The organism is Streptomyces sp. NPDC046915 (genome assembly GCF_040644935.1).
Taxonomy (GTDB): Bacteria; Actinomycetota; Actinomycetes; order Streptomycetales; family Streptomycetaceae; genus Streptomyces.
Map to the genome: position 1 here is coordinate 1 of NZ_JBEYXB010000036.1, position 55,537 is coordinate 55,537.

Consider the following 55,537-nt stretch of genomic DNA (forward strand, 5'->3'; position numbering starts at 1 on the left):
CGAGAACCGGCTGGACGAGCTGCCCGAGCAGTACCGCGAGATGCTCGCCACCAAGGCGTGGCAGCCGGTACGGGTGGTGCCCGCGGCGGTCAGCTCGGCAAGCCGCACCAGCGTCCGCACGCCCGAGCCCGTGCCGCCCTTGGGCGTGTAGCCGAAGGGGCCCTGCTCGTTGAAGGCCGGGCCGGCGATGTCGAGGTGGGCCCAGGTGATGCCGTCGCCGACGAACTCGCGCAGGAAGAGGCCGGCGACCAGGCCGCCGCCCATCCGCTCGCCCATGTTGGCGATGTCCGCGGTGGGGGAGTCCATGCCCTTGCGCAGGTGCTCCGGCAGCGGCATCGGCCAGGACGGCTCGCCGACCTCGTCGGCGGCCTCGACGATCGCCGTGCGGAACGCGTCGTCGTTGGCCATGACACCGAAGGTGCGGCTGCCCAGCGCCAGCACCATCGCACCGGTCAGCGTCGCCACGTCGACGATCGCGTCCGGCTTCTCCAGCGAGGCCGCCCACAGCGCGTCGGCGAGGACGAGGCGGCCCTCGGCGTCGGTGTTGAGGACCTCGACGGTCTTGCCGCTGTACATGCGCAGCACGTCTCCCGGGCGGACCGCGGTGCCCGAGGGCATGTTCTCGGCGAGCGCCAGCCAGCCGGTGACGTTGACCTCCAGGCCCAGCCGGGCGGCGGCGACGACGGCGGCGAACACGGCGGCGGCACCGCTCATGTCGCACTTCATCGTCTCGTTGTGACCGGCGGGCTTGAGGGAGATGCCGCCCGAGTCGTAGGTGATGCCCTTGCCGACGAGGGCCAGGTGCTTCTTCGCCTTGGAGTTCGTGTACGACAGCTTCACCAGGCGGGGCGTCGCCGCCGAGCCGCCGCCGACGCCCAGGATGCCGCCGTAGCCGCCCCTGGCCAGGGCCTTGTCGTCGAGCACCTGCACCTTGAGGCCGTGCTCCTTGGCCGCGGTCTGCGCGACCTGGGCGAACGCCTGGGGGGTGAGGTCGTTCGGCGGCATGTTGATCAGGTCACGGGCCCGGTTGAGCTCCTCCGTGACGGCGACGGCACGCGCCACGGCGCCCTTGTGGGCCGCGTCCCGCGGCTTGCCGCCGAGCAGCGCGGCCTCGGCGAGCGGGCCCTTGCCGTTCTTCGCCTTCGCGGAGCGGTCGTCCTTGCCGTTGTCCTTGTACGCGTCGAAGGAGTACGCGCCGAGCAGCACGCCCTCCGCGATCGCGCCGATGTCGCCGCTGTCGCCGACGGGCAGTGCGAAGGCGGCCTTCTTGGCCCCGCCGAGGGCGCGGGCGGCCACACCGGCGGCCCGGCGCAGCGCCTCGGCGTCGTACCAGGCGTCCTTGACCGGCTCCGCCCCCAGGCCGACCGCCACGACGAGCGGCGTCTTGAAGCCGGCCGGGGCGGGCAGCTTCGTCAGCTCGCCCTCGGCACCCGAGGCACCGAGGGTCTCCAGGACGCCGGCGAGCTTGCCGTCGTACGCCTTGTCCACGGCCTCGGCGCCCGGTGCGACGACGAGGTTCCCAGACTTAGGCGCAGTGCCCTTGGCGACACCGATCACGATCGCGTCGGCCCGGAGGCCGGGCGCCGCGGCGGTGCTGAGAGTGAGAGCAGTCACGGTGGTGAATTCTCGCTTCCGATGTGAAGTTTCTTCGGCCGATGCGGGTGGGTCGACCGGGCCCGGGAAGCGACCACCCTAGATCCGGCCGGGTGGCGCGTTGCGACCGGGGCCTTCACATGTCGGCGAACACCCGGGACGAGCCTACGCGCGTCGCCGCGTTCGCTCATTCCTGGCGCCGTCCACCCGCCGCGTCCCGGTGCGCGATCCGCTCGCCGCGGAAGGGCTGGGACCTGTCCGATCAGCACACCTAGCGGCCCAGGCTGAGGACCACGAGGGCCGTCGTCGCCGCGGTTTCCGCCAGCCCCCCGAACACGTCGCCGGTGACCCCGCCGAAGCGGCGTGTGCAGTGGCGCAGCAGGAGTTCGGCGACCGCCACGGCGGCCACCACGGCGAGGGCGGCGCGGACGGTGTCGTACGCGCCGAGGCAGGCGCCCCCGGCCCCGGCCGCCGCCACCACCGCGACCGCGACGGCCAGCGCGCCGCCCGTGGGCACCACCCCGGCGACCGCCGCCCCCAGCCCCTCCGGCCGGGCGGCCGGCACCCCGTCGCGGGCGGCGAGGGTCAGCGCCAGCCGGGCGGCCGTCGCCGAGACGACGGCGGCGAGCGCGCCCCGGGCCCAGGAGCCGCCGAACGCCTGGGCCAGTGCGGCCACTTGGGCCAGGAGTACGAGCACCAGCGTGAGCACGCCGAACGGCCCGATGTCCGACTGCTTCATGATCCGCAGCGCGTCCTCGGCGGGCTTGCCGCTGCCCAGCCCGTCCGCGGTGTCGGCCAGCCCGTCGAGGTGCAGGCCCCGGGTCAGCGCGGCGGGCACGGCGACGGTGGCGACGGCGGCGAGCAGCGGGCCGGCACCGAGCCGGAGCAGCAGCACGCCGAGCGCGGCCGCGCACGCGCCGACCACCAGGCCGGCCAGCGGCGCGCACAGCATGCCGCCGCGGGCCGCCGCCCGGTCCCAGCGGGTGACCCGGACCGGGAGGACGGTGAGGGTGCCGAAGGCGAAGCGCAGGCCGTCCGGCCAGGGGGCGGGGGAGGAGGTCGCAGAGGGCTCGGGCACCGGCGCAGGCTATCGGGCGACCGGCCGGGCCCTGACGGACCCCGAGACTAAAGTGCGCATATGGGACATTGGTGGTGGCGGAACGTCGTCGAGCCGGGCAAACTCCCGCTGCTCCTCGCCCTCGGCGCCTTCGTCCTCACCTTCGTGATCACCCGCGTCATCACCCGCATGATCCGGGCGGGCAAAGGGCCGTTCGGCAATGTCACGGGGGCGGGCGGGCTGCACATCCACCACGTGGTGCCCGGTGTCGTCCTCACGGTCGTCGGCGGTTTCGGGGCCGTCGCCAGCGGCCGGCAGGGCTTCGGCGGGGGGTTCTTCGCGGTCGTCTTCGGCATCGGCGCGGGGCTCGTCCTGGACGAGTTCGCGCTGATACTGCACCTCCACGACGTCTACTGGACCGAGGAGGGCCGCAAGAGCGTCGAGGCCGTCGTCCTCACCGCCGCCCTCGTCGGCCTGGTCCTCGCCGGGTTCTCCCCGTTCGGCGTGAACGACCTCTCCCGGGACGAACTCCAGGACCGCGGCACCGTCCTCTCCACGGTCGCCGGCAACTTCGTCCTCTCCCTGGTCGCCCTGACCAAGGGCAAACTCCGCACCGCGGTCTTCGGCGTGATCGTCCCGCTCGTCGCACTGGTCGGCGCGGTGCGCCTGGCCCGGCCCGGCTCGTACTGGGCCCGCCGCTTCTACCGCCACCGCGCCCGCGCCCGCGCCCGGTCCTGGCTGCGCGCCTACCGGCACGACCGCCGTTGGCTGCGTACCGGACTCGCCGTTCAGGACTGGATCGGCGGCAGACCCGACCCGACGCCGTCGAGGGCGACGGGCCCGCGCTGACGCTCCCGCAGGGTCTCCGCCGCGCACAGCAGTCCCACGCCCGCCAGGGCCGCCAGGTGCTCCTTGCCCGCGAGGTTCTCCTTGACCAGGACCTCGGCCAGCATCGCCGCGGCCACGCCGCCCGCGGTGACATGGGCGCCGTACCGCCGGCCCAGGTACACGGCGAGACCCACCACGGCCGCCGACGGGCCGGTGTCGACGACCTGGGCGTCCGTCACCGGCAGGCCCAGGGGGTGGTGCGGGCCCAGGGCGACGCCGACGCGCGCGTACCAGGTGCCGGCGAGCGTGGCCACGTACGCGATGGCCAGCGTCTGCCGGCGACCCAGGCAGATCTCGCCGATGCCGAACACGAACAGGATCTGCGCGAGCGCCCCCCACACCGGCAGGTCCAGCGCCGGCACGAACAGGGACAGCGGAGTCCGCAGCAACGCCAGCCACAGGGGGTCCGCGGCCCGTACGGCCCCCAGGGCCTGCACCGGCCGGTAGCCCCAGGGCTGGTTCTGCACGAGCTGCACCAGCGCCGTCAGACCCACCACCCCCGCCGTCATCGGAATCGCCCGCAGGCGCCGCTCCCGCAACGGCTCGCGCACGGTGGCGTACACCGTCCCCCATTCGGCGCGGGCCCAGCGGACGAGCGAACTCATCTGTGCGTCTCCAGGTGCTTCCGATGCAGCCACTTCGGCAAGCCGGGTGCCTCCAGGAACCCCTCCGCCCGCGCCGACGCGAGGCCGATGCGCGGCAGGTCCGCGCTCTTCTCGAAGAGCAGGAACCTGGGCTCCCAGATGGGCCGGTACTTGGCGTTGGCGCGGTACAGCGACTCGATCTGCCACCAGCGCGAGAAGAAGCTGAGCAGTGACCGCCACAGCCTCAGCACCGGCCCGGCGCCGAGGCGTGCGCCACGTTCGAAGACGGAACGGAACATGGCGAAGTTGAGCGACACCTGAGTGATCCCGATCTCGGCGGCCCGCCGCAGCAGCTCGATGACCATGAACTCCATCAGCCCGTTGTCGGAGTCCCGGTCGCGGCGCATGAGGTCCAGGGACAGCCCGTGCGGACCCCAGGGCACGAAGGACAGCAGCGCCCGCAGGTCGCCCCGCGCGTCCGTGCACTCGAGCATCACGCACTGCCCGTCCCGCGGGTCCCCGAGCCGGCCCAGCGCCATGCTGAACCCGCGCTCGGTCGCCCCGTCGCGCCAGTCGTCCGCCCGCTGCACGAGGTACGCCATCTCCTCGGCCGGGATGTCCGTGTGCCGCCGGATGCGCACCGCGTACCCGGCCCGCTTCACCCGGTTGTACGCCTGCCGGACGGTCCGCATGGCCCGTCCCTCCAGCGTGAACTCGGCGACCTCCACGATCGCCTCGTCACCGAGCTCCAGCGCGTCCAGCCCGTGCCGCGCGTACACGGTGCCTGCCTCCTCGCTCGTGCCCATCACGGCCGGGATCCAGCCGTGCTCGCGCGCCAGGGCCAGCCACGGCACGATCGCGCCCGGCCACGCCTCCGGGTCGCCGATCGGATCCCCGGAGGCCAGCGACACCCCGCCCACCACCCGGTAGGCCACCGCCGCCTTCCCGGTCGGCGACCACACCACGCTCTTCTCCCGGCGCAGCGCGAAATAGCCGAGCGAGTCCCGCTCGCCGTGCCGGTCCAGCAGCGCCCGCAGCCGCTTCTCGTCGTCCTCGGTGATCGGGTCGACGGCGCGCCGGGAGCGGAACGCGGCGTAGAACACGGCCAGGACCAGAACCGTGCTCATCACGTTGATGGCGACGTTGGCCCAGTTCGGGGAGGAGATCCCCGGGAACCGCGTCTCGTCGGCGGCGACCGAGATCAGCCGCAGCGTCCCGTAGTGCCAGCGCTCGGCGAACGTCGACCTCGCGGCGTCCGGGGCCTGGTTGGCGGCCGTGACCAGCAGCGCGGCCAGCAGCGAGGCGACGAGCCCGCCCCCGACGGCGACCATGACGGCGAGCCGGGGGTTGGAGCGGTCACCCTTGGCGTAGAACTCCCGGCGTCCCAGCAGCAGCGCGCCCACGAAGGCGGCCGTGAGGACCAGGGAGATCCAGTTCTGTGCGTACCGCTGGATCTCCGGGAACGCCATGGCGAACGCGAACAGGGCCAGGAACAGGCCGCTGAGCACCAGGTTCAGGATCCACGCGGCCCGCTTGCGGCGCCGCATGGTGATGGCCAGGAACGTCGTGAACACGCCCGAGGCGAAGCCGGCCGTCAGCAGGTACGGCGTGAAGAGGTTCTCCTGGTTGTGGCGCCGCACGTCCTGGCCCAGGGAGACCCACACGGCGCTCAGGAAGTTGATGAAGGCGACGGCGCGCAGGTACCAGACGGCGAAGGCGGCGGCCCGCCGGGACGCCCCGGTCGACCGCCGCCCGCTCCCGCCCGGACGGTCCCCGGCGGCTTCCTGATCCGCGGCAATTCGGGCATCTCCCATAAGGGAGGATCATATGGCGCTGCTCCGGCGAACCGCGCTTTTCCGGCCGCACCGCCCTCCCTGCCGGTTACTCCGTCTCCGTGGGCTCCTGCCCCTCGGATTCCTTCGTCCCGGACTCCCCGGACTCCCCGGATTCCCCGGACTTCTCGGACTCCTCGGATTCCGCGGGCTTCTCGGACTCCTCCGGCTCCCGCTCGGGCAGCTCCGCCGCCAGCGCGGCCGCCGCCTGGACCAGCGGCAGGGCGAGCAGCGCCCCGGCCCCCTCGCCGACGGTCACCCCGTGGTCGAGCAGCGGCTCCAGGGCCATCCGGTCCAGCGCCTTCGCCTGCCCCGGCTCCCCGCTGGCGTGCCCGGCCAGCCACCAGTCCGGCGCCCGGAACGCGACCCGTTGCCCGACCAGCGCACAGGCGGACGCCACGACCCCGTCCAGGATCACCGGCAGCTTGCGCACCGCGGCCTGCAACAGGAACCCGGTCATCGCCGCGAGGTCGGCCCCGCCCACGGTCGCCAGCAGCTGCAACTGGTCGCCGAGCACCGGCCGCGCCCGGCGCAGCGCGTCCCGGATGGCGGCGCACTTGCGCATCCACGCCAGGTCGTCGATCGCCCGGCCGCCCCGCCCGGTCACCACCGACGCGTCCGTCCCGCACAGCGCGGCCACCAGCACGGAGGCCGCCGTGGTCCCGCCGACGCTCACATCGCCGAGCACCACCAGGTCCGTACCGGAGTCGGCCTCCTCGTCGGCCAGGGCGATGCCCGCCCGGAAGGCCGCCTCGGCCTCCTCCAGGGTCAGCGCGTCCTCGACGTCGATACGTCCGCTGCCGCGCCGCACCCGGTGCCGTACGACCTCCGCCGGCAGTGACTCCGGCTCGCAGTCCAGGGCCATGTCCACGACCCGCACCGGGACGCCGAGCCTGCGCGCGAGCACCGCCGCCGGGCTCGCGCCCTCCAGGACCGCCCGGACCAGCTGATCGGCCGTGCCCGCGGGGTGGGCCGAGACACCCAGCTCGGCGATGCCGTGGTCACCCGCGAAGAGCACGACCCGCGGCCGTACGACCGGCCGCACCGGCACGGCCCCCTGTGCGGCGGCCAGCCACTCACCCAGGTCGTCGAGGCGGCCCAGAGACCCGGGCGGCACGATCTGGCGCTCCCGGCGGGCCTCGGCGTCACGACGCACGCCCCCGTCCGGACGCTCGATCAGATCGGTGAAGTCGTCGAGATTAAGCGAGCTCATTCGCCGAACAGTACCGGCAGCGATCGAACAGTTCCGCGCCACATCGCCACCACACAGCCGCGATGTCTTTGCACCCAAGATCGGCATCCCATACGTTCCGCTTTGCAGCGGAATGTCGCACAGGGAGCCGTCCATGCAGCCCTCGCCCCCCACCCTGGCCGCCATCGAACGGCACCGGGCCTCGTACGCCGCCGAACTGGCCCTGGGCACCGACCGGTTCACCGGACCGCGCCGCGAGGACTGCCCGTGGTGCCGCTCGAAACGCCTGCGCACCCGCCTGCGCAGCCCCGACCTCCTCCAGCGCAAGCCGGGCACGTTCGTCCTCGACCAGTGCCGTGACTGCGGGCACGCCTTCCAGAACCCCCTGCTCACGCCCGAGGGGCTCGCCTTCCACCACGGGGACATCCACGACGGGCACCTGGAGGACTTCGCGGAACGCCTCCTCGCCGCCCACTCCGGCGAACGGCGCCACCGGCACGCGGCCCGCGCGGTCCTGGCGCTGCAACCCGAACCGGAGAGCTGGCTGGACGTCGGCACCGGCCGCGCCCACTTCCCGCGGACGGCGCGGGAACTCTTCCCGTACACCTCCTTCGACGGGGTCGACACCACCCTCCGCGTCGAGGAGGCCCGCCGGGCCGGATGGGTCGAGGAGGCCCACCGGGGCCACCTCACCACGCCCGGCGTCCTCGCCCGCCTGCGCTCCCGCTACGACGTCGTCAGCTTGTTCCACCACCTGGAGCACACCCTCGACCCGCGGGCCGAACTCCACGCCGCGCTCGCCGCGCTGCGCCCCGGTGGGCATCTGCTGGTGGAGGCGGCCGACCCGCGCAGCGTCTTCGCCGTCCTGCTGGGCAAGTGGTGGCTGCCCCAGGGCCAGCCCCGCCGCCTCCATCTGGTGCCCCTGGCCAACCTCCGCGCGGAACTGGAGTCCCGCGGCTGCACGGTCCTCCTGACGGACCGCAGGGCCCCGCACGTCCCGTACGACCTCTCGGCCGCCGTCGCCCTCGCCCTGAGCCAGGCCTTCCCGGCCCCGGACGCCCCGTGGCGGACGACCCCGCCGACCGAACTCCAACAGATGCTCCGCGCGCTGCTCCTGGGAGCCACCAGTCCCCTGGCCGACGCGGCAGCCCTCCTGGACCGCGCCCTGGCCCCCCTCCTAAGCCGCACCCGCTTCTCGAACGCGTACCGCGTCATCGCCCGCAAGGACAGACCGTAGGCCCCGCCGGGGGCCGGTGCCCTACCCCCGCAGCACCAGGGCCTGCCCCGCCACCACCAGCAGCACCTGTTCGCACTCGGCCGCGAACGCCGCGTTCAGCCGCCCCAGCTCATCGCGGTACCGCCGCCCGGAGGCGGTCGCCGGCACGATCCCCGACCCCACCTCGTTCGACACCGCCACCACGGTCCGCCGGGCCGCCCGCACCGCCGCGGCCAACTCCCGTACCCGCTTCCGCAACGCCCGCTCCCCACCGGACGCCCACTCCGCGTCGTCCCACGCCCCGACCGAGTCCATCGCGTCCGTCAGCCACAACGACAGACAGTCGATCAGCAGCGGCGGCCCGTCCTCCGCGAGCAACGGCACGAGGTCGCACGTCTCCGTCGTACGCCACGAACCCGGCCGCCGGTCCCGGTGCGCGGCCACCCGCGCCGCCCACTCCGTGTCCCCGTTCCGCGCCCCGCCCGTCGCCACGTACAGCACGTCGGGGAAGGCCTCGAGCCGCCGTTCGGCCTCCACCGACTTCCCCGACCGCGCACCCCCCAGCACCAGCGTCCGCCGCGGCACGTCGGGCACGTGCTCGTACACCCCCACCACCAGCGTCGTCCCGTCCGGCACCGCCCGCGCCCCCGCGGCCGCCAGCCGGCGCCGCAACTCCGGCCCCGGCGACACGTCGTGGTCGAGGTGGACGGCGACGACATCCGTGGTCGGCCCCACCGCGCCCACCGCCCGCAGCCTGGCCAGCGCGTCCGGCCGCCCCACGACGTCCGTGAGCACCATGTCGTACGCCGGGCCCCGCGCCGCCCCGCTCTCCAGCCCGGCGGGCGCGCCGCCCGGCGGCAGATACAGCAGCCGCTGACCGTCCGGCCCGGTCACCGCGTACCCGGTGCCGCCCGCGTCCATCGCCAGCGCCCGCACCCGATGCCCCGTCAGCAGCGTCAACTCCCGTCCATCCGGCACCCGCACGGGTTGCGGCAGCCCGGCCGGCACCTCGACCGCCGGTCCGTCGTGCGGATGAGACAGCACCACCTGCCGTACCCCGCCCAGCGAACGACCCGCCCGGGCCGCCGCGAACGCCGCGCCGGGCGTCAGATCGAGCAGCAGCACCCCGTCGACGAGCAGCGCGGTGGCCGCCCGCGCGTCCGGCCCGAGCGCGGCGGCGCAGGCCGCGCAGGGACAGTCGGGGCGGGGCAGTCCCGCGGGGGCACCGGTGCCGAGCAGAGTCAGTTCCACGGACTCGATTTTCGCTTGTCGCCGGAGCTCTTGCGCGTCCGGCAGCGGCCTGTCCGGCGGACCAGGCCGCAGGAAAGGTGCGGGGCCTCATCGACGCAGGCCCCGCGTCTGGGGCATGATCCGCCGGACAGGCCCTAGGCTCGGAGCAGGAGCCGGACCAAGATCCGGCTTTCGGTCTGCATGTGGTCGCACCAGGGAGGCGTACATGGTGGCTTGGACGTGGCGGTTCGAGAAGACCGACGGGACGGAGGTCCAGCCCGCGGTCCAGCCCGAGGAGTTCACCACGCAAGGGGATGCCGAGTCCTGGGTCGGGGAGCACTACAAGGCCCTGCTGGAGGGCGGCGCGGACCAGGTCCGGCTGTTCGAGGACACCTCGGAGATCTACGGCCCGATGAGCCTGCACGCCGACGAGTCCTGAACGCCCCGGAGGGGGGTGCGGCGGGCGCCGTGCCGGGCACTCGCCCGCCCCCCTCCTCGTTTCAGCCCCCGCTCAGCCCCGTACCCCGCACAGGTGCAGCAGTGCCGCGACCCCGCGGTACGGGTCCGTCCGCCCGGCCCGCTCCTCGGCGGCCAGCAACGTCTCCACGTCGGCCGGGATCTCCGTGCCGTCCGCCGCCGTGTCCGTGAAGACCCGCACGCCGTACCAGGCGTGCAGCGGCGCCCCGATCCCGGCGAGGGTGGACGTCAGCGTGCCGAGCCGGTCCGCCCGGACGTCGAGGCCGAGCCGGTTGCGGTAGGAGGTCGTGTCGAACGCGGCCAGCGCGCCCGCCCAGTCCCCGGACAGTCCCGGCCGCAGGGCCAGCGCGTCGCCGTTGCGCACCAGCAGCGACAGCAGCCCGCCCGGGGCGAGCATCCGGGCCAGCCCCGCCACCAGCGGATCGGGCTCCTCGACGTACATCAGCACCCCGTGGCACAGCACCACGTCGAAACTGCCCGGCAGGAAGTGCACCCCCGTGTCCCGCCCGTCACCCTGGACGATCCGCATCCGCTCGCGGATCCCCTCGGGCTGACCGGAGAGCGCCTCGCGCGCCGCCGAGATCATCGTCGTGTCCTGCTCGACGCCGGTCACCTGGTGCCCGGCCCGGGCCAGCCGCAGCGCCTGCGTGCCCTGGCCCATTCCCACGTCGAGCACCCGCAGCCGCTGCCCGACCGGGAACCGCCCGGCTATCTGCTCGTCGAGCTGCCGGGCCACCAGCTCCTGCCGTACGACGTCCCGCAGCCCGCCCAGCTTGCTGAGCCACGCATCCGCCGCACCCCCCTGGAAGGCGTCCGTGCTCAGGGCCGCTCTCCGCGCTTGACCTGCGGCTTCGGCAGCCGGAGCCGGCGCATCTGGAGAGAACGCATGAGGGCGTAGGCCACCGCGCCCTTACGGTTCTGGTCCGGGAAGCGCTCACCCAGCCGCTTCCTGAGCCGGAATCCGCTGAGGATCGAGTCCAGCACGATCAGGACGATCACGATCAGCCACAGCAGCAACGCGACGGTCTGGAGCGCCGGCACCCGCACCACGCTCAGCACCAGGATGACCACGGCCAGCGGCAGGAAGAACTCCGCCACGTTGAACCGCGAGTCGACCCATTCGCGCGCGAACCGGCGGACCGGGCCCTTGTCACGGGCCGGCAGATACCGCTCGTCACCGCTCGCCAGCGCCTGGCGCTGCCGCTCCATCTGGACGCGGCGCTCCTCACGCTGCCGCTTGGCGGCCTCCTTGCGGTTCGTCGGAGTACTGGCGACGCTGCGGCGCTGGGACTGGGCCTCACTGCGCTTGGGCGTGGGCCTGCCCTTCGGGGCCTGCGGGTCACGGGGCTGCTTGGAGTCGGTCAGCGCCACCTTGTCGGTGGGGACCTTCTCTTCCTTGGCACGGCTACGGAACACAAAACCCAAGGGTACGGGGTGCCGGGGCATGGACCCCAGCCTCGTGGGGAACGATCCGGCAACACCATTCGTCTCTAGGGGGACACAGGGGACGTCGCGGACGGTCCACTCAGGGGCACCCCGGGAGCCACCTACTCCCTACGCCGGAGCGGAGCCGTACGCAGTCGTCCTTGGGGATGAGCGCATCCGTCCCCGAACAGTGCGGTAATGGATGCAGGGCCCGTACTGTGGGTTCTGTCGCAGGATCTGTGAGCTGGAGTCCGTCAGAAGGGGGCGCGCGAAGCCCATGAGCGGTGTCATGAAGCGTATGGGGATGATCTTCCGCGCGAAGGCGAACAAGGCCCTTGACCGGGCCGAGGACCCGCGCGAGACCCTCGATTACTCGTACCAGAAGCAGCTGGAGCTGCTCCAGAAGGTCCGCCGCGGCGTCGCCGACGTGGCCACCTCCCGCAAGCGCCTGGAGCTCCAGCTCAACCAGCTCCAGTCGCAGTCGACCAAGCTGGAGGACCAGGGCCGCAAGGCGCTCGCGCTCGGCCGCGAGGACCTGGCCCGTGAGGCGCTCTCCCGCCGCGCCGCGCTCCAGCAGCAGGTGACGGACCTGGAGACGCAGCACACCACCCTCCAGGGCGAGGAGGAGAAGCTCACCCTCGCGGCCCAGCGGCTCCAGGCCAAGGTCGACGCCTTCCGTACGAAGAAGGAGACCATCAAGGCCACCTACACCGCCGCCCAGGCGCAGACCCGCATCGGCGAGGCCTTCACCGGCATCTCCGAGGAGATGGGCGACGTCGGCCTGGCCATCCAGCGCGCCGAGGACAAGACCCAGCAGCTCCAGGCCCGGGCCGGCGCCATCGACGAGCTCCTCGCCTCGGGCGCCCTCGACGACCCCACCGGCACGGCCAAGGACGACATCGCCGCCGAGCTGGACCGGCTCTCCGGTGGTACGGATGTGGAGCTGGAACTCCAGCGCATGAAGGCCGAGCTCGCCGGAGGCGCGCCCCAGCAGGCGATCGAGGGCGGCACCGGCCACGCGCAGTCCCAGCAGCAGCCGCAGGACACCCCGCGCTTCGACAAGCAGTAGCCCGAGCGCCGACAGCCACAGCCTGGAGGGCGACATGGCCGACATGATCGTACGGATCATGGGGGAGGGGCAGGTGAGGCTGGCGGACAGCCACCTCACCGAACTGAACAAGCTCGACGACGAGCTTCTGGCCGAGATGGAGATCGGCGACGGCCCCGGCTTCCGCCGCACCCTCCAGGCCCTCCTCACCAAGGTCCGCGACCTCGGCGAGCCCGTCCCCGACGACTCCCTGGACCCCTCCGACCTCATCCTCCCGTCACCCGACGCGACACTGGAGGAGGTCCGGGAACTGCTGAGCGCCGACGGCCTGATTCCCGGCTGACCGGACTGTCCGTACTGTTCAGACGTGAGCACCCTCGACCGCGCCAGATGCCGCCTCCAGGCACACCCCCTCGCCCTGGACGCGGCACTCGCGGCGGGCGTGCTGATCTGCATGGTCGTGGGGTCCTTCGTGACCCCGCAGGACCAGAACGACATCGCCTGGGGCGTCCGCAGCCCCGACCCGCTCAGCCTGCTGCTCATCACGATCGGCGCCGCGGCCCTCGTCTTCCGCCGCAGCGCCCCCAAGGCGGTCCTCGCCGTCACCGGCACCGTCTCCGTGATCGAATCCATCACCGGCGACCCCCGCGCCCCGGTCGCGATGTCCGCCGTGGTCGCCCTCTACACCGTCGCCTCGACCACCGACCGCGCCACCACCTGGCGCGCGGGCCTGCTCACCATGACCGTGCTGACCGGCGCCGCCATGCTCGCCGGCCCCCTGCCCTGGTACGCCCAGGACAACCTCGCCATCCTCGCCTGGACCGGCATCGGCGCCACCGCCGGAGACGCCGTCCGCAGCCGCCGCGCGGTCGTCCAGGCCATCCGCGAACGCGCCGAGCGCGCCGAGCGCACCCGCGAGGAGGAGGCCCGCCGCCGGGTCGCCGAGGAACGCCTGCGCATCGCCCGCGACCTGCACGACGTCGTCGCCCACCACATCGCCCTGGTCAACGTGCAGGCCGGAGTCGCCGCCCACGTCATGGACAAGCGCCCCGACCAGGCGAAGGAGGCCCTGGCCCACGTACGCGAGGCCAGCCGCTCCGCCCTCAACGAACTCCGCGCCACCGTCGGCCTGCTCCGCCAGTCCGGCGACCCGAAGGCCCCCACCGAACCCGCCCCCGGCCTCAGCGGCCTGGAGGACCTCGCCGACACCTTCCGCAACGCCGGTCTCCCGGTCGAGGTCGCCCGCGCCGACCAGGGCACCGAACTGCCCGCCGCCGTCGACCTGGCCGCGTACCGCATCATCCAGGAAGCCCTCACCAACGTGCAGAAGCACGCGGGCAACGACGCCAAGGCCGAGGTCAGCGTGGTCCGTGTGGGCCCCAACATCGAGGTCACGGTGCTGGACGACGGCCACCCCGGCCAGGAGGAACCCCAGCCGGGCGGCGGCCACGGCCTGCTCGGCATGCGCGAGCGCGTCACCGCCCTGCGCGGCACCCTCACCACCGGCCCCCGCTACGGCGGCGGATTCCGCGTCCATGCCATCCTGCCGATCAAGACCAGCACCGCCGCCCCGGGAGACTCCGCATGACCATCCGCGTCCTGCTCGCCGACGACCAGGCACTGCTGCGCAGCGCCTTCAGAGTGCTCGTCGACTCCGAGCCGGACATGGAGGTGGTCGGGGAGGCGTCGGACGGCGCGGAAGCCGTGCGGCTGGCCTCTCACCACCGGGCCGACGTCGTGCTGATGGACATCCGCATGCCGGGCACGGACGGGCTGGCGGCCACCCGGCTGATCAGCGCGGACCCTGGGCTGACGCATGTCCGGGTCGTCATCCTCACGACCTTCGAGGTCGACGACTACGTGGTGCAGGCACTGCGGGCAGGTGCCTCCGGCTTCCTGGGCAAGGGCAGCGAACCGGAGGAACTCCTCAACGCCATCCGGGTGGCCGCCGAGGGAGAGGCCCTGCTCTCCCCGACGGCCACCAAGGGCCTCATCGCCCGCTTCCTCGCCCAGGGCGACGGGGCCGACGACGACCACGACCCGGCCCGCGCGCAACGCCTCGCGGCGCTCACCGGGCGGGAGCGGGAGGTGCTGGTGCAGGTCGCCGGTGGTCACTCCAACGACGAGATCGCGGAACGGCTGGAGGTCAGCCCGCTGACCGTGAAGACCCACGTGAACCGGGCCATGGCCAAGCTGGGGGCCCGGGATCGGGCACAGCTCGTGGTGATCGCTTATGAGTCGGGGCTGGTGCGGCCGCGGGCGGAGTGACGGCCCTTCGTTGCTCTTCAGCGCTTGAGCGAGGCGACGAACGCGTCCCACGGGGGGTGCGGTTGGGAGGGTAGGTCCTGCCCCGCCGTAAACCAGTGGTGCGGCGCAGTTGCGCGCCGTTAGCGTGCTGCCGAACCGAGTCGTCGAGTGAAGGACGTGCCGTTGTACACCCTGTGAGACCTCCCGAGAGCTGATCGGTCGCGCGTCGCGCATCTGCGCCGCGCTGCTTTTTGCTGCGGATTTCTCACTGAAACCGGTGTACTTCTGTGCTCAACATCTGGGTGGTCATGCCCACCTGCCTGCCGCTCGTTCTCCGTCGTTGCCACGCGTGCGCGTCCGAGCGCTTCCTGACGAGCGGTAAGTTCCGCGTCAACGCGAACCACAAGCTCATCGACGCCTGGCTCCTCGCGCTCTGTACCGCTTGCGGGGACACCACGAAGCTCACGGTCCTGGAGCGCGCGAACGTGCGCTCCGTACGGCCTGAACTGCTGGACCGGATGCATGACAACGACCCGGGCCTGGCAGCTGAGCTGCTCCAGGACCCGGTCGTGCGGCGCCGTAATCGCATCGCCCTCGACTGGGACGGCGCCTGGTGCCTCGACACCGGCGGACCGGACCACCTCGACCGCGAGGTGCTCGACGTATCGGTCCGCTTCGCGGCGCGGATCCCCGTCCGGCCGGTGCGACTGATCGCTGAAGGCTGCGGTCTTTCACGGGCCGAGGTCGAGAGACTGATCGCGGAGGGGAAGCTCGTCTCGGCGGTGCGGCTGAGCGGCAAGCTCTCCGGCGACTTCACCTTCACGCTCAAGCGCTGAACCCGAAGATGCCCCTTCCATCCAGGAAGGGGCATCTCCCAGCACAGGCGAGCAGCCGGAGGCTACGGCAGTGCCAGCATCCGCTCCAGGGCCAGCTTGGCGAAGGTCTCCGTCTCCTTGTCGACCTCGATGCGGTTGACGAGGTTGCCCTCGGCGAGGGACTCCAGGGCCCAGACCAGGTGGGGGAGGTCGATGCGGTTCATGGTCGAGCAGAAGCAGACCGTCTTGTCGAGGAAGACGATCTCCTTGCCCTCGGGCGCGAAGCGGTTCGCCAGGCGCCGGACCAGGTTCAGCTCCGTGCCGATGGCCCACTTGGAGCCGGCCGGGGCGGCCTCCAGGGCCTTGATGATGTACTCCGTCGAGCCGACGTAGTCGGCCGCGGCCACGACCTCGTGCTTGCACTCGGGGTGGACGAGGACGTTGACGCCGGGGATGCGGGCGCGCACGTCGTTCACCGAGTCGAGGCTGAAGCGGCCGTGGACCGAGCAGTGGCCGCGCCACAGGATCATCTTGGCGGCGCGCAGCTCGTCGGCGGTCAGGCCGCCGTTCGGCTTGTGCGGGTTGTAGACCACGCAGTCGTCCAGGGACATGCCCATGTCGCGGACGGCGGTGTTGCGGCCGAGGTGCTGGTCCGGCAGGAAGAGGACCTTTGTTGCCGAGGGCTCCCCCTGCTCGAAGGCCCAGTCGAGCGCGCGCTTCGCGTTCGACGACGTGCAGATGGTGCCGCCGTGCTTGCCGGTGAACGCCTTGATGTCAGCGGAGGAGTTCATGTACGAGACGGGCACCACCTGCTCGGCGACGCCGGCCTCCGTCAGGACGTCCCAGCACTCCGCGACCTGCTCGGCCGTCGCCATGTCGGCCATGGAGCAGCCGGCGGCGAGGTCGGGCAGGACGACCTTCTGGTCGTCGGAGGTGAGGATGTCGGCCGACTCGGCCATGAAGTGCACACCGCAGAAGACGATGTACTCGGCCTCCGGGCGTGCGGCCGCGTCCCGGGCCAGCTTGAAGGAGTCGCCCGTGACATCGGCGAACTGGATGACCTCGTCGCGCTGGTAGTGGTGGCCGAGCACGAAGACCTTGTCGCCGAGCTTCGCCTTGGCGGCGCGGGCGCGCTCGACCAGGTCGGGGTCGGACGGCGAGGGCAGGTCACCGGGGCACTCGACGCCCCGCTCGCTCTTCGGGTCGGCCTCACGGCCGAGCAGCAGCAGGGCGAGCGGAGACGGCTGTACGTCGAGCTCCGGGGTCTGGGCGGTGGTCACGGCACGCACCCTTTCTGGTTTTCTCTACTTTTCGTCGAACTGACGCTATCTATCATAACCCGCTTCACGTCACTTTGACGATGGTCATTGCGTCGATGTGACGTGAATCCCGGTCAGCCGCCGGTGAGGCGTTTTCCGCTTCCAGGCGCATGTGCGAGCATGAGAAGGGAACGACAAGACAAACGCTCGGCCCGGAATGAATCCGCGGCCCCGCCGGTTGCAACCGTCGGCAAGCAGTCTCCGTACAACCCGGGAGAGATGTAGATGTCCGTATCGGACGAGACCAGCACCGTCACCGACGGCATCATCCTGACCGAAGCCGCCGCGTCGAAGGTCAAGGCCCTGCTCGACCAGGAAGGCCGTGACGACCTCGCGCTGCGCGTCGCCGTCCAGCCCGGCGGCTGCTCCGGCCTGCGCTACCAGCTCTTCTTCGACGAGCGCTCGCTCGACGGCGACGTCGAGAAGGACTTCGACGGCGTCAAGGTGGTCACCGACCGGATGAGCGCCCCGTACCTGGTCGGCGCCACCGTCGACTTCGTGGACACGATCGAGAAGCAGGGCTTCACGATCGACAACCCGAACGCGACCGGCTCCTGCGCCTGCGGCGACTCCTTCAGCTGAGCCGCGCGACGGACACAGCGCACAACACGAAGGCGGCGACCCCCTCCGACGGGGCCGCCGCCTTCGCGCGTCTCACTCAGGGCCTACGACGACTTCGGCAGGCGGGCGCCCGGGCGCTCCTTCTGGATCTCCTGGCCGTTCGAGCCGACCACCTTCCGGTCGCCGAGCGGCTTCTCCAGGTGCACGGTCCGGTGGTAGACCTTGGCCATCATCACGCAGATCTTGTTCGGCCAGGGCTTCTCGGTCACCGTGACCGTCACCTTGCCGGAGTCCTCGGCGGCCGACGCCTTGTAGTCGGCGCACACCCCGCCCTCGAACGTCACGGTCAGGTCGTCGTCCGCGACGCTGTAGCCGGTCACCGTCACGGGCTTCTCGGCCGGTGACGCCGACGACGTGCCCGACGGAGCACCCGACGGCGCGCCCGACTGGTTGGTGTCCGGCGACGCCAGGTACTTCGGGTCCACGGCCGGATACGTCACCGTGAAGGCGTCCGCCGTTCCCCGCGCCTGGAACAACCAGGACGGCACCAGCGCCTGCCGGCCGTCGACGGAGTGCGCGGCCAGCCCGAACACCGCCTTCTGCACGGTGATCGTCTCCCGCGTCGGCGTCGGCGCGGCCGATCCCGACACCGATCCGCACGGCTGCTCCAGCCGGTCCTTCTGCGGTACGGGAGCGGCGCAACCGCCGATGCCCATCCGGTGGTCGGTACCGGGCGCGGCGTTCATCAGGCCCAGCGCCTTCTCGGCGCCCAGGACGGGATACGTGTCCCCCTTCACCGGCGCCTTCAGCTCACCGTGGCCGCCGACCACCTGGCCCTGCTTGTCGACGGTCAGACCGGTCGTCCAGCCGTAGGTGGGCAGCCCGCCCACCACCGGGTCGGCGTTCACCACCCGCTGGGCGCCCATGACCTGGCTCGCGTCCACCTTGGCGTCGTCCTGGCCGACCGCCTTCAGCACCGGCGCCGCCGCCTTCTTCGCGGCCGACTCGCTCACCCCGTCGGTGGCCGGGTTGGCGGGATCCTGCGTGCAGACGGTGATCTTCTTGCAGTTGTCGGTGCCGGGCGCGTACCGGCTGAACGTCCAGGTGCCCGGCGCCTCCTTGTCGACCTGGAGACTCGGCCCCGATCCGTCCTTCCCGGAGCCGACCCGCCAGATCTGCCCCTCGGCCACCGGCGTGCCGTCGACGCCCAGCGCCTTCGCCAGCCGGGCCACCTCGTCCTTGCTGACCTCGCCGCCGGCCAGGTACACCGGCGCCGAACCGGGGCCGTCGGGCAGGGTGCCGCCGGCCTTGTAGGTGACGCCGTACGGGTTGGGCTCACCGGGCGCGATGCCCTCCGAGGAGCCGTCCAGGGTGAGGGGCGGGGGAGTGCCGCCGGAGGCCGCGGACCCCGTACCGCCGCCCGTGGCGCCGCTCGCGGTGGCCGCGAGGTACGCCCCACCACCCCCGACCAGCAGCACTGCGGCGGCGACGGAGGCGATGACCGCGGGGGAGCGGCGACGGGCGGGCCGTTCGTCATCGGCCTCGCCGTGGTCCCCGTCCCGGGGAACCTCGTCGTCGGCCACCTCGGCCACCTCGGCCACCTCGGCCACCTCGGCCACCTCGGCCACGACGGCTGGTTCGGCGGCGGGCGCGGGCGAGGCTTCTGGCTGCGGCGCGGCTTCCGGCTCGGGCGAGGCCTCCAGCTGGGGCGCGGCTTCCGGCTCGGGCACGGCCTCGGTCACGGCCTCCGGCTCCGCCGCCGCTTCGGACGTTGCTTCCGGCTGCTCGGATACGGCTTCCGCCCGCGCGGGCACGGTCTCCGGCTCGGGCGAGGCTTCCGGCTCCGCGCCCGCCGCCTCGGGAGCCTCGGGAGCTTCGGGCGCGGCCTTCTCCTCGGCCTCGTGCTCGGGCGTGGCCCCAGGCTCCGGAATCCGGTTCTCCGCCGAGGCTTCCCCGCCGGTGCCCGCCGCCGCGTCGTCGTTGTCGGGTCGCTCGGTGTTCACCGCATCGCTCCTTGCTGGGTCGTATCCCGCATCCCCTCCACGGGGGACGGCGATGGGACGCGGCGGGGGAGCGAGCGGTTCCCTCGAACGGACCGGATGAATCAGTCGCCGTAGTCCGACATGGCGTCCAGCAGTCGCGCGGAGGCCTTGGGGACGGTCACGCCGTGGATCAGCGACGGGGGTACCGGGACGGAGGAGTCCCGGTGTGCCACCGTCCAGTGCGGAGCCATCCGGGCGCAGTCACCGCGCAGCGACGCCAGGTCGCCGTCGAGGTCGGCCTGAGTGGGGGCGTGGACCTTGAGGTTCGTCATAGCGGCACCGTAAGCATGTGAAGACAGCGGATAAAGATCTACTATCGGGTAGTTTTCCCGCTCTCGCACCTCGGCCGGAACTGGTGGCGTGAACGACCGGACCGGGTAGCGTGAACTGTCAAACCGCCTCCCTCAGGAGAATCCTCGCCGTGCGCATCGCAGTCACCGGCTCCATCGCCACCGACCACCTCATGACCTTCCCCGGCCGCTTCGCCGACCAGCTGGTCGCGGACCAGCTGCACACGGTCTCCCTCTCCTTCCTGGTCGACAACCTCGACGTCCGCCGCGGCGGCGTCGGCGCGAACATCGCCTTCGGCATGGGACAGCTCGGCACCCGGCCCGTTCTGGTCGGCGCCGCGGGCTTCGACTTCGACGAGTACCGCGCCTGGCTGGAGCGGCACGGCGTGGACACCGAGTCGGTGCGCATCTCCGAGACCCTGCACACCGCCCGCTTCGTGTGCACCACCGACACCGACCACAACCAGATCGGCTCCTTCTACACCGGCGCCATGAGCGAGGCCCGGCTGATCGAGCTCAAGACCGTCGCGGACCGCGTCGGCGGCCTGGACCTGGTCCTGATCGGCGCCGACGACCCCGAGGGGATGCTCCGCCACACCGAGGAGTGCCGCTCGCGGAACATCCCGTTCGCCGCCGACTTCTCCCAGCAGATCGCCCGCATGGACGGCGAGGAGATCCGGATACTGCTGGACGGGGCGACGTACCTGTTCTCCAACGAGTACGAGAAGGGCCTCATCGAGTCCAAGACGGGCTGGAGCGACGAGGAGATCCTCGGCAAGGTCGGCCACCGGGTCACCACGCTCGGCGCCCAGGGCGTCCGCATCGAACGGGCCGGTGAGGACCCGGTCGAGGTCGGCTGCCCGGAGGAGGAGCGCAAGGCCGACCCCACCGGTGTCGGCGACGCCTTCCGCGCGGGCTTCCTCTCCGGCCTCGCCTGGGGCGTCTCCCTGGAGCGCGCCGCCCAGGTCGGCTGCATGCTCGCCACCCTGGTCATCGAGACGGTCGGCACCCAGGAGTACCAGCTGCGCCGCGCCCACTTCATGGACCGCTTCACCAAGGCCTACGGCCACGAGGCCGCCGCCGAGGTCCAGCGGCACCTCGCGTAGTCAGGCGATACGTAGTCAGGCGATACGGCGGACCACGTACGCCGAACCGTGGTCCGCCGGCTCCTCACCTACGTACTCCTGCCCGCGCATCTCGCACCACGCCGGGATGTCCAGCCGGGCCGCCTCGTCGTCGGAGAGGACCCGGACCGTGCCGCCCACCGGCACGTCCCCGATGACCTTCGCCAGCTCGATGACCGGGATCGGGCAGCGCTTGCCGAGCGAGTCGACGACCACCTCGTCGGGCCGTACGACCGCCGCGGCGGGCACCGGCGCGCCGAGCTTCTCCCGCACCCCCGCCACCACACCCGGCAGCACCGACAGGAACCGCTCGACCTCGTCCTCGGCGGTGCCCGGCGGCAGCGACACCCGGACGTTGCCCTCGCTCAGCACCCCCATCGCCTTGAGCACATGGCTGGGCGTCAGAGTGCTGCTCGTACAGGACGACCCGGAGGAGACGGAGAAGTCGGCCCGGTCCAACTCGTGCAGCAGGGTCTCCCCGTCGACATAGAGACAGGAGAAGGTGACGATCCCGGGCAGCCGCCGCTCCGGATCGCCCACCACCTCCACGTCCGGCACCGACTCCGCCACCCGCGCGCGGATCCGCCGCGTCAGCTCCCGCAGCCGTGCCTCCTCCTGGGCGGCCTCCGCCCGCACCGCCCGCAGCGAGGCCACCGCGGCCACGATCGCCGGGAGGTTCTCGAAGCCGGACGCCCGTCCCGACTCCCGCTCGTCCACCGGCCCTTGCGGCGCGAACCGCACCCCCTTGCGGACCACCAGCAGCCCGACCCCCGACGGCCCGCCCCACTTGTGCGCACTCGCCGTCAGCAGCGACCAGTCACCCTCGACCCGCCCCCACCCCAGCGACTGCGCCGCGTCCACCAGCAGCGGCACGCCCGCCGCCCGGCACACCTCGGCCACCTCCGCCACCGGCTGCACGGTCCCCACCTCGTGGTTGGCCGACTGGAGACAGGCGAGCGCGGTGTCGGTCCGGAGGGCGTCCCGGTACGAGTCGACGGCCACCGCGCCCGTACGGCCCACGGCGACCTGCGAGACCGTGCCGCCGTCCGCTTCATGCGTGTCCGCCGAATGGAGCACCGAAGAGTGCTCGACGGATGACACGATCAGGTGACGCCCGACCCGCCGCCGCCCCGCCAGCGCCCCCGCGATCCCGCTGTGCACGGCCCGGGTCCCGGAGGAGCTGAACGTCAGCTCGCCCACCCGGCAACCAACAGCCTCGGCGGCAGCCTCCCGAGCCGCGTCCAACAGCATCCGAGCGCGCCGCCCTTCCCGGTAGAGCCGAGCAGGATCAGCCCACCCCTCATCGAGCGAGGCCACCAGAGCCTGCCGGGCAACGGGATGCAGGGGAGCGCCAGAGGCGGCGTCAAAGTAAGCCACACGGCAACGTTAAGACTTCCGTGAGCATTACAGGGGCGCGGGGAACTGCGCGAGAAACCACGAACCACCCGCACCCGCCCGCGAACCCCAACCCCCCGAGCTACTAGGCGCTCAAAACCCGCAACACAGCCCAATCCACCCCTTCGGCCCGACCCGCGGCGCGTATGCCCCCCTCCCCGCGACCCGCCGGAAGGCGTCCAGTAGGGTTTGGTCCGCATAAACATCAAACCCCTGCCCGACGCAGGGCGGCGACCGACCAGCGAGAAGGCCGCAGCCAACCAGCGCGGGCGAGACTCTCGGGAAGGCGCTACGTGAGTCCCAACGGCTCCGACCGCTCGCCGCGGCGCCCGATGCGGCGGAAGCTGCTGCAGGCTATGACCGCGGGCCTGGTCCTGGCGACCGCAACCGGTTGCACATACAAGGACTTCCCCCGCCTTGGCATGCCCACCCCGACCACGGAAGAGGCTCCGCGGATCCTCTCCCTGTGGCAGGGCTCCTGGGCTGCCGCGCTCGCCGTCGGCGTGCTGGTGTGGGGCCTGATCCTGTGGAGCGCCATGTTCCACCGGCGCAGCCGCACCAAGGTCGAGGTACCCCCGCAGACCCGGTACAACATGCCGATCGAGGCGCTGTACACGGTGGTACCGATCATCATCATCTCGGTGCTCTTCTACTTCACGGCCCGGGACGAGTCGAAGCTCCTCGACCTCTCCAAGAAGCCCGACGTCACCATCAACGTCGTCGGCTTCCAGTGGAGCTGGGGCTTCAACTACGTCGAGGACGTGCCCGGTTCCACCGGTAACGCCAAGACCGACCCGCAGCTGAACGCGATCCCGGACCGGTTCAAGACCGACTTCCCGGCGAACGCGGGCGGTGTCTACGACGTCGGCACGCCCGGCACGAAGAACCCGGAGACCCACAACCCGGGTCCCACGCTGTGGCTGCCCAAGGGCAAGACGGTTCGCTTCGTCCTCACCTCGCGTGACGTCATCCACTCCTTCTGGGTGCTGCCGTTCCTCATGAAGCAGGACGTCATCCCGGGCCACACCAACGCCTTCCAGGTGACTCCGAACGCGTACGGCACCTTCCGGGGCAAGTGCGCCGAGCTCTGCGGCGTCGACCACTCCCGGATGCTGTTCAACGTGAAGGTCGTCTCCCCGGCGGCCTACGAGCAGCACCTCAAGGACCTCGTGAAGAAGGGGCAGACCGGTTACATTCCCGCCGGCATCGCGCAGACGAGCCACGAGAAGAACCGGGAGACGAACAACCTGTGAGCATCCTCAACGAACCCCAGGGTGCCGCGGCGGCTGACTCTTACGAGAACGAGCTGCCGGTAAGGCGCAAGCAGCCCGGCAACGTCGTCGTGAAGTGGCTGACGACCACCGACCACAAGACGATCGGCACGCTCTACCTCGTCACGTCGTTCGCGTTCTTCCTCATCGGCGGCGTCATGGCTCTGCTCATGCGCGCCGAGCTGGCCCGGCCGGGCCTTCAGTTCATGTCGAACGAGCAGTTCAACCAGGCGTTCACGATGCACGGCACGATCATGCTGCTGATGTTCGCGACGCCGCTGTTCGCCGGTTTCACGAACTGGATCATGCCGCTCCAGATCGGCGCGCCCGACGTGGCGTTCCCGCGGCTGAACATGTTCGCCTACTGGCTGTACCTGTTCGGCTCGCTGATCGCGGTGGCCGGCTTCCTCACCCCGCAGGGTGCGGCCGACTTCGGCTGGTTCGCCTACGCCCCGCTGTCGGACGCCATCCGCAGCCCCGGCATCGGCGCCGACATGTGGATCATGGGTCTGGCCTTCTCCGGCTTCGGCACGATCCTCGGCTCGGTCAACTTCATCACCACGATCATCTGCATGCGCGCGCCCGGCATGACGATGTTCCGCATGCCGATCTTCACCTGGAACGTGCTGCTGACCGGTGTCCTGGTCCTGCTGGCCTTCCCGGTCCTGGCCGCCGCGCTGTTCGCCCTGGAGGCGGACCGCAAGTTCGGAGCCCACGTCTTCGACGCCGCCAACGGCGGGGCCTTGCTGTGGCAACACCTCTTCTGGTTCTTCGGCCATCCAGAGGTATACATCATCGCGCTACCGTTCTTCGGCATCATTTCCGAGGTCATCCCGGTCTTCAGCCGCAAGCCGATGTTCGGCTACATGGGCCTGATCGCCGCGACGATCTCGATCGCCGGTCTGTCCGTGACGGTGTGGGCGCACCACATGTACGTCACCGGTGGCGTGCTGCTGCCGTTCTTCTCCTTCATGACCTTCCTGATCGCGGTCCCGACCGGTGTGAAGTTCTTCAACTGGATCGGCACCATGTGGAAGGGCTCGCTGAGCTTCGAGACCCCGATGCTCTGGGCGACCGGCTTCCTGATCACCTTCACGTTCGGTGGTCTGACCGGTGTCATCCTGGCCTCGCCGCCGATGGACTTCCACGTCTCGGACTCGTACTTCGTGGTGGCGCACTTCCACTACGTCGTCTTCGGCACCGTCGTCTTCGCGATGTTCTCCGGCTTCCACTTCTGGTGGCCGAAGTTCACCGGCAAGATGCTGGACGAGCGCCTCGGCAAGATCACCTTCTGGACGCTGTTCATCGGCTTCCACGGCACCTTCCTGATCCAGCACTGGCTGGGTGCCGAGGGCATGCCGCGCCGTTACGCCGACTACCTCGCGGCCGACGGCTTCACCGCCCTGAACACGATCTCGACCATCAGCTCGTTCGTGCTCGGCCTGTCGATCCTGCCGTTCATGTACAACGTGTGGAAGACGGCCAAGTACGGCAAGCCGGTCGGCGTCGACGACCCGTGGGGCTACGGCCGTTCGCTCGAATGGGCGACCTCCTGCCCGCCGCCGCGCCACAACTTCCTCACCCTGCCGCGGATCCGCAGCGAATCCCCGGCGTTCGACCTGCACCACCCCGAGATCGCCGCTCTTGAGCAGCTCGAGCACGCCGGCCACGGCAGCAGCAGCGCCATCGCGGGCAGCAAGGAGGCCGGCAAGTGAAGATCCAGGGCCGGATGTTCATCTGGCTGAGCTTCTTCGTCCTGATCATGGCCGTCGTGTACGGCGTGTGGTCGAAGGAGCCGGCCGGCACCACGGCGCTCTTCCTGGCCTTCGGCCTGTGCATCATGATCGGCTTCTACCTGGGCTTCACCGCCCGGCGGGTCGACGCGGGTGCCCAGGACAACAAGGAGGCCGATGTCGCGGACGACGCGGGCGAGCTGGGCTTCTTCAGCCCGCACAGCTGGCAGCCGCTCATGCTCGGCACCGGCGGTGCGATCGCCTTCCTCAGCATCGCGGTCGGCTGGTGGCTGATCTACTTCGCGGCACCGATCATCATGATCGGCCTGTTCGGCTGGGTCTTCGAGTACTACCACGGTGAGAACCGCACCCAGTAGTACGCACACGTAGCGCGCGCCGAGCGCACCGGGAGCCCGGACACTCCGCCAGGAGGTCCGGGCTCCCGGCGTTCCCGTACGGCCCTTCCCCCGTCCGCCCCACCCAGCGCGCCCGGTTCGTCGGGCCTCCTTAGCGTGAGCTCATGAGCATCTTTCCGCGCACCCGCACCGTCGTCAGCTGTGCCCTGCTGATGGCCGCCCTCGGCGCGGGCGTCACCGCCTGCGGATCGAACGGCAATCCCCTGGCGGACAAGCCGTACGACGCGGCGGACCAGATCTCCTTCAGCGGCCTCACCGGCGACGGGAAGAAGGCCGACCCGGACAAGCCCCTCGAGGTCACCGCGGAGGACGACGGGCGCATCACCGACGTCACCGCCGTGGACGCCACGGGGCGCTATGTGGCGGGCGAACTCGCCGCCGACGGCAGTCGCTGGCACAGCACCGCCCCCCTGGCCGCCAACGCCCACTACACGGTGCGGATCAGCACGGAGGACGAGGACGGGGCGCCCGGCCGGCGGACCCTCACCTTCGACACCAGCGCGCCCAGCTCCACCAAGCGCCTGGACGTCACCTTCGGGCCCGACGCGGGCACGTACGGCGTCGGCCAGCCCGTCACGGCGAAGCTGAGCCAGGAGGTCAAGGACAAGGCGCAGCGGGCCGTCGTGGAGCGGGCCCTCAGGGTCGACTCGGTCCCGGCCGTGGCCGGCTCCTGGTACTGGGTGAACGCCAAGGAACTCCACTACCGCCCCAAGGACTACTGGCCCGCGCACGCCACCGTCCAGGTGCACAGCAACCTGGAAGGCGTCAGGATCAGCGACCGCCTCTGGGGCGGCACCGCCAAGCCCCTGACGCTCACCATCGGCGACCGGATCGAGGCCGTCACGGACGCGTCGTCCCACGAGATGACGGTCTACAAGAACGGCGCGGTGATCAACAAGATCCCCGTCACCACCGGAAAGCCCGGCTTCGAGACCCGCAACGGCGTCAAGGTCGTACTGGAGAAGCAGCAGTACGTACGCATGCGCGGCAGCACCGTCGGCATCGCCGAGGGCACCTCCGACTCCTACGACCTGCTGGTCTACTACGCCACCCGTGTCACCTGGTCCGGCGAGTACGTGCACGCCGCCCCCTGGTCGGTCGGCTCCCAGGGCTACGCGAACGTCAGCCACGGCTGCACAGGCATGAACACGTCCAACGCGGAGTGGTTCTTCGACACCGTCCACCCGGGCGACCTCGTCAGGGTCGTCAACTCGGGCGGTCACACGATGGAGCCCTTCGGCAACGGCTTCGGCGACTGGAACGTCGACTGGAACAAGTGGCGCACCGGCAGCGCCCTGACCAACGGCAAACCCGACGGCCCGGCCCAGCAGGACGCGCTGAGACTCCAGCCGACGGCGGTGTGACGGGGTCCGAAGCGTAGGGGCGCGGCCCGGCCGCGCCCCGAGCCGTCAGGCGCTCAGCAGCTTCTTCTTGCGCAGCAGGGAGGCCAGCGCGGCGGCGAACTCCACCGGGTCGACCGGCAGCGTCACCGCCGCGTCGGCCCGGCTCCACGTCGCCAGCCAGGCGTCCTGCGGCCGCCCGATGAGCAGCAGTACCGGCGGGCAGTTGAAGATCTCGTCCTTGATCTGCCGGCACACCCCCATGCCCCCCATGGGCACGGCCTCGCCGTCGAGGACGCAGACGTCGATGCCGCCCTTGTCCAGCTCCGCGAGCACCGCAGCGGGCGTCGCGCACTCCACGAACTCCACCACGGGCGCGTCCGGCGCCGGCCGGCGCCCGGTGGCGAGCCGGACCTGCTCGCGGGTGTTGGAGTCGTCGCTGTAGACCAGCACCGTGGCGGTCGGCTGCATGGTTCCTCCGATACACAGGGCGTACGCCGTCGTACGAACAGGACCGATGCCGCGGATGCTACCCCCTCCGACACCCTGTCAACACTGGTCCGGACACGACTCCGAAAGACCGTTTGATGGGCCATACGGGCACTGCACACCCTGCGAACACTCCGAACGGCACCCCCCGGAGTGAGGGCGAGATAAGCGACCGACATAATGTCGGTCGTGGCGACAGCAACGACAGTAGAAACCGGGCACGCGCACCCGTCGGTCAACCGGCCGAACCTCACCAGCGTCGGAACCATCATCTGGCTGAGTTCCGAGCTGATGTTCTTCGCGGCCCTCTTCGCGATGTACTTCACCCTGCGATCGGTGACGGGTCCCGATCACTGGAAGGAGATGGCCTCCAGCCTGAACCTTCCGTTCTCGGCGACGAACACCACGATCCTGGTGCTCTCCTCCCTCACCTGCCAGCTCGGCGTGTTCGCGGCCGAGCGCGGTGACGTGAAGAAGCTCCGGGGCTGGTTCATCGTCACGTTCGTGATGGGTGCGATCTTCATCGGCGGCCAGATCTTCGAGTACACCGAGCTGGTGACGAAGGACGGGCTCTCGCTCTCCTCCGACCCGTACGGCTCGGTGTTCTATCTGACCACCGGCTTCCACGGCCTGCACGTGACGGGCGGTCTCATCGCCTTCCTGCTGGTCCTCGGCCGCACCTACGCGGCGAAGAGGTTCACGCACGAGCAGGCCACCGCCGCGATCGTCGTGTCCTACTACTGGCACTTCGTCGATGTCGTCTGGATCGGCCTCTTCGCCACGATCTACCTGATCAAGTAGCCGGGACCGCTCCCGCACATCCAGAAGCATCGACGCAGAAGATCCTGACACCGGGGTAATCCGTGAAAAAGCTCTCCGCACGACGACGCCATCCGCTGGCGGCGGTCGTCGTCCTACTCCTCGCGCTGGCGGCCACTGGGGGGCTGTACGCCGCGTTCGCGCCCGCGAGCAGGGCGCAGGCCGACGAGTCCTCCCAGTCCCTGACCATCGAAGAGGGCAAGAAGCTCTACGAGGTCGGTTGCGCCAGCTGCCACGGCACCGGTGGCCAGGGCTCCTCCGACGGGCCGAGCCTGGTGGGCGTGGGCGCCGCGGCCGTCGACTTCCAGGTCGGCACCGGCCGCATGCCGGCCGCGACCTCCCAGGGCGCGCAGGTCCCGAAGAAGAAGAACATCTACACCCAGGCCCAGATCGACCAGCTGGCGACGTTCATCGCCTCCCTGGGCGCCGGCCCGAACGTGCCGACCTCGGAGCAGTACAGCCCGGGTGACGGCGACATCGCCAAGGGCGGCGAACTGTTCCGCACCAACTGCGCGCAGTGCCACAACTTCACCGGCAAGGGTGGTGCGCTGACCAAGGGCAAGTTCGCCCCGTCCCTGGAGGGCGTCGACCCGAAGCACATCTACGAGGCCATGCAGACCGGCCCGCAGAACATGCCGTCCTTCCCCGACACCACGCTGTCGGAGAAGAACAAGAAGGACATCATCGCGTACCTGCACGCGGTCAACGGTGATGAGACGACGAACCCCGGCGGTCTGGAGCTGGGCGGCCTCGGGCCGGTCAGCGAGGGTCTGTTCGCGTGGATCTTCGGTCTCGGCGCACTTGTCGCGGTCGCCGTCTGGGTCGCCGCTCGGACCGCAAAGGCCAAGAAGTCATGAGTAGCCAAGACATTCCAGAAGAGAACCTGCCCGCCGCGCAGGACACCACGCACGGCGCCGTAAGCGTCGCGGACGAGAAGAACCCGTTCGCCGACCCGGGGCTGCCGCCGCACGAGCACCGGATCCAGGACGTCGACGAGCGGGCCGCCAGGCGGTCCGAGCGCATGGTCGCCCTGCTGTTCACGGTGTCGATGCTGGCCACGATCGGCTTCATCGCGTCCTACGTGACGATCCCGGCGGACAAGAACATCTTCGTCTTCCCGATCGGGCACATCAGCGCGCTCAACTTCGCGCTGGGCCTGTGCCTCGGCACGGCGCTGTTCACCATCGGCGCGGGCGCGGTCCACTGGGCCCGCACCCTGATGTCCGACGTGGAGGTCGCCGACGAGCGTCACCCGATCTCGGCCTCGCCCGAGGTCCGGGAGAAGGTCCACGCGGACTTCAAGCTCGGCGCCAAGGAATCGGCGATCGGCCGCCGCAAGCTGATCCGCAACACGATGCTCGGCGCGCTCACCCTGGTGCCGCTCTCCGGCGTCGTCCTGCTGCGCGACCTCGGCCCGCTGCCCGAGTCCAAGCTGCGCCACACGCTGTGGTCCAAGGGCAAGCTGCTGGTCAACATGAACACCAACCTGCCGCTGCGTCCCGAGGACGTCCAGGTCGGCTCGCTGACCTTCGCCAAGCCGGACGGCCTGGAGGAGGCACAGGAGGATTTCCAGAACGAGATCGCCAAGGCGGCCCTGATGATCATCCGGCTCCAGCCGGACAACATCAAGGACAAGCGCGAGCTCGAATGGTCGCACGAGGGCATCGTCGCGTACTCGAAGATCTGCACCCACGTCGGTTGCCCGATCTCCCTGTACGAGCAGCAGACGCACCACGTGCTGTGCCCGTGCCACCAGTCCACCTTCGACCTCTCCGACGGTGCCCGAGTGATCTTCGGCCCCGCCGGTCACGCCCTGCCCCAGCTCCGCATCGGCGTGAACGGAGACGGTTACCTCCAGGCGCTCGGCGACTTCGAGGAGCCCGTCGGTCCTGCATTCTGGGAGCGCGGATGAGTACTTCAGCGAACGAACAGCCCCGCCCCCGCGGGAAGGCACCGGCCGGCGAGCGCGTCGCCGACTGGGCCGACGGCCGGCTCGGGATCTACTCCCTGGCCAAGGCCAACATGCGCAAGATCTTCCCCGACCACTGGTCGTTCATGTTGGGTGAGGTCTGCCTCTACAGCTTCCTCATCATCATCCTCACGGGTGTGTACCTGACGCTGTTCTTCCACCCGTCGATGAACGAGGTGGAGTACCACGGCAGCTACGTCCCGCTCCAGGGACAGCTGATGAGCGAGGCGTTCAGCTCGACCCTGCACATCTCCTTCGACGTGCGCGGTGGTCTGCTCATCCGGCAGATCCACCACTGGGCCGCGCTGATCTTCCTGGCCGGCATGTTCGTGCACATGATGCGCGTGTTCTTCACCGGCGCGTTCCGCAAGCCGCGTGAGATCAACTGGCTGTTCGGCTTCCTGCTGTTCGTCCTGGGCATGTTCACCGGCTTCACCGGTTACTCGCTCCCGGACGACCTGCTCTCCGGCACGGGTGTGCGCTTCACCGAGGGCGCGATCCTGTCCATGCCGATCGTCGGCACGTACATCTCGTTCTTCCTCTTCGGCGGCGAGTTCCCCGGCCACGACTTCGTGGCCCGGTTCTACTCGATCCACATCCTGCTGCTGCCGGGCATCATGCTCGGCCTGGTCGTCGGCCACCTGATCCTGGTCTTCTACCACAAGCACACGCAGTTCGCGGGTCCCGGCAAGAGCAACAAGAACGTCGTCGGCATGCCGCTGCTGCCGGTCTACATGGCCAAGGCCGGAGGCTTCTTCTTCCTGGTCTTCGGTGTCATCGCGGCCATCGCGGCGGTCGCCCAGATCAACCCGATCTGGGCCATGGGCCCCTACCGTCCGGACCAGGTGTCCACCGGCGCCCAGCCCGACTGGTACATGGGCTTCGCCGAGGGTCTCGTCCGCTACATGCCGGGCTGGGAGATCAACCTCTGGGGTCACACGCTCGTCCTGGGCGTGTTCATCCCGCTGGTCCTCTTCGGTGTCGTGCTGGCGGCGATCGCGCTCTACCCGTTCATCGAGTCCTGGGTCACCGGCGACAAGAACGAGCACCACATCCTGGACCGCCCGCGCAACGCCCCGACCCGTACGGGGTTCGGCGTCGCCTGGGTCACCGTGTACATGATCGGCCTGGTCGGCGGTGGCAACGACCTGTGGGCCACCCACTTCCACCTGTCGATCAACGCGGTCACCTGGTTCGTCCGGATCGGCTTCTTCGCCGGACCGGTCCTCGCGTTCATCATCACCAAGCGGATCTGCCTCGGCCTCCAGCGCCGGGACCGCGACAAGGTGCTGCACGGTCGCGAGACCGGCATCATCAAGCGCCTGCCGCACGGTGAGTTCATCGAGGTCCACGAGCCGCTCAGCCAGGAGCAGCTGCACACCCTCACGGCTCACAACCAGTACGAGCCGGCCGAGATCGGCCCGACGGTCGACGAGAACGGCGTCGAGCGGAAGATCAAGGGCTCCGAGAAGCTGCGCGCCAAGCTCAGCAACGCCTACTACGGCGAGGACAACCAGATCCCGAAGCCGAGTGTGGAGGAGTACAAGGAGATCACGAGCGGCCACGGCCACCACTGATCGCTGCGCACGCCACGCCACGCGCGAAGGGCCCCGTCCGGTGTTCGGACGGGGCCCTTCGCCGTGCCCCGGGCTGGATAGGGTGGCAGCACAGTCTTCTAGGACGACACCCTCTTCCACGACGACACACTCTTACGACGACCAGGAGCGGCTGATGAGCGCTGTGACCCCCGCTGGAGGCGACACCGCGGCGGGCCGTTCCTGGCCCGAGGTACTGAACGCCCTGCTGTACGGCCACGACCAGAGCGCCGACGCGACGGCCTGGGCGATGGACCAGATCATGCGCGGCGAGGCCACCGACGCGCAGATCGCCGGCTTCGTGGTGGCGCTGCGCGCCAAGGGCGAGACCGTCGAGGAGATCACCGGTGTGGTCCGGGCGATGTACGAGCACGCCAATGTGATCGAGGTGTCGGGCCACACGGTCGACATCGTGGGCACGGGCGGCGACGGCGCCAAGACGGTGAACATCTCCACGATGTCGGCGCTCGTGGTGGCCGGCACCGGCGCGAAGGTCGTCAAGCACGGCAACCGGGCGGCCTCCTCGGCCTCGGGCTCGTCGGACGTCCTGGAGAAGCTGGGCGTCAACCTGGACCTGACGCCGCAGCGGGTGGCCGAGGTCGCGGAGGAGGCGGGCATCACCTTCTGCTTCGCGGTGAAGTTCCACCCGGCGCTGCGTCATGTGGCCGCCGCGCGCGGCCAGCTGGGCATCCGGACGGTCTTCAACGCCCTCGGGCCGCTGACCAACCCGGCGAAGGTGAAGGCCCAGGCGGTCGGCGTCGCGGACCCCCGGCTGGCCCCGATGATCGCGGGCGTCCTGGCCGGACGCGGCAACTCCTCGCTGGTCTTCCGCGGCGACGACGGCCTCGACGAGCTGACCACGACGTCCACGTCCCACGTCTGGGTCGTGCGCGACGGCAGGGTCACCGAGGAGCGCTTCGACCCGCGCGAGGTCGGCATCGAGCTGGTGCCGGTGGAGGCGCTGCGCGGCGGTGATCCGTCGTACAACGCCGAGGTCGCCCTGCGGCTCCTCGACGGCGAGGCGGGCCCCGTACGGGACGCCGTCCTGCTGAACTCGGCGGCGGCCCTGGTGGCCCTGGACCCGACGGGGGAGCCGTTGGCCGAGCAGCTCCGCGCCGGGATGCGCAAGGCGGCCGAGTCGATCGACTCCGGCTCGGCCAGACGGACCCTGGACCGCTGGGTGGCCGTGAGCAACGCGTAACGCAGAGCGGTCGCGGGAGTACAGTGAAAACGTGGTAGCTCTCCCGCGGCCGCTCCGCAGTCCCCCGCGGTGTCCGGGAGGGCGGGCCGCGAGGAGCGAGGCATGATCCACTCAGCCGACATCCGCGAGTGGCGCAACCGCGACGTGATCGATCCCAGGGGCCGCAAGATCGGGGCCCTCGAAGCGGTCTACGTGGACACCACCGACGACACGCCCGCCATGGTCACCGTCCGCACCGGGATGCCGACCCGGCACCGGCTCGTCTTCGTCCCGCTGGACGAGGCGACCCTCGGACCCGGTTACGTGCGGGTGGCCCATCCGCGCGGGCAGGTGAGGAAGTCGCCGTCCATGGGCATGGACGACGTCCTGCCGGCCGAGCGGGAACACGAGATCTTCGAACACTACGACAGGCCCTACGAGGCCGGTGCCGAACGCGGGCGCCGTCTCGCGCGCGGCTGACCGGTCTGCCGGAGGATGTGGTCACCCATGGCGCTCTTCCTGTTCCTGATCATCGTGGCGATCGTCCTGGGACTCGTCGGTGTAGCGGCGAACGGGTTGTTCTACCTCCTGATCATCGGTGTGGTGGTCCTGGCGCTGGACCTGGTGCTGTTCGGTGTGCGCTGGTCCCGGCGCTCGCACCGGCACCACTTCGTCCGGTGATGCCGACGCGCGGGTGTCCCGCGATCCGGACACGGGTTGCGGGCCGGTGATCGGCTCGCGTACGTTCCCTTCCAGGTCATGAGTGACAGTCATCAGGCCCCGGCCGACTGTCCGGCAACCCTCCGTCCGTGGCGGGGTGCCCCGGGTGAGGACCAGGCCGCAGGCAGCGAGGTCTGCGGCAAGCGCGGACCCCTCGCACACCAGGGGTCCTGGTCGTCGAGGAGCTTTCCGTGAGCAAGCGAATGCGCTAGGGCCGACCGGCCCCAGGGGCGTCGAGCCCCCCGCCTCCGCACACCCCCTTTCACCTTGCCGGCGCTTGAGCACCTGTTCGCTCGCGCCGGCGGTTTCCGCCTGCTTTCACGGGAGTACACCCATGTCCGTCTCCACCCTTGCCGCCGACCAGTCCGTCTGTGCCCCGCTGCCCGTTCTGGGCCGGGACGTCACCGTGCCGCTCGTGACCGGCGGCGAGGTCACCTACGCCGCGCTCGACTACGCGGCCAGCGCCCCCGCGCTCCAGCGGGTCTGGGACGACGTGGCCGCGTACGCCCCGTACTACGGCAGCGTGCACCGGGGCGCCGGTTACCTCTCCCAGCTGTCCACCGACCTCTTCGAGAACGCCCGCAAGACCGTCGCCGAGTTCCTCGACTGCCGGGCGGACGACCAGGTGGTCTTCACCCGGTCCACCACGGACTCCCTCAACCTGCTCGCCCGCGCGCTGCCCGCCGACTGCCAGGTCTTCGTCTTCGAGACCGAGCACCACGCCTCGCTGCTGCCCTGGCAGGACGCACGGGTCACCTACCTGAACGCCCCGCGCACCCCGCGGCAGGCCGTCGAGACGCTGGAGCGGGCCCTCGCCGACCGGACTGTGCCGATCGAAGGGGGGTACGGCCCGGCCCTGGTGTGCGTCACCGGCGCCTCGAACGTCACCGGCGAGCTGTGGCCGGTCCGCGAGCTGGCCGCCGCCGCCCACGCGCACGGTGCCCGGATCGTCCTGGACGCCGCCCAGCTGGCCCCGCACCACCCGGTGTCCGTCCGGGACCTCGACGTCGACTGGGTCGCCTTCTCCGGGCACAAGCTGTACGCCCCGTTCGGCTCCGGTGTGCTGGCCGGCCGCGCGGACTGGCTGCGCGCGGCCGAGCCGTACCTCGCGGGCGGCGGCGCCAGCCGCAGGGTCAGCCGGCGCACGGACGGGGGAGTGGACGTGGAGTGGCACGACAGCGCCGCCCGCCACGAGGCCGGCTCCCCGAACGTCATCGGCGCCTACTCCATCGCCTCGGCCTGCAAGGCCCTCGGAGAGGCGGGCTTCGACACCCTGGTCGCCCGGGAGGAGTACCTGATCGGGAAGGTCCGCGCGGGCCTCGCCGAGGTCCCCGAGGTCCGGGTCCTCTCCCTCTTCGGCGACGACGCCCCGCGCGTCGGCGTCATCTCCTTCGTCGTCGAGGGCTGGAACAGCTCGCACTTCGCCGCCGCCCTCTCCGCCGAGTACGGCATCGGCGTCCGCGACGGCCTCTTCTGCGCCCACCCCCTCCTGCGCACCCTGCTCGGCAGCGACCCGCAGACCCAGGGCGAGTGTGGCGCTCCCGAGGCCGCCTCCGGCGAGAAGTCCCTCAACGCCATCCGCGTCAGCTTCGGCGCGGGCACGCCGGACGAGCACGTGGAGCGGTTCGTGGACGCGGTACGGGAACTCGTGCGGGACGGCGCGAAGTGGAACTACCGCACCGAGAACGGCCGTTGCGTCCCGGCCGTCTAGTCGTCCCGGCCGTCCAGCCGTCCAGCCCCGTCTAGTTGTCCAGCCCGATCGCGAAGGCCGCCTCGAGGTCGTGCTGGGAGTAGGTGCGGAACGCCACGTGCGTGTCGGTGCCCTCCACGCCGGGGATCTTGCTGATCTTGCCGGGGATGACATCCGCCAGGTTCTCGTGCTGCCGTACCCGGACCATGGCGATCAGGTCGTAGGTGCCGGTGACGGAGAAGACCTCGCTGACACTGTCCAGCGCGGCGATCTGCTCCGCGATCTCGGGGATCCGGTCCACGCTGGTCTTGATGAGCACGATCGCGGTGATCACGGCTGGTTCTCTCCCTCGGGGGCCGGAGCTGGGGCGGGCTCAACTTTAGGGCAGGCCCTGGTGGCCCGCCCGAACAGCACCCACGCGAGGACGAAGCCCAGCCCGAAGCCCACCAGGTGGGCCAGGTACGCCACCCCCGGGCCCTGGGCGGCCCGGCGCGCCGCCAGCCATTGCAGGGCCGCCCAGAAGGGCAGGACGACCCAGGCGGGGAAGCGCAGGGGGAGAAAGAACAGGAAGGGGAGGAGACTGGTGACGCGGGCACCGGGGAACAGGTAGAGGAACGCGCCGAGGACCGCCGAGATCGCCCCCGAGGCCCCGACCAGGGACTGTTCGGAGGTGGCGTTGGCGGCGGCGTAGCCGAGCAGCGCCAGGTAGCCGCAGCAGATGTAGAAGAGGGTGAACCGCACGCGGCCCATCCGTTCCTCGGTCATCGTCCCGAAGACGTAGAGGAAGAGCATGTTGCCCAGCAGATGCACCCAGCTGCCGTGCACGAACAGTGCCGTGGCCGGGGTGAGGACCGCCCGTGCCGGGCCGCCGAAGAGCTCGGCGGGGATCACCCCCCAGTGCCGGAAGTAGGCCCGCTGGGCGGCGAGCAGCCCGTCGCCGGAGCCGTACGCCGGATTCAGCCCGGCCGCCGGCCCGATGAGGAAGAGCAGGCAGCACAGGACGATCAGGGCGTACGTCATCGGCGCCGGCGAGCGCCGGACCCGCTTCAGGGTCCCGCCGGCCACCGCGCTCCAGTTGCTGATCATGGACACAGAGCATGACGTAACCGGACGCAAGCGAACAGACCGCCTCGCCGCCGTGGGCGGACGGGCGGCGGGTACCCGCCAGGCCGTAGGGTTACGAGCCACACGCGTCGCGGAGAGGGCGCGTCACGGACACTAGAAGGAAGCGAACAGTCACGATGCCGGTTCCCCTGCCGACCGACCAGACCCGGTGGCGCTGCACGCTCTGCGGCAACCTCACCCGCTTCGACGTGACCCGCTCGTCGAAGGTCGTCGAGTACATCCACCTCGACCTCGCCGGTGCGCCGAAGGTCGAGGAGCGCGAGGTGGTCAGTGAGACCATCGAGTCGGTGCGCTGCCGCTGGTGCAACGCGGTGGACCAGGTGGAACTCGTGGACAGGCCGGGCGCCGACTCCTGAACGGAGCGGTCGCGCACGTAGTGGGGTGTGACGGATGGTGGAGACCACAGGCGGGGGGCCGGGCGACGGCACCGCCGAGGTGCTTGACCGTCCGCTGCCCGACGGCGTGCGACGGCGGGTCGTACAGATCGTCTCGGACGGTTTCGGCGGGCTGACGGTGGCCGAACTGCCCGCACAGCTCAGACAGTACGCCCGTTTCGCCCCCAATCGTCGCGCCAAGTTTGCGGGCAACGCGATGGCGGCGGCCCTGGAGACCGACCCGCTGTTCCGTCAGCGCATCGGCGAGAAGCTCAGAGAGGCCCAGCCGGAACTCGCCGGCGCCCTCGACTCAGGCTCCCCGCCCCCGGCCGCGGACCCGCTCGATGTGGCGGCCGCGGCCTATGTACTGCGCCCCACCGACTGGGTGAAGCTGGTGACCGCGGCCGGCGAGGAGGCCCAGCGGGCGGACGCCGAGCGCGCCGACGAGGAGAGCCGCGCCGAACTGGAGCGGCTGCGCGAGGAACTCGACCGGGCCCGTGAGCAGACCCGGGCCGAGACCGAGCGGCTGCGCGTCGAGCTGGACGCGGCCAAGAAGGAAGCCGAGTCGCTCCACCGCAAGCTCCGTGCCGCCCTCAGCGACGTCAAGCGCGGCGAGGCGGCACTGCGCAAGACGCAGGGCGAGATCGAGGCCGTGCGCGCCGAGGGGCACGCCCAGCTGTCCGCCGCGGAGAGCGAGACCCGGCGGCTCAAGGCCCGCCTGGGCGAGACCGAAGCCGCGCTGGAGGCCACGCGCAGAGCAGCGCGCGAGGGGCGCAGTGTCGAGGACATGCGCGTCCGTCTGCTCCTTGACACCCTTCTGGACGCGACCCAGGGGCTGCGCCGGGAACTGGCTCTGCCGCCCGTGTCGGTGCGGCCGGCGGAGACGGTGGACGCGGTCGAACCGGGACGAATGACCCCGAAGGACATCGCGGCGCGGGCGCTGTCCGAGAACGACCCGGCCATCCTCGACCAGCTTCTCGCCCTGCCCCAGGCGCACTTGGTGGTCGACGGCTACAACGTCACCAAGACCGGTTATCCGCAGATGCCGCTGGAGAAGCAGCGCCTGAGGCTGCTCGGCCAGCTCTCCCAGCTCGCCGCCCAGACCGGCGCCGAGGTCACCTGCGTATTCGACGGGGCCGAACTGGCCGCGCCGGTGCTGCTCGCGCCGCCGCGCGGGGTGCGCGTGCTGTTCTCCAAGCCGGGCGTCACCGCCGACGAGCTCATCCGCCAGCTGGTGCGCGCGGAGCCGCCCGGCCGTCCGGTCATCGTCGCCTCGACCGACCGCGAGGTGGCCGACGGGGTCGCCAAGGCGGGCGCGCGTCCGGTGGCTTCTGCGGTGCTTCTCAAGCGCCTGTCCTGAAAACGGCAATGTAGAGGTTTAATGCCCGAATTGGCGGAACCGTCACGCAACGTAGCGTCAACCCGGGCTCACTCCTTGTGGGTTGAGTGCAAAGAATGCATTGTGTGACGAGGTTTTTTGGTGTGAGGATTTGATCTGATCACAAGAGGGTCACTAGGGTCTGGCCTCGAACCTCCGAGCGGGTGATCACTCACGAGAAGGAGTTCGCCTGTCGTGGCGTCCCATCGTCGACCCAAGCAGCCCAGTCGCACGCGTATCACCGTGCTGACCACCGCGGCAGCCGCCGCCGTCGCGTTCAGCGCGAACGCCGCCAACGCCGCGCCCAGCGAGAAGCTGAGCAAGAGCGAGGTCAAGGCGAAGGTCGACAAGCTCTACGAGGAAGCGGAGCAGGCCACCGAGAAGTACGACGGGGCCAAGGAGAAGCAGGAGAAGCTCCAGAAGGAGGTCTCCACCATCCAGGACAACGTCGCCCGCGGCCAGGAAGACCTCAACAAGCTGCGCGACGGCCTGGGTTCGATGGCCACCGCCCAGTACCGCTCCGGCGGCATCGACCCCTCGGTGCAGCTGTTCCTGTCGTCGAACCCGGACGACTACCTCGACAAGGCCTCCACGCTCGACCAGTTGAGCAGCCAGCAGGTCGAGGCCCTGAAGAAGATCCAGGACAAACAGCGCGAACTCGCCCAGGAGCGCGCCGAGGCGACCGAGAAGCTCAAGGACCTCGCCTCCACCCGCACCGAGCTGGGCAACAAGAAGAAGGAAGCCCAGAGCAAGCTCGCCGAGGCGCAGAAGGTGCTCAACACCCTCACCGCCAAGGAGAAGGCGGATCTCGCCGCCGAGCAGAACCGCGCCAGCCGCTCCTCCACAGAGCGCGTCAACCTCGGTGACACCCCGACGGCCTCCGGCCGTGCCGCCGCCGCGTTCTCCGCCGCCCAGAGCAGGATCGGCTCGCCCTATTCCTGGGGTGCCACCGGCCCGTCCTCCTTCGACTGCTCGGGCCTGACCTCCTGGGCCTACGCCCAGGCCGGCGTCACCATCCCGCGTACCTCCGAGGCGCAGGCCAACGCCGGCACCCGGATCTACAACCAGGCGGACCTCAAGGTCGGCGACCTGATCATCTTCTTCGGCGACTTCCACCACGTCGGCCTGTACGCGGGCAACGGCCAGGTGCTGCACGCCCCGCACACCGGTGCCGTGGTGCGCTACGAGGCGATGAGCAACATGACGTTCGAGTTCGGCGTCCGCATCTGACCCTGCGGGTGCCGCCCGAACGGGCGATTCGCCACAACCGAAAACTGACTCCACGCCCCGCCGGTGACCTGCGTCAGCGGCGGGGTTTCGTGTCGGGGAGCCCTGGCGGGCCGCGGAGCGCTTTGGACGCTGCGTGTCCGCGCGGCTACTGTCTGGCGAGCTTTGCCAGACATCCGCCAGCGGAAGGAGTGCGGCATCCCGTGGGGTCCCATCGCCGCCTTGCACCGTCCGGGTTCGACCGGGGCGCCGGCGCCGCCCTGAGTGTGCTGTCCGTCGCGACCGCCGCGTTCGGCACCGTCCCCGCGCGCGCTGTCCCGCACGCCGACCCCCGTGCCGAGGTGGACCGGCTCTACCGGGAGGCCGAGCGGGCGACCGAGGCCTACGACAAGGCCGACGAGCGCGCCGACAGGCTGCGCAAGGAGGTCGGCCAGGCCCAGGACCGGATCGCCCGGCAGCAGCAGCGCGTCAACGCCATGCGGGAGACGCTCGGTTCACTGGCCGGCGCCCAGTACCGCTCCGGCGGCCTCGACCCGGCCATCGCCCTGCTGTTCTCCGACGACCCCGCCGACTACCTCGACAAGGCCACCACACTCGACCGGATCGGCACCCGCCAGGCCGGCCGGCTGAAGGAACTCCAGTCCGCGATGCGCGAACTCGCCCAGGAACGCACCGAGACCGCCGGAAAGCTCGCCGAGCTGGAGAAGAGCCGCGAGGCGGTCGCCTCCCACAAGCGGACCGTGGAGAAGAAACTCGCCAAGGCCCGGCAGCTGCTCAACTCCCTGCCGGCCGACGAACGGAGCGCCTACGGGCGGGCCTCCCGCTCCGGCCGCACCGGCATGCCCGACCCCTCCGGCGCCGCCGCACCGAACGCCCGCGCCGCGGCGGCCGTCGCCGCCGCCCGCTCCGCCCTCGGCCGTCCCTACGTCTGGGGCGCCAACGGCCCCTCCGGCTTCGACTGTTCGGGCCTGATGCAGTGGTCGTACGCGCAGGCGGGCGTCCATCTGCCGCGCACCTCGCAGGAACAGCGGTACGCCGGCCGGCAGATCCCGCTCTCCCAGGCCCGGCCCGGTGACCTCGTCGTCTACCGCTCCGACGCCGGCCATGTCGCCATGTACGCGGGCAACGGCCAGGTGATCCACGCGCCCTATCCCGGCGCCCCGGTGCGCTACGACCCGGTCGGGATGATGCCGATCTCCTCGGTCACCCGGCCCTGACTTTCCCGCGCCTGGCCGTACGATCGAAAAATGGCTGGTCGCAGACGGGCGTGGCGTACCCCGGTGGTGGGGCTCTGTCTGCTGCTCGCCTCCCTGACCGGCTGCGCCGGGCCGTCCGGCACCGACGCGGCGAAGGCCGAGGTGCAGCGGGTGCTCGACCGCCGGGCGGTGGCCCTGCTGCACCACGACGAGGCGGTGTACGACCAGACCGGCAGCCCCGCGCAGTACCAGCAGCTGCGCGCGATGCCGCTGGCGTCCTGGACCTACCGGCTGACCGGCCTGCACCGCGGCGGCGGCACCGCCACGGCCGACGCCGAACTGCGCTACCGGGTGCGGGGCTATGACAAGGCGCCCGTCACCGCCGCCCGCACCCTCACCCTCGGGCGCACCGCCGACGGGCACTGGTACGTCGCCGCCGACCGGCCCGCCAAGAAGTCCGGGCAGCAGCTGTGGGACCAGGGCAGGGTGGCGGCCGCGCAGGGCGAGCACAGCCTGGTGCTCGGGGTGGGGCAGTCCGGTGACGAGCTGCGCGGCTTCGCCCGGCTCGCGGACCGTGCCGTCCCGGCGGTGTCGCAGGCGTGGGGCACGGACTGGTCCCGGCGGGTCGTGGTGCTCGTACCGGACTCCCTGAAGGGCATGGCGGGGCTGCTCGGCTCGCCCGCCTCCTCCTACCGGGGCATCGCCGCGGTCACCACCGGTGAGGCGGGCGGCTCGGACCGGGCACCCGCCGACCGGGTCATCGTCAATCCGGAGGCGTACGCCGTCCTCGGCGACGTCGGCAAGCAGGTCGTGCTCACCCACGAGACCACCCACGTGGCCACCCGCGCCCACACCGACGCCGCCACCCCGCTGTGGCTCTCCGAGGGCTACGCCGACTGGATCGGCTACCTCGGCACGGGCCGTACGGCGGAACAGGCCGCGCCGGAGCTGGCACGGGCGGTCCAGGACGGCCATGTCCCGTCGCGCCTGCCGGTCGACAAGGACTTCGGCTTCAGCACGGACGCCGTCGACCTCGCCCAGGCCTACGAGGGCGGCTGGCTGGCCTGCCGGATGATCGCCGACCGCTGGGGCGAGGTCCGGCTCGGCGAGTTCTACCGGGCCGTCGGGGCGCACCGGAAGCGGGCGGGAGCGGTCGAGGACGCGCTGAAGAAGGTGCTCGGGACGACACCGCAGATGTTCACCACGCAGTGGCAGGACTACCTGCGCACTCAGCTCGGCTGAGTCAGGCTCTCCGTCGAGGACGTGCTCTGGCTCGGCAGTGCGGGCAGGGGGACCGGGGTGACGGTGGAGCGCCACAGGCGGCGGGCCGCGCTGACCGAGGCGGCGATCAGCAGGCCGTTGCGCAGGAACAGCAGGCCGGTGCCGTACCAGTCGCTGGCGACGACGTGCGCGAAGCCGGTGGGGAACTCCAGGACCGTGACGAAGGTCGCCGCCAGCACCAGCAGCACGGGCAGGCCCATCCGGCCGGCCCGGAAGCACACGCAGACCGCGGCCAGGCCGACCAGCCACACCATGTACTGCGGGCTTATCACCCGGCTCGTCACGGTGAACATCAGCACCGCGGTGAACGCGGCGTCCGCGAGCGTGTGGGTCCGGAACCGGTCCGCGTTCATCCGCCACAGCAGCAGCCAGCCGAAGCAGACCCCGGTGAGCGTCAGCGCGACGGTGCTCACCGCGCCGACGTACGGGCCGAGGAACTCGATCGAGCCGTAGTTCAGCAGCACCTCGCCCTGCCAGCCGAAGTGCCGCCACACATGGAAGACCAGGGCGCCCAGCGACTCCACCTCGGTGCCCCGGTCCCGCTGGAAGGTGACGAAGGCGAAGGCACCGGGCATGGCGACCGAGAACAGCGCGGCCAGGCCCGACGCGGTCACCGCCGCCGCGCCCCACGCCCGGCGTCGTACGGCAGCCACCAGCAGCAGCGCCGGCCACACCTTGAGCATCGCCCCGAAGCCCGCCAGCGCGCCCATCACCCGCGGGTGCCGGGCACCGGCGAGCAGCGCGGCCACCGCGACCGCGGTCACCATCACGTCGTAGCGGGCGTACACCGTCGGGCCGAGCAGCGGGACGCCCACCACCCACACCCAGGCGCCGCGCAGCGACCTGCCGGGGCGGCGGCCGGTGTACAGCAGCAGGCCCAGCACGGCCAGGTCGGCGAGGAAGGCCAGCACGAAGAAGGCGTGGGTGTAGTCGAGGAAGGGCAGGGCGGCGGGGGAGAGGATGGCCAGCGCGGCGGCGGGCGGGTACTGCCAGGTCACGTCGTCCAGCGGGAAGGTGCCGGTGCTCAGCACGTCGTACCAGCCCTGGTAGGTCACGGACACGTCGGCCGTGACGTCCGCGCCCGGGAAGACGAGCACCCGGAAGGCGTAGAGCAGCACCATCAGCCTGGTCGCGGCCCAGGTCACCGACAGCCCTGCCAGGGACCACCCGGCGCCCTTGGTTCCCACACCATCCCCTGCCGTTCGATTTCCGTTTGAGGGGAACATGATGTCCTGCCCACCTGTGAGCCTGCCACACACTCAGCCACCCCCGGCCGGGCACGGCCGGTTCGATAGGGTCGGCCGCGATGCACAAGACCCTGATCGTCACCAACGACTTCCCGCCCCGGCCGGGCGGCATCCAGGCGTTTCTGCACAACATGGCGCTGCGGCTGGACCCGGACCGGCTGGTCGTCTACGCCTCCACCTGGAAGCGGACCCGGGAGGGCATCGAGGCCACGGCCGCGTTCGACGCCGAGCAGCCCTTCACCGTCGTACGCGACCGCACGACCATGCTGCTGCCGACCCCGCAGGCCACCCGCCGGGCGGTCGGGCTGCTCAGGGAGCACGGGTGCGGCTCGGTGTGGTTCGGGGCGGCGGCCCCGCTCGGGCTGATGGCCCCGGCCCTCAGGAAGGCGGGCGCCCGGCGGATCGTGGCCACCACCCACGGCCACGAGGCCGGGTGGGCCCAGCTGCCCGCCGCGCGGCAGCTGCTGCGCCGGATCGGGGAGTCGACGGACACGATCACCTACCTCGGCGAGTACACGCGCTCGCGGATCGCCACCGCGCTGACCCCTGAGGCGGCCGGGCGGATGGTGCAGCTGCCGCCCGGGGTCGACGAGAAGACCTTCCACCCGGAGTCGGGCGGCGCCGAGGTGCGGGCGCGGCTAGGGCTGACCGATCGGCCGGTCGTGGTGTGCGTGTCCCGCCTGGTGCCCAGGAAGGGGCAGGACACGCTGATCCGGGCCATGCCGCGGATCCTGGCGGCCGAGCCGGACGCCGTGCTGCTGATCGTCGGCGGCGGGCCCTACGAGAAGGACCTCCGCCGCCTCGCCCACGAGACCGGGGTGGCGGACTCCGTGCGCTTCACCGGCCCCGTGCCCTGGTCCGAGCTGCCCGCGCACTACGGCGCCGGGGACGTCTTCGCCATGCCCTGCCGGACCCGGCGGGGCGGCCTGGACGTCGAGGGGCTCGGCATCGTCTACCTGGAGGCCTCCGCCACCGGGCTGCCCGTCGTCGCCGGCGACTCGGGCGGCGCACCCGACGCGGTGCTCGACGGCGAGACCGGCTGGGTCGTCCGCGGCGGCTTCCCGGCCGAGGCCGCCGAACGCGTCGTGGCCCTCCTCGGCGACGCCGAACTGCGCCGCCGGATGGGCGAGCGGGGACGGCAGTGGGTGGAGGAGAAGTGGCGCTGGGACCTTTTGGCCGAGAAGTTGAAAACACTCCTCTAGTGCCCCGGCAGGCAACGTTCGCCCCGTCGCGACGCCCGGCACGGCGAGAGCACGCACCGGACGCCGCTCCTTGAAGGGCAAACGTTGCCTGCCGGGGCACTAGCCGGAGGGAGATAATCCGCCGATGCTGCGCGCATGACAGCCAAACTGATGCAGCGTCAGCTGACGAGACGTCACATACTTGGTATGGCCGCCCTCCAGACGGCGGCCACCCTCGGCTTCACCCGTGTCGGCCTGAAGTCGGCCCAAGCGGTCGAGCCCGACGCGGTCGAGTCCGCCCCCGCCATCGTGATCGGCTCCGGCTACGGCGGCGCCGTCGCCGCCCTGCGCCTCGGCCAGGCCGGCATCCGTACCGTCGTCCTCGAAATGGGCCGGCTGTGGAACACCACCGGCTCCGACGGCAAGGTGTTCTGCTCCACCAACGCCCCGGACCAGCGGTCCATGTGGTTCCGCACCCGCACCGAGGCACCGCTGGCCACCTTCCTGTGGCTGGACCTCGTCAACAAGGACATCACCCCCTACCCCGGGGCCCTCGACCGGGTGCACTACGACGCCATGTCCGTCTTCGTCGGCCGGGGTGTCGGCGGCGGCTCCCTGGTCAACGGCGGGATGGCGGTCACCCCGCTCCAGTCGTACTTCACCGAGCAGTTCCCGACCGTGGACGCGAGCGAGATGTACGGCACGTACTTCCCGCGCGCCCGCGCCATGCTCGGCGTCAACAGCATCGACCCCACCTGGTTCGAGTCGACCGAGTGGTACAAGTTCGCCCGTACCTCCCGCAAGGCCGCCGACGCCACCGGCCTGAAGACCACCTTCGTACCCAACGTCTACGACTTCGGCTACATGCAGCGCGAGGCGGCCGGCACCGCCACCAAGTCCGCGCTCGCCGGGGAGGTCATCTACGGCAACAACTACGGCAAGCGCAGCCTGGACAAGACGTACCTGGCCGCCGCGCTCGGCACCGGCAACGTCACCATCCACAGCCTGGAGAAGGTGAGGACCATCAGCCGGGCGAGCGACGGCGGTTACGTCCTGACCGCCGACCGCATCGACAACACCGGCGCGGTCGTCGAGACCAAGAGCTACGGCTGCACGTACCTCTTCCTCGGCGGCGGCAGTCTCGGCACCACCGAACTCCTCGTCCGCGCCCGGGACACCGGCACCCTGCCCGACCTCGACGCCAGCGTCGGCGCCGGCTGGGGCACCAACGGCAACACCATGCTCGGCCGCGCCAACCACATCTGGGACACCGTCGGCGCCAACCAGGCCACCATGCCCGTGATGGGCATCGACGACTGGGCCAACGCCGACAACCCGGTCTTCGCCGAGATCGCCCCGCTGCCCATGGGCTTCGAGCACTGGATCAGCCTGTATCTCGCGATCACCAAGAACCCCCAGCGCGCGGCCTTCACGTACGACGCCTCGACGGGGGCGGTGAAGCTGGGCTGGACGGCGGCCCAGAGCGCGGTGTCGGTCGCCATGGCCAAGAAGCTCTTCGACCGGATCAACGCGGCCAACGCCACCATCTACCGGTACGACCTGTTCGGCTCGGGCAGCAAGGTCTTCGCCGACGACTTCACCTACCACCCGCTGGGCGGCTGCGTCCTCGGCAAGGCCACCGACAACTACGGCCGGGTCAAGGGCTGTTCGAAGCTGTACATCACCGACGGCTCGCTCGTGCCCGGCTCGATCGGCGTCAACCCGTTCGTGACGATCACCGCGCTCGCCGAACGCACGATGGCGCGGGTCCTCGCCGAGGACACCGCGCCATGAGCCGTCGCGTCGCAGATCGTCGCGTCGCAGATCGAGGAGGTGACTACTTCGCGTAGATAGCCTCGATCTCGGCCGCGTAGTCCTTCGCCACCACGCCCCGCTTGAGCTTCAGCGACGGCGTGAGATGGCCCGTCTCCTCCGTGAACTGGGAGGACAGAATGCGGAACTTCCGCACCGATTCCGCCTTCGACACCGCGGCGTTGCCGTCGTCGACCGCGTCCTGGACCGCCGCCAGCAGATCCGGGTCCTCGCGCAGCGACGCCGCGGTGGAGCCCGCCGGCTTGCCGTGCTCGGCACACCAACGGCCCAGGAACTCCTCGTCGATGGTGACCAGCGCGCCCACGAACGGCCGCCCGTCGCCCACCACCATGCACTCCGCGACCAGCGCGTGCGCCCGGATGCGGTCCTCTATCACCGCCGGGGCGACGTTCTTGCCGCCCGCGGTGACGATGATCTCCTTCTTGCGGCCGGTGATCTTGAGGTAGCCGTCCTCGTCGAGGGTGCCGATGTCACCGGTGTGGAACCAGCCGTCGGCCAGCGCCTCGGCGGTCGCGGCCTCGTTGTTCCAGTAGCCCTTGAACAGGTGCTCGCCGTGCAGCAGCACCTCGCCGTCGTCGGCGATGCGGACCACCGAGCCCGGCAGCGGCTGCCCGACCGTGCCGATCTTCTGCCGGTCCCAGGGGTTGAAGGCGGTGGCCGCGCAGGACTCGGTCAGGCCGTAGCCCTCCAGGACCGTGAAGCCGATGCCGCGGAAGAAGTGGCCGAGCCGCTCGCCCAGCGGGGCGCCACCGGAGATGGCGTACTCGCCGCGTCCGCCCAGCACCGCGCGCAGCTTGCTGTAGACCAGCTTGTCGAAGACCTTGTGCTTGATCTTCAGACCGACGGACGGGCCGGACGGCGTGCCCAGGGCCTTGCTGTACTCGATGGCCGTGTCGGCGGCCTTGTCGAAGATCGCGCCCTTGCCGTCCGCCTGCGCCTTGGCCCGGGCGGTGTTGTACACCTTCTCGAACACGCGCGGCACGCCGAGGATCAGCGTCGGCCGGTACGCGGCCAGTTCGTCGGTGAGGTTCTTGATGTCCGGGACGTTGCCCAGCTTGATCGGCGCCATCATCGGGGCGATCTGCACCAGGCGCCCGAAGACGTGCGCGAGCGGCAGGAACAGCAGGACGGAACACTCACCGGTGCGGAACAGCGGGCGCAGCCGCTCCACGATGTTCCCGCACTCGGCGAAGAAGCTGCGGTGGGTGAGGACACAGCCCTTGGGGCGGCCCGTGGTGCCCGAGGTGTAGACGATCGTCGCCGGGTCGTCGGCCTTCGCCAGCGAGCTGCGCTCCTCGACGGTCGCGTCGGCGACGTCCTGCCCCAGCCGGCCCAGCTCCTCCACGCCCCCGGCGTCGATCTGCCAGACGTGCTTGAGCCCGGGCAGCGACTCGCGCACCGACTCCACGGCGGCGGCGTGGCCCGCCTGCTCCACGATGCAGGCGGTGGCGCCCGAGTCGGAGAGGATCCACTGCACCTGCTCCGGCGAGCTGGTCTCGTACACCGGCACGGTGATCGCGCCGGCGCTCCAGATCGCGAAGTCCAGCAGCGTCCACTCGTAGCGGGTCCGGGACATCAGACCCACCCGGTCGCCCGGCTGGACACCGGAGGCGATCAGGCCCTTGGCGGCGGCCCGCACCTCGGCCAGGAACACCGTGGCGGTCACGTCCTGCCAGGCGCCGCCCACCTTGCGGGCGATGACGGCGACGTCGGGATGCTGCGCGGCGTTTCTGCGGACGATGTCGGTCAGGTTTCCGTCCGCAGGGACCTCGTACAAAGCCGGAAGGCTGAACTCGCGCAAGACTGCTGCTCCTCATAGGGCGCCGGCGCCACGACGTTGTGTGATGCGACGGTACGGTCCAAGGCTCGGGCAGGTGCTCGAGGATTCAGCTGTTGAATTCCTGAGCACGACTGGACTGCCCGGACGTTACCCGCCGGTATGGCTTCTTCGACAGGGGGGCCCGGCGAGATGTTCGCTGCGTCACACGGGTTGGTGTTTCCTTGGCGCACAGTAGTCCACCCATTTAATGACTAGCCAGTAACCGCAGGCCCGGACGCCACTGTTCACAAGTGCATCGCGCGACCTACGCTTGATCGCCATGGCACCCACATCGGCCGGCCGGCCCAGGACCCGCGTCCACGTCGTCAGTGATGTGCACGGCAACGCCCGTGACCTGGCCAAAGCCGGCGAGGGGGCCGACGCGCTGATCTGTCTCGGCGATCTGGTCCTCTTCCTCGACTACGCCGACCACTCGCGCGGCATCTTCCCCGACCTGTTCGGCGAGGAGAACGCCGACCGCATCGTCGAGCTGCGCACCGCCCGCCGCTTCGAGGAGGCCCGGGAGTTCGGCGCCCGGCTGTGGGCGGGCATCGGCGCCGACCGGGGCACCGCCATCGAGAAGGCGGTACGCAAGCAGTACGCCGAGATGTTCGCCGCGTTCCCGGAACCGACGTACGCGACATACGGCAATGTCGACATGCCGCCCTTGTGGCGGGAGTACGCCGGACCCGGCACGACCGTCCTGGACGGCGAGCGGGTGGAGATCGGCGGCCGGGTCTTCGGCTTCGTCGGCGGCGGTCTGCGCACCCCGATGCGGACGCCGTACGAGATCGGCGACGAGGAGTACGCGGCGAAGATCGAGGCCGTCGGCGAGGTCGACGTGCTGTGCACGCACATCCCGCCGGAGGTCCCGGAGCTGGTCTACGACACGGTCGCGCGCCGCTTCGAACGGGGCAGCCGCGCCCTGCTGGAGGCGATCCGCCGCACCAGGCCGCGCTACTCGCTCTTCGGCCACGTCCACCAGCCGCTGGTGAAGCGGATGCGGATCGGGGTGACCGAGTGCGTGAACGTGGGGCACTTCGCCGGTACCGGGAAGCCCTGGGCGCTGGAATGGTGAGGGACCGGGGGGTACTGGGTGAAGTCGGCTGGTGGCGGGCGCGGTAGCCTTCCGCTGCACACCCGTGCGCAGGACGTGCCCCCACGGCGACCACGCACGACGACCACCCGAGAACCGGCCCGCATCTGGAGGAGCCACGGCGATGGCGGAACACACCAGCTCGAGCATCACGATCGAGGCGGCACCGGCCGACGTCATGGGGGTGATCGCCGACTTCGCCCGCTATCCGGACTGGACCGGCGAGGTGAAGGAGGCGGAGGTCCTCAAGAGCGACGACCAGGGCCGCGCCGAGCAGGTCCGCCTCGTCATGGACGCGGGCGCCATCAAGGACGACCAGACCCTCGCCTACACCTGGACCGGCGAGAACGAGGTCTCCTGGACCCTGGTGAAGTCCCAGATGCTGCGCTCCCTCGACGGCTCGTACATCCTGAAGCCCGCCGGCGCCGGGACGACCGAGGTCACCTACCTGCTGACCGTGGACGTCAAGATCCCCATGCTCGGCATGATCAAGCGCAAGGCCGAGAAGGTCATCATCGACCGGGCGCTGGCCGGGCTGAAGAAGCGCGTGGAGTCCGGCGAGCAGTAGCGCCGGCCGGAGCGCCCGCCGGGCACAGGTAGCGTTCGGCATCATGCGTACCATCCTGATCACGGGCCCTGGGGGCTGCGGACGTACGACCGTCGCCGCGGCCACCGCGGTTCGAGCGGCGGGCGGCGGCGTCGAGACCCTCGTGCTCAGCGCCGACCGCACGGACACCCTCGGCGCGGCGCTGGGCACGGCGACGGGACCGGTCCCCGTCCGGGCCGCCGAGCGCCTCACCGCCTGGCGGCCGGACGCCACCGAGCGCTTCCGGGACGACCTCACCGCCTTCCAGAGCCGCGCCGCGAACGTCCTCGACCTGCTCGGCGCCGCCCGCCTGGACGCCGAAGAGGTCACCCCGCTCCCCGGCGCCGAGGAGCTGTCCTTCCTGCGCGCCCTGCGGGACGCGGCCCTCTCCGAGCGGTACGAGCTGCTCGTCGTCGACCTGCCGCCCGCCTCCCGGGCCCTCGCCCTGCTCTCCCTGCCGGAGGAGCTGCGCCGGTACCTGCGCCGGCTCCTCCCGCCCGAGCGGCAGGCGGCCCGCGCCCTGCGCCCCGTCCTCGGACGGCTCGCCGGGGTCCCCATGCCCGCGGACTGGCTGTACGAGACGGCCGGCCGCTGGGACGTCGAACTCGCCGCCGTGGAAGCCGTCCTCGGCGACCGCGACACCGCCGTCCACCTGGTCGCCGAACCGGGCCCGGCCGCCGCCGACGCCGTACGCGGCGCACGCCTCGGCCTCGCCCTGCGCGGTCTGCGCACCGAGACGCTGATCGCCAACCGCGTCCTGCCCGAGACCGCCCACGACCCCTGGCTGGCCGGCCTCACCGCCCAGCAGGGCAAGACCCTCGCCGAATGGCACGCGTCGTACGACCTCCACGCCGTCGCCCACCTCGGCCGCGACCCGCGCGGCACCGACGACCTCGCCGCGCTCGCCGTGCCCGGTGTCAACCCGGCGCCCGCCCCGGTCGAGTGGCCGGTCACCGACCGGATCGCCGAGGACGGCGTCCTGGTCTGGCACATCCCGCTGCCCGGCGCCGTACGGGACGAACTCGACCTCATCCGGCGCGGGGACGAACTCGTGATCACGGCCGGCCCGTTCCGCCGGATCGTCCCGCTGCCCTCCGCCCTGCGCCGCTGCACCGTCGCGGGAGCCGCCCTGCGCGAGGGCGAGCTGCGCATCAGGTTCGCCCCGGACCCGGACCTGTGGCCGCGCGGCGCCTGACGGACGATGAACCGGCTAGGCCCTGTCGCTTGGATCAGGCCGGCCGTAGGTCACGGTGCCTTGCAGCCGACCAGACCCCGCGACGCCGGGATGATCCAAACGACAGGGCCTAGCCCCGTTCGGGTAACGTCGTAGGGGCGAACCGTAGTCAGGAGACCGTCATGAGCGAAGAGCGCCCCACGCCCGACGCCCCCGGACCGGAGGCGGTCGACCAGGTGCGGGCGACGGACGCCGACGCCTGGGCCACGGCCTGCGCCGAGGACCTCGCGGCGGAGAAGGCCCGCCGCCGTGCCGAACACGGCCCGCCCCCGGGCTCGGCCGCCGAGGAACTGCGCAGGCTCGTCGACGCGGTCGCCGACAAGCTGTCCGGTATCCAGTCCCCGCTGCTCGGCGCGGTCGCCGGCCCCGCCGCCCAGCAGGTGGTCCGGCAGGTCGTGCAGCAGGCCAAGGCGGCCGTCGAGCCCGTCATGGAGCGCAACCCCGACGTCTTCGACCACCTGGCGGCGGCCGGAAGCGAACTGCTCGCCGCCTACCGCTCGGCCGTCGAGGCCCAGGAGCGGCACTGGACGTCCCGTCCGGACGGCCTCAAGGACGCCCCTAGGCCCGACTGGGACGATCGCGGCGACCGGGGTGAGGGCACCGGTCCCGGGGAGCGCATCGACTTGGACTGACGCCCCATGGGTCCCTGCCGCCACTGCGCCGCCCTGCCCGGCGGGTGGACGACGGGAAACCCGCGGCAGGGCCTCGGGTACGGTTGGCGGTAGCGGGGCTCGACCGAAACTGAGGGATTCATGGGACTCACCATCGGCGTCGACATCGGCGGCACGAAGATCGCGGCCGGCGTGGTCGACGAGGAAGGCAACATCCTCTCGACCTTCAAGGTGCCGACCCCGGGTACGCCCGAGGGCATCGTGGACGCCATCGCCTCGGCCGTGGAGGGCGCCCGCGCCGGGCACGAGATCGTCGGAGTGGGCATCGGCGCCGCCGGTTACGTCAACCGCCAGCGCTCCACGGTCTACTTCGCGCCCAACATCGACTGGCGCCAGGAACCGCTGAAGGAGAAGGTCGAGGCCCGCGTGGGCCTCCCGGTCGTCGTCGAGAACGACGCCAACGCCGCCGCGTGGGGCGAGTACAAGTTCGGCGCCGGCAAGGGCCACCGCAACGTCATCTGCATCACGCTCGGCACCGGCCTCGGCGGCGGCATCATCATCGGCAACAAGCTGCGCCGCGGCCACTTCGGCGTAGCCGCCGAGTTCGGCCACATCCGGATGGTCCCGGACGGCCTGCTGTGCGGCTGCGGCTCGCAGGGCTGCTGGGAGCAGTACGCCTCCGGGCGCGCCCTCGTCAGATACGCCAAGCAGCGCGCCAACGCCACCCCCGAGCTCGCCGAGATCCTGCTGGCCCTCGGCGACGGCACCCCCGACGGCATCGAGGGCAAGCACATCTCCATGGCCGCCCGCCAGGGCGACCCGGTCGCCGTCGACTCCTACCGCGAGCTGGCCCGCTGGGCCGGCGCCGGCCTCGCCGACCTCGCCTCCCTCTTCGACCCCTCCGCCTTCATCGTCGGCGGCGGCCTCTCCGAGGAGGGCGAGCTGGTCCTCGACCCGATCCGCAAGTCCTACAAGCGCTGGCTGGTCGGCGGCAACTGGCGCCCGGTCGCCGATGTGATCGCCGCGCAGCTCGGCAACAAGGCGGGCCTCGTCGGCGCGGCGGACCTGGCCCGCGAACCCGACCCGATCATGTAAGAGACGGCTGCCGTACAGGGGCGCGGGGCACGGACCTCGCGCCCCTCGCTGTTGGGCGTACATTGATCGACATGGAGCCGCTGCCGAACTCCCTCACCGAGCCCGACGGTTCAGCCGTCATCCGCGTCCTCAGCTACAACATCCGCTCCATGCGCGACGACACCGACGCCCTCGCCCGCGTCATCACCGCCTGCGCCCCCGACCTCGTCCTGATCCAGGAAGCCCCCCGCTTCTTCCGCTGGCGCAAGAAGCTGGCCCGCCTGGCGGCCGCCTCCGGCCAGGTCGTCCTCACGGGTGGCGCGAGTGCCGCGGGACCGGCCGTCCTCTGCACTCTGCGGGCCACCGTGGAGCGGACGGAAGACGTACTCCTCCCGCTCACCCCCGGACTGCACAGGCGCGGCTTCGCCACGGCGGTGGTCCGGTTCGGCGGCGCCCGCCTCGGCGTCCTCAGCTGTCACCTCAGCCTCCAGAAGGAGGAGCGGTACGAGCAGGGCGGCATGCTCCTCGACCGCCTGGCCGGCATGGGCGTGGAGCACGCGGTCGCGGGCGGCGACCTCAACGAGCGCCCCGAAGGCCCGACCTTCCGGCGGTTCGCCGACGCCCTCCACGACTGCCGGGCCACCGCCTCCTGGGGCGGCGAACACACCTGGATCCGCGACGAACCCCACCGCCGCATCGACGCGATCTTCGCCACGAAGGGCATCGAGGTACTGGGCTGCGGGGTGCCGCTGGGTCACCCGGGAGTCACGGAAACAGACATGAGAGCGGCCACGGACCATCTGCCGGTCCTGGCCGCCCTCAGAATCCCGACGGCGTAAGGCGTCGCTCAGACGACCGCGCCCCGGCCCGGATCGTCGCCGTCCTCGTCGTCCGTCCGCATCCGCAGCACCAGCGCGGTGAAGCCGCCGAGGAAGCCGCCGATGCCGGCGGTCGCCAGCCACCAGGTCATGTCCCAGCCGAGCAGCACGGCCAGCAGGAGCAGGACCGGCCCGCCGACCACGCCCAGCCAGGCGAACTTGGCGGTCGTGTCGGCGGCGGGCAGCGGCGGCGGCTCGGGCGGCACGAAGTGGCCCTCGTCGTCCTCGTCGAAGTCGTCCTCGGACGCCTCGGGCGCCGTGTAGTCCCGCGGGCCGACGCCGGGCGCGAAAGAGATGGAGCTGCCCAGCGGCCGGGCGGGTGGCCGCTGCTGCTCCTCGCCGTCGTCCGTCTTCCTGTCGAGCTTCTTCCCGAGATCCTTCTCCAGGTCCTTCTCGGGCAGCGCGAGATCCTCCACCCGCCGGAACGGCCTGGCGCCCGGCGGGTCCGGCGGCTCCTCGCCGAATCCGGCGACGATCGCCGCCCAGGCGGCCTCCTCGTCGAAGGGCACGCCCTTCTCTTCCGGCTCGCGGTCCTCGCGGTCGGAATCGTGCTCAGCCAACTGCGGCCGTCCCTTCCTTGCCGACACTGGGTGCGAGCCGGCCGATGAAGGCGAGGCTCTCCTCGAAGATCCGGTCCGCATCGTGGTCCAACGTCGCCACGTGGTAACTCTGTTCCAGCACGACCTCCGTTACGTCCGTCGACGACACCCGGCTCAGGATGCGGGCCGAATCGACCGCAGGCACCACATGGTCGTGCGCACTGCGCAGAAGCAGCAGCGGCTGGGTGACCTGCGGCAGCTCGCCGTCCAGCAGCCGGAAGAAGTTCCGCAGGGAGTGGGCGGCATGCAGCGGCACCCGGTCGTACCCCAGCTCCGCCGCGCCCTCCTTCGCGATGTCGCTCGCGATGCCCTTCGTCGTACGGACGAGATGCCGGGCCGCCGGAAGCGCGTACGCGGACAGGCCGTGCACCTTGTTGGCCGGGTTGACGAGTACGATGCCCTGGACCGCCTCCCCGTGCTTGACGGCGAGCCGCAGCGCGAGCGCCCCGCCCATCGACAGGCCCGCCACGAACACCCGCTCGCACCGCTCGCGCAGCAGACGCAGTTCGCGGTCCACCTCCGCGTACCAGTCCTGCCAGCCGGTGACCTGCATGTCCTCCCAGCTCGTGCCGTGCCCGGGCAGCAGCGGCAGCGAGACCGTCAGGCCGTGCGAGGCATGCTGCTCGGCCCACGGACGCAGCGACTGGGGCGAGCCCGTGAACCCATGGCAGAAGAGGACACCCACCGGACCGCCCTCATGGCGGTACGGCTCGGCTCCGGGGAGAACCGGCACGTCGGTCTCCTGTTCATGAGAAGGGTGTGAACGACTCCAGGTGTTGCTTCACCGTACGCGACCGCACTGACACCGACCAGGGCCGTCGGAGCCTTTGACGGCGGAGCGGGTTAAGGTCTGATCGACGGAAACAGGAGGCACTCGGTTGTTGTACGGCACGATGAAGGTTGCCATCGGGGGACCGCTGAAGGTCGCCTTCAGGCCCTGGGTGGAAGGCCTGGAGAACGTTCCGGCCGAGGGTGCCGCCATTCTGGCGAGCAACCACCTGTCGTTCTCGGACTCGTTCTTCCTGCCCGCGGTCCTCGACCGCAAGGTCACCTTCATCGCGAAGGCGGAGTACTTCACCACGCCCGGCGTGAAGGGCCGGCTCACCGCGGCCTTCTTCAAGGGCGTCGGCCAGCTCCCGGTGGACCGCTCCGGCGCGCGCGGCGCGGGCGAGGCGGCGATCAAGAGCGGGATAGAGGTCCTGGAGCGCGGTGAGCTGTTCGGCATCTACCCCGAGGGCACC

General features: G+C 71.1%; 55 protein-coding genes and 1 riboswitch (1 of these 56 cut by a window edge). Of the genes, 36 read left to right on the plus strand and 19 right to left on the minus strand.

From position 1 onward, the window contains the following. Together ABZ915_RS45720 and ABZ915_RS45725 are read right to left on the minus strand one after the other, a co-directional pair. Positions 1-1,614 (minus strand): leucyl aminopeptidase (locus ABZ915_RS45720; protein WP_361816433.1); only part of this gene is annotated, 1,614 nt, incomplete at its 3' end. Between the two features lie 250 nt (positions 1,615-1,864). Next, entirely contained in the window at positions 1,865-2,671 is an 807-nt protein-coding gene (locus tag ABZ915_RS45725) for an adenosylcobinamide-GDP ribazoletransferase (protein ID WP_361816436.1), read from the minus strand. 60 nt (positions 2,672-2,731) lie between these two features. Here ABZ915_RS45725 and ABZ915_RS45730 point away from each other — a divergent pair, with 60 nt between their 5' ends. Continuing rightward, a complete protein-coding gene (locus ABZ915_RS45730) occupies positions 2,732-3,499 on the plus strand; it encodes a hypothetical protein (protein ID WP_361816439.1) in 768 nt (255 codons plus the stop codon). Here the strand turns inward: ABZ915_RS45730 and ABZ915_RS45735 are convergent. The 3 genes from ABZ915_RS45735 to cobT all read right to left on the minus strand — a co-directional run bounded on the left by ABZ915_RS45735 (position 3,439) and on the right by cobT (position 7,167). Further along, the gene (locus ABZ915_RS45735) at positions 3,439-4,143 is read right to left on the minus strand and encodes a hypothetical protein (RefSeq protein WP_361816442.1); all 705 of its coding nucleotides are present in this window, start codon (positions 4,141-4,143) and stop codon (positions 3,439-3,441) included. The genes ABZ915_RS45730 and ABZ915_RS45735 overlap by 61 nt on opposite strands. After that, a complete protein-coding gene (locus ABZ915_RS45740; protein ID WP_361816445.1) occupies positions 4,140-5,936 on the minus strand; it encodes a phosphatidylglycerol lysyltransferase domain-containing protein in 1,797 nt (598 codons plus the stop codon). Before ABZ915_RS45740 ends, ABZ915_RS45735 begins: the two co-directional genes overlap by 4 nt. A 67-nt stretch (positions 5,937-6,003) precedes the next feature. Next, on the minus strand, positions 6,004-7,167 hold the full coding sequence (cobT, locus tag ABZ915_RS45745; RefSeq protein ID WP_361816448.1) for a nicotinate-nucleotide--dimethylbenzimidazole phosphoribosyltransferase: 1,164 nt from the start codon (positions 7,165-7,167) through the stop codon (positions 6,004-6,006). 133 nt (positions 7,168-7,300) lie between these two features. Between cobT and ABZ915_RS45750 the strand changes: the two genes are divergently transcribed. Continuing rightward, positions 7,301-8,383: a class I SAM-dependent methyltransferase gene (locus tag ABZ915_RS45750; protein ID WP_361816451.1), complete on the plus strand. Its 1,083-nt coding sequence runs from the start codon at positions 7,301-7,303 to the stop codon at positions 8,381-8,383. A 21-nt stretch (positions 8,384-8,404) separates the two neighbouring features. Here the strand turns inward: ABZ915_RS45750 and ABZ915_RS45755 are convergent, their stop codons facing one another. Continuing rightward, positions 8,405-9,613: a bifunctional adenosylcobinamide kinase/adenosylcobinamide-phosphate guanylyltransferase gene (locus ABZ915_RS45755; protein ID WP_361816454.1), complete on the minus strand. Its 1,209-nt coding sequence runs from the start codon at positions 9,611-9,613 to the stop codon at positions 8,405-8,407. A gap of 205 nt (positions 9,614-9,818) precedes the next feature. On the opposite strand from ABZ915_RS45755, the gene ABZ915_RS45760 reads away from it, so the two are divergent. Then, the gene (locus tag ABZ915_RS45760; RefSeq protein ID WP_361816456.1) at positions 9,819-10,031 is read left to right on the plus strand and encodes a hypothetical protein; all 213 of its coding nucleotides are present in this window, start codon (positions 9,819-9,821) and stop codon (positions 10,029-10,031) included. A gap of 72 nt (positions 10,032-10,103) precedes the next feature. Here ABZ915_RS45760 and ABZ915_RS45765 read toward each other — a convergent pair whose 3' ends face one another. Together ABZ915_RS45765 and ABZ915_RS45770 are read right to left on the minus strand one after the other, a co-directional pair. Then, positions 10,104-10,805 (minus strand): methyltransferase domain-containing protein, encoded by a 702-nt coding sequence (locus ABZ915_RS45765; RefSeq protein ID WP_361816459.1) that lies wholly within the window; start codon positions 10,803-10,805, stop codon positions 10,104-10,106. Positions 10,806-10,888: 83 nt separating this feature from the next. After that, the gene (locus tag ABZ915_RS45770; protein WP_361816462.1) at positions 10,889-11,515 is read right to left on the minus strand and encodes a DUF3043 domain-containing protein; all 627 of its coding nucleotides are present in this window, start codon (positions 11,513-11,515) and stop codon (positions 10,889-10,891) included. Positions 11,516-11,771: 256 nt separating this feature from the next. Between ABZ915_RS45770 and ABZ915_RS45775 the strand changes: the two genes are divergently transcribed. The 5 genes from ABZ915_RS45775 to ABZ915_RS45795 all read left to right on the plus strand — a co-directional run bounded on the left by ABZ915_RS45775 (position 11,772) and on the right by ABZ915_RS45795 (position 15,625). Beyond that, complete coding sequence (locus ABZ915_RS45775) at positions 11,772-12,563, plus strand: PspA/IM30 family protein (RefSeq protein ID WP_361816465.1); 792 nt, start codon at positions 11,772-11,774, stop codon at positions 12,561-12,563. A 43-nt stretch (positions 12,564-12,606) separates the two neighbouring features. After that, entirely contained in the window at positions 12,607-12,885 is a 279-nt protein-coding gene (locus ABZ915_RS45780) for a hypothetical protein (RefSeq protein WP_361816596.1), read from the plus strand. Positions 12,886-12,909: 24 nt separating this feature from the next. Then, positions 12,910-14,130, plus strand: coding sequence for a sensor histidine kinase (locus ABZ915_RS45785; RefSeq protein WP_361816468.1), 1,221 nt, complete (start codon positions 12,910-12,912; stop codon positions 14,128-14,130). Beyond that, a complete protein-coding gene (locus ABZ915_RS45790) occupies positions 14,127-14,810 on the plus strand; it encodes a response regulator transcription factor (protein WP_361816471.1) in 684 nt (227 codons plus the stop codon). Before ABZ915_RS45785 ends, ABZ915_RS45790 begins: the two co-directional genes overlap by 4 nt. 266 nt (positions 14,811-15,076) lie before the next feature. Next, positions 15,077-15,625: a DUF1062 domain-containing protein gene (locus ABZ915_RS45795; RefSeq protein WP_361816474.1), complete on the plus strand. Its 549-nt coding sequence runs from the start codon at positions 15,077-15,079 to the stop codon at positions 15,623-15,625. A gap of 62 nt (positions 15,626-15,687) precedes the next feature. On the opposite strand, the gene nadA is transcribed toward ABZ915_RS45795, so the two are convergent. Further along, positions 15,688-16,884, minus strand: coding sequence for a quinolinate synthase NadA (nadA, locus tag ABZ915_RS45800; protein WP_361816477.1), 1,197 nt, complete (start codon positions 16,882-16,884; stop codon positions 15,688-15,690). A gap of 264 nt (positions 16,885-17,148) precedes the next feature. Here nadA and erpA point away from each other — a divergent pair, with 264 nt between their 5' ends. Then, the gene (erpA, locus tag ABZ915_RS45805) at positions 17,149-17,505 is read left to right on the plus strand and encodes an iron-sulfur cluster insertion protein ErpA (RefSeq protein WP_361816480.1); all 357 of its coding nucleotides are present in this window, start codon (positions 17,149-17,151) and stop codon (positions 17,503-17,505) included. A gap of 83 nt (positions 17,506-17,588) precedes the next feature. Here erpA and ABZ915_RS45810 read toward each other — a convergent pair whose 3' ends face one another. After that, on the minus strand, positions 17,589-19,487 hold the full coding sequence (locus ABZ915_RS45810) for a hypothetical protein (RefSeq protein WP_361816483.1): 1,899 nt from the start codon (positions 19,485-19,487) through the stop codon (positions 17,589-17,591). Between the two features lie 101 nt (positions 19,488-19,588). Then, entirely contained in the window at positions 19,589-19,798 is a 210-nt protein-coding gene (locus ABZ915_RS45815) for a hypothetical protein (protein ID WP_361816486.1), read from the minus strand. A 149-nt stretch (positions 19,799-19,947) separates the two neighbouring features. On the opposite strand from ABZ915_RS45815, the gene ABZ915_RS45820 reads away from it, so the two are divergent. Next, entirely contained in the window at positions 19,948-20,922 is a 975-nt protein-coding gene (locus ABZ915_RS45820; protein ID WP_361816489.1) for a carbohydrate kinase family protein, read from the plus strand. A gap of 15 nt (positions 20,923-20,937) precedes the next feature. Here the strand turns inward: ABZ915_RS45820 and ABZ915_RS45825 are convergent, their stop codons facing one another. After that, on the minus strand, positions 20,938-22,317 hold the full coding sequence (locus tag ABZ915_RS45825; protein WP_361816492.1) for an aminotransferase class V-fold PLP-dependent enzyme: 1,380 nt from the start codon (positions 22,315-22,317) through the stop codon (positions 20,938-20,940). 311 nt (positions 22,318-22,628) lie between these two features. Here ABZ915_RS45825 and coxB point away from each other — a divergent pair, with 311 nt between their 5' ends. The 4 genes from coxB to ABZ915_RS45845 all read left to right on the plus strand — a co-directional run bounded on the left by coxB (position 22,629) and on the right by ABZ915_RS45845 (position 27,119). Next, positions 22,629-23,588 (plus strand): cytochrome c oxidase subunit II, encoded by a 960-nt coding sequence (gene coxB, locus ABZ915_RS45830; protein WP_361816495.1) that lies wholly within the window; start codon positions 22,629-22,631, stop codon positions 23,586-23,588. After that, a complete protein-coding gene (gene ctaD, locus ABZ915_RS45835) occupies positions 23,585-25,321 on the plus strand; it encodes a cytochrome c oxidase subunit I (RefSeq protein ID WP_361816498.1) in 1,737 nt (578 codons plus the stop codon). Before coxB ends, ctaD begins: the two co-directional genes overlap by 4 nt. Next, entirely contained in the window at positions 25,318-25,716 is a 399-nt protein-coding gene (locus ABZ915_RS45840; protein WP_361816501.1) for a cytochrome c oxidase subunit 4, read from the plus strand. The genes ctaD and ABZ915_RS45840 overlap by 4 nt, the downstream gene beginning before the upstream one ends. Positions 25,717-25,859: 143 nt before the next feature. After that, complete coding sequence (locus ABZ915_RS45845; protein WP_361816504.1) at positions 25,860-27,119, plus strand: Ig-like domain-containing protein; 1,260 nt, start codon at positions 25,860-25,862, stop codon at positions 27,117-27,119. A gap of 45 nt (positions 27,120-27,164) precedes the next feature. On the opposite strand, the gene ABZ915_RS45850 is transcribed toward ABZ915_RS45845, so the two are convergent. Then, positions 27,165-27,566, minus strand: coding sequence for a hypothetical protein (locus tag ABZ915_RS45850; protein WP_361816506.1), 402 nt, complete (start codon positions 27,564-27,566; stop codon positions 27,165-27,167). A gap of 198 nt (positions 27,567-27,764) precedes the next feature. Here ABZ915_RS45850 and ABZ915_RS45855 point away from each other — a divergent pair, with 198 nt between their 5' ends. From ABZ915_RS45855 to ABZ915_RS45890, 8 genes are all read left to right on the plus strand, one after another. Next, positions 27,765-28,385 (plus strand): heme-copper oxidase subunit III, encoded by a 621-nt coding sequence (locus tag ABZ915_RS45855; protein WP_361816509.1) that lies wholly within the window; start codon positions 27,765-27,767, stop codon positions 28,383-28,385. 62 nt (positions 28,386-28,447) lie between these two features. Then, entirely contained in the window at positions 28,448-29,260 is an 813-nt protein-coding gene (locus ABZ915_RS45860) for a c-type cytochrome (protein WP_361816512.1), read from the plus strand. Continuing rightward, positions 29,257-30,315: a Rieske 2Fe-2S domain-containing protein gene (locus ABZ915_RS45865; protein WP_361816515.1), complete on the plus strand. Its 1,059-nt coding sequence runs from the start codon at positions 29,257-29,259 to the stop codon at positions 30,313-30,315. The genes ABZ915_RS45860 and ABZ915_RS45865 overlap by 4 nt, the downstream gene beginning before the upstream one ends. Then, entirely contained in the window at positions 30,312-31,949 is a 1,638-nt protein-coding gene (locus tag ABZ915_RS45870; protein ID WP_361816518.1) for a cytochrome bc complex cytochrome b subunit, read from the plus strand. The genes ABZ915_RS45865 and ABZ915_RS45870 overlap by 4 nt, the downstream gene beginning before the upstream one ends. A gap of 154 nt (positions 31,950-32,103) precedes the next feature. Beyond that, the gene (trpD, locus tag ABZ915_RS45875) at positions 32,104-33,168 is read left to right on the plus strand and encodes an anthranilate phosphoribosyltransferase (protein WP_361816521.1); all 1,065 of its coding nucleotides are present in this window, start codon (positions 32,104-32,106) and stop codon (positions 33,166-33,168) included. 102 nt (positions 33,169-33,270) lie between these two features. Continuing rightward, positions 33,271-33,627 (plus strand): PRC-barrel domain-containing protein, encoded by a 357-nt coding sequence (locus ABZ915_RS45880; RefSeq protein WP_361816524.1) that lies wholly within the window; start codon positions 33,271-33,273, stop codon positions 33,625-33,627. Between the two features lie 27 nt (positions 33,628-33,654). Next, the gene (locus tag ABZ915_RS45885; RefSeq protein WP_361816527.1) at positions 33,655-33,828 is read left to right on the plus strand and encodes a hypothetical protein; all 174 of its coding nucleotides are present in this window, start codon (positions 33,655-33,657) and stop codon (positions 33,826-33,828) included. Between the two features lie 74 nt (positions 33,829-33,902). After that, a riboswitch (SAM riboswitch) is annotated at positions 33,903-34,019 on the plus strand. Between the two features lie 182 nt (positions 34,020-34,201). Next, complete coding sequence (locus tag ABZ915_RS45890) at positions 34,202-35,578, plus strand: aminotransferase class V-fold PLP-dependent enzyme (protein ID WP_361816530.1); 1,377 nt, start codon at positions 34,202-34,204, stop codon at positions 35,576-35,578. Between the two features lie 31 nt (positions 35,579-35,609). On the opposite strand, the gene ABZ915_RS45895 is transcribed toward ABZ915_RS45890, so the two are convergent. Further along, a complete protein-coding gene (locus tag ABZ915_RS45895; RefSeq protein WP_361437510.1) occupies positions 35,610-35,891 on the minus strand; it encodes an Lrp/AsnC ligand binding domain-containing protein in 282 nt (93 codons plus the stop codon). After that, entirely contained in the window at positions 35,888-36,643 is a 756-nt protein-coding gene (locus ABZ915_RS45900) for a rhomboid family intramembrane serine protease (RefSeq protein ID WP_361816533.1), read from the minus strand. Before ABZ915_RS45900 ends, ABZ915_RS45895 begins: the two co-directional genes overlap by 4 nt. A 155-nt stretch (positions 36,644-36,798) precedes the next feature. On the opposite strand from ABZ915_RS45900, the gene ABZ915_RS45905 reads away from it, so the two are divergent. The 5 genes from ABZ915_RS45905 (at position 36,799) to ABZ915_RS45925 (ending at position 42,099) form a co-directional block, all read left to right on the plus strand. Further along, positions 36,799-37,038 (plus strand): hypothetical protein, encoded by a 240-nt coding sequence (locus tag ABZ915_RS45905; RefSeq protein WP_361437506.1) that lies wholly within the window; start codon positions 36,799-36,801, stop codon positions 37,036-37,038. A 34-nt stretch (positions 37,039-37,072) separates the two neighbouring features. Then, positions 37,073-38,416, plus strand: coding sequence for an NYN domain-containing protein (locus ABZ915_RS45910; protein WP_361816536.1), 1,344 nt, complete (start codon positions 37,073-37,075; stop codon positions 38,414-38,416). Positions 38,417-38,629: 213 nt separating this feature from the next. After that, entirely contained in the window at positions 38,630-39,664 is a 1,035-nt protein-coding gene (locus ABZ915_RS45915; RefSeq protein WP_361816538.1) for an NlpC/P60 family protein, read from the plus strand. A gap of 200 nt (positions 39,665-39,864) precedes the next feature. Beyond that, entirely contained in the window at positions 39,865-40,878 is a 1,014-nt protein-coding gene (locus tag ABZ915_RS45920; RefSeq protein ID WP_361816542.1) for an NlpC/P60 family protein, read from the plus strand. 30 nt (positions 40,879-40,908) lie between these two features. After that, positions 40,909-42,099 (plus strand): hypothetical protein, encoded by a 1,191-nt coding sequence (locus tag ABZ915_RS45925; RefSeq protein ID WP_361816545.1) that lies wholly within the window; start codon positions 40,909-40,911, stop codon positions 42,097-42,099. Here the strand turns inward: ABZ915_RS45925 and ABZ915_RS45930 are convergent. Then, complete coding sequence (locus ABZ915_RS45930) at positions 42,087-43,325, minus strand: glycosyltransferase family 87 protein (protein ID WP_361816548.1); 1,239 nt, start codon at positions 43,323-43,325, stop codon at positions 42,087-42,089. The two genes, ABZ915_RS45925 and ABZ915_RS45930, sit on opposite strands and share 13 nt — an antisense overlap. Before the next feature lie 119 nt (positions 43,326-43,444). Between ABZ915_RS45930 and ABZ915_RS45935 the strand changes: the two genes are divergently transcribed. Both ABZ915_RS45935 and ABZ915_RS45940 read left to right on the plus strand, forming a co-directional pair. Further along, entirely contained in the window at positions 43,445-44,587 is a 1,143-nt protein-coding gene (locus ABZ915_RS45935; protein ID WP_361816551.1) for a glycosyltransferase family 4 protein, read from the plus strand. A 186-nt stretch (positions 44,588-44,773) separates the two neighbouring features. Continuing rightward, on the plus strand, positions 44,774-46,360 hold the full coding sequence (locus ABZ915_RS45940; protein WP_361816600.1) for a GMC oxidoreductase: 1,587 nt from the start codon (positions 44,774-44,776) through the stop codon (positions 46,358-46,360). 43 nt (positions 46,361-46,403) lie between these two features. Here the strand turns inward: ABZ915_RS45940 and ABZ915_RS45945 are convergent, their stop codons facing one another. Beyond that, positions 46,404-48,200 carry an AMP-binding protein gene (locus ABZ915_RS45945; RefSeq protein ID WP_361816554.1) on the minus strand — a complete coding sequence of 599 codons (1,797 nt, stop codon included), beginning with the start codon at positions 48,198-48,200 and terminating at the stop codon, positions 46,404-46,406. 298 nt (positions 48,201-48,498) lie between these two features. Here ABZ915_RS45945 and ABZ915_RS45950 point away from each other — a divergent pair, with 298 nt between their 5' ends. The 6 genes from ABZ915_RS45950 to ABZ915_RS45975 all read left to right on the plus strand — a co-directional run bounded on the left by ABZ915_RS45950 (position 48,499) and on the right by ABZ915_RS45975 (position 53,658). Then, on the plus strand, positions 48,499-49,296 hold the full coding sequence (locus ABZ915_RS45950; RefSeq protein ID WP_361816557.1) for a metallophosphoesterase: 798 nt from the start codon (positions 48,499-48,501) through the stop codon (positions 49,294-49,296). Positions 49,297-49,438: 142 nt separating this feature from the next. After that, entirely contained in the window at positions 49,439-49,882 is a 444-nt protein-coding gene (locus ABZ915_RS45955; RefSeq protein ID WP_361816560.1) for an SRPBCC family protein, read from the plus strand. A 43-nt stretch (positions 49,883-49,925) separates the two neighbouring features. Beyond that, positions 49,926-51,095 (plus strand): ArsA-related P-loop ATPase, encoded by a 1,170-nt coding sequence (locus ABZ915_RS45960; protein WP_361816562.1) that lies wholly within the window; start codon positions 49,926-49,928, stop codon positions 51,093-51,095. A gap of 161 nt (positions 51,096-51,256) precedes the next feature. Then, complete coding sequence (locus ABZ915_RS45965) at positions 51,257-51,766, plus strand: DUF5304 domain-containing protein (RefSeq protein WP_361816565.1); 510 nt, start codon at positions 51,257-51,259, stop codon at positions 51,764-51,766. Positions 51,767-51,886: 120 nt separating this feature from the next. Then, on the plus strand, positions 51,887-52,840 hold the full coding sequence (locus tag ABZ915_RS45970) for an ROK family glucokinase (RefSeq protein ID WP_361437476.1): 954 nt from the start codon (positions 51,887-51,889) through the stop codon (positions 52,838-52,840). 71 nt (positions 52,841-52,911) lie between these two features. Next, a complete protein-coding gene (locus ABZ915_RS45975) occupies positions 52,912-53,658 on the plus strand; it encodes an endonuclease/exonuclease/phosphatase family protein (RefSeq protein WP_361816568.1) in 747 nt (248 codons plus the stop codon). Between the two features lie 8 nt (positions 53,659-53,666). Here the strand turns inward: ABZ915_RS45975 and ABZ915_RS45980 are convergent, their stop codons facing one another. Both ABZ915_RS45980 and ABZ915_RS45985 read right to left on the minus strand, forming a co-directional pair. Continuing rightward, positions 53,667-54,257, minus strand: coding sequence for a hypothetical protein (locus tag ABZ915_RS45980; protein ID WP_361816571.1), 591 nt, complete (start codon positions 54,255-54,257; stop codon positions 53,667-53,669). Beyond that, the gene (locus tag ABZ915_RS45985; protein ID WP_361816574.1) at positions 54,250-55,029 is read right to left on the minus strand and encodes an alpha/beta fold hydrolase; all 780 of its coding nucleotides are present in this window, start codon (positions 55,027-55,029) and stop codon (positions 54,250-54,252) included. Before ABZ915_RS45985 ends, ABZ915_RS45980 begins: the two co-directional genes overlap by 8 nt. Positions 55,030-55,189: 160 nt before the next feature. Between ABZ915_RS45985 and ABZ915_RS45990 the strand changes: the two genes are divergently transcribed. Continuing rightward, on the plus strand, positions 55,190-55,537 hold the 5' portion of the coding sequence (locus ABZ915_RS45990; RefSeq protein WP_361816577.1) for a lysophospholipid acyltransferase family protein. Its footprint extends 384 nt past the window's final position; only the first 348 of its 732 coding nucleotides appear in the window; its start codon is at positions 55,190-55,192; its stop codon lies off the right edge, out of view.

Excerpts from the sequence above, each read along its gene's own strand:
- ABZ915_RS45730 (WP_361816439.1), top strand. The coding sequence starts at position 2,732 with ATGGGACATTGGTGGTGGCGGAACGTCGTCGAGCCGGGCAAACTCCCG.
- ABZ915_RS45735 (WP_361816442.1), bottom strand. The coding sequence starts at position 4,143 with ATGAGTTCGCTCGTCCGCTGGGCCCGCGCCGAATGGGGGACGGTGTAC.
- ABZ915_RS45740 (WP_361816445.1), bottom strand. The coding sequence starts at position 5,936 with ATGGGAGATGCCCGAATTGCCGCGGATCAGGAAGCCGCCGGGGACCGT.
- cobT (WP_361816448.1), bottom strand. The coding sequence starts at position 7,167 with ATGAGCTCGCTTAATCTCGACGACTTCACCGATCTGATCGAGCGTCCG.
- ABZ915_RS45750 (WP_361816451.1), top strand. The coding sequence starts at position 7,301 with ATGCAGCCCTCGCCCCCCACCCTGGCCGCCATCGAACGGCACCGGGCC.
- ABZ915_RS45760 (WP_361816456.1), top strand. The coding sequence starts at position 9,819 with ATGGTGGCTTGGACGTGGCGGTTCGAGAAGACCGACGGGACGGAGGTC.
- ABZ915_RS45770 (WP_361816462.1), bottom strand. The coding sequence starts at position 11,515 with ATGCCCCGGCACCCCGTACCCTTGGGTTTTGTGTTCCGTAGCCGTGCC.
- ABZ915_RS45775 (WP_361816465.1), top strand. The coding sequence starts at position 11,772 with ATGAGCGGTGTCATGAAGCGTATGGGGATGATCTTCCGCGCGAAGGCG.
- ABZ915_RS45780 (WP_361816596.1), top strand. The coding sequence starts at position 12,607 with ATGATCGTACGGATCATGGGGGAGGGGCAGGTGAGGCTGGCGGACAGC.
- ABZ915_RS45790 (WP_361816471.1), top strand. The coding sequence starts at position 14,127 with ATGACCATCCGCGTCCTGCTCGCCGACGACCAGGCACTGCTGCGCAGC.
- erpA (WP_361816480.1), top strand. The coding sequence starts at position 17,149 with ATGTCCGTATCGGACGAGACCAGCACCGTCACCGACGGCATCATCCTG.
- ABZ915_RS45815 (WP_361816486.1), bottom strand. The coding sequence starts at position 19,798 with ATGACGAACCTCAAGGTCCACGCCCCCACTCAGGCCGACCTCGACGGC.
- ABZ915_RS45845 (WP_361816504.1), top strand. The coding sequence starts at position 25,860 with ATGAGCATCTTTCCGCGCACCCGCACCGTCGTCAGCTGTGCCCTGCTG.
- ABZ915_RS45850 (WP_361816506.1), bottom strand. The coding sequence starts at position 27,566 with ATGCAGCCGACCGCCACGGTGCTGGTCTACAGCGACGACTCCAACACC.
- ABZ915_RS45855 (WP_361816509.1), top strand. The coding sequence starts at position 27,765 with ATGTCGGTCGTGGCGACAGCAACGACAGTAGAAACCGGGCACGCGCAC.
- ABZ915_RS45865 (WP_361816515.1), top strand. The coding sequence starts at position 29,257 with ATGAGTAGCCAAGACATTCCAGAAGAGAACCTGCCCGCCGCGCAGGAC.
- ABZ915_RS45870 (WP_361816518.1), top strand. The coding sequence starts at position 30,312 with ATGAGTACTTCAGCGAACGAACAGCCCCGCCCCCGCGGGAAGGCACCG.
- trpD (WP_361816521.1), top strand. The coding sequence starts at position 32,104 with ATGAGCGCTGTGACCCCCGCTGGAGGCGACACCGCGGCGGGCCGTTCC.
- ABZ915_RS45880 (WP_361816524.1), top strand. The coding sequence starts at position 33,271 with ATGATCCACTCAGCCGACATCCGCGAGTGGCGCAACCGCGACGTGATC.
- ABZ915_RS45885 (WP_361816527.1), top strand. The coding sequence starts at position 33,655 with ATGGCGCTCTTCCTGTTCCTGATCATCGTGGCGATCGTCCTGGGACTC.
- ABZ915_RS45890 (WP_361816530.1), top strand. The coding sequence starts at position 34,202 with ATGTCCGTCTCCACCCTTGCCGCCGACCAGTCCGTCTGTGCCCCGCTG.
- ABZ915_RS45900 (WP_361816533.1), bottom strand. The coding sequence starts at position 36,643 with ATGATCAGCAACTGGAGCGCGGTGGCCGGCGGGACCCTGAAGCGGGTC.
- ABZ915_RS45905 (WP_361437506.1), top strand. The coding sequence starts at position 36,799 with ATGCCGGTTCCCCTGCCGACCGACCAGACCCGGTGGCGCTGCACGCTC.
- ABZ915_RS45910 (WP_361816536.1), top strand. The coding sequence starts at position 37,073 with ATGGTGGAGACCACAGGCGGGGGGCCGGGCGACGGCACCGCCGAGGTG.
- ABZ915_RS45925 (WP_361816545.1), top strand. The coding sequence starts at position 40,909 with ATGGCTGGTCGCAGACGGGCGTGGCGTACCCCGGTGGTGGGGCTCTGT.
- ABZ915_RS45935 (WP_361816551.1), top strand. The coding sequence starts at position 43,445 with ATGCACAAGACCCTGATCGTCACCAACGACTTCCCGCCCCGGCCGGGC.
- ABZ915_RS45940 (WP_361816600.1), top strand. The coding sequence starts at position 44,774 with ATGGCCGCCCTCCAGACGGCGGCCACCCTCGGCTTCACCCGTGTCGGC.
- ABZ915_RS45950 (WP_361816557.1), top strand. The coding sequence starts at position 48,499 with ATGGCACCCACATCGGCCGGCCGGCCCAGGACCCGCGTCCACGTCGTC.
- ABZ915_RS45955 (WP_361816560.1), top strand. The coding sequence starts at position 49,439 with ATGGCGGAACACACCAGCTCGAGCATCACGATCGAGGCGGCACCGGCC.
- ABZ915_RS45960 (WP_361816562.1), top strand. The coding sequence starts at position 49,926 with ATGCGTACCATCCTGATCACGGGCCCTGGGGGCTGCGGACGTACGACC.
- ABZ915_RS45965 (WP_361816565.1), top strand. The coding sequence starts at position 51,257 with ATGAGCGAAGAGCGCCCCACGCCCGACGCCCCCGGACCGGAGGCGGTC.
- ABZ915_RS45970 (WP_361437476.1), top strand. The coding sequence starts at position 51,887 with ATGGGACTCACCATCGGCGTCGACATCGGCGGCACGAAGATCGCGGCC.
- ABZ915_RS45975 (WP_361816568.1), top strand. The coding sequence starts at position 52,912 with ATGGAGCCGCTGCCGAACTCCCTCACCGAGCCCGACGGTTCAGCCGTC.